This is a genomic window from Schaalia hyovaginalis (assembly GCF_014208035.1).
Lineage (GTDB): Bacteria > Actinomycetota > Actinomycetes > Actinomycetales > Actinomycetaceae > Pauljensenia > Pauljensenia hyovaginalis.
In genome coordinates this window covers 2233470-2290382 of record NZ_JACHMK010000001.1, presented here as the reverse complement: position 1 = coordinate 2290382, position 56913 = coordinate 2233470, and the positions used below count along the sequence as shown (strand labels likewise).

At 65.6% G+C, this 56913-nt stretch carries 52 protein-coding genes and 2 pseudogenes (1 of these 54 cut by a window edge); 25 read left to right on the top strand and 29 right to left on the bottom strand.

Annotation, left to right across the window (positions count from 1 at the left end; genetic code table 11):
* Positions 1–67: 67 nt before the first annotated feature.
* From HD592_RS10125 to HD592_RS10115, 3 genes are read left to right on the top strand one after another with little or no spacing between them, the layout of a single operon-like run.
* Positions 68–343 (top strand): hypothetical protein, encoded by a 276-nt coding sequence (locus HD592_RS10125; protein ID WP_184453829.1) that lies wholly within the window; start codon positions 68–70, stop codon positions 341–343.
* Complete coding sequence (locus tag HD592_RS10120) at positions 340–1533, top strand: helix-turn-helix domain-containing protein (protein WP_184453827.1); 1194 nt, start codon at positions 340–342, stop codon at positions 1531–1533. Before HD592_RS10125 ends, HD592_RS10120 begins: the two co-directional genes overlap by 4 nt.
* A complete protein-coding gene (locus HD592_RS10115) occupies positions 1530–2570 on the top strand; it encodes a MarR family transcriptional regulator (protein WP_184453825.1) in 1041 nt (346 codons plus the stop codon). The genes HD592_RS10120 and HD592_RS10115 overlap by 4 nt, the downstream gene beginning before the upstream one ends.
* Positions 2571–2790: 220 nt before the next feature.
* Here HD592_RS10115 and HD592_RS10110 read toward each other — a convergent pair whose 3' ends face one another.
* A complete protein-coding gene (locus HD592_RS10110; RefSeq protein ID WP_184453824.1) occupies positions 2791–3075 on the bottom strand; it encodes a hypothetical protein in 285 nt (94 codons plus the stop codon).
* Entirely contained in the window at positions 3075–3245 is a 171-nt protein-coding gene (locus tag HD592_RS11965; RefSeq protein ID WP_221437877.1) for a hypothetical protein, read from the bottom strand. Before HD592_RS11965 ends, HD592_RS10110 begins: the two co-directional genes overlap by 1 nt.
* 182 nt (positions 3246–3427) lie before the next feature.
* Here HD592_RS11965 and HD592_RS10100 point away from each other — a divergent pair, with 182 nt between their 5' ends.
* Genes HD592_RS10100 through HD592_RS10065 form a run of 8 tightly spaced genes read left to right on the top strand, consistent with a single transcriptional unit; the run spans position 3428 to position 11769 of the window.
* Positions 3428–4027 carry a DUF6668 family protein gene (locus HD592_RS10100; protein ID WP_343058822.1) on the top strand — a complete coding sequence of 200 codons (600 nt, stop codon included), beginning with the start codon at positions 3428–3430 and terminating at the stop codon, positions 4025–4027.
* Positions 4024–4305, top strand: coding sequence for a hypothetical protein (locus HD592_RS10095; RefSeq protein ID WP_184453818.1), 282 nt, complete (start codon positions 4024–4026; stop codon positions 4303–4305). Before HD592_RS10100 ends, HD592_RS10095 begins: the two co-directional genes overlap by 4 nt.
* A complete protein-coding gene (locus HD592_RS10090) occupies positions 4302–5081 on the top strand; it encodes a DUF8175 domain-containg protein (RefSeq protein ID WP_184453816.1) in 780 nt (259 codons plus the stop codon). The genes HD592_RS10095 and HD592_RS10090 overlap by 4 nt, the downstream gene beginning before the upstream one ends.
* Complete coding sequence (locus tag HD592_RS10085; protein WP_184453814.1) at positions 5081–6427, top strand: TrbL/VirB6 family protein; 1347 nt, start codon at positions 5081–5083, stop codon at positions 6425–6427. Before HD592_RS10090 ends, HD592_RS10085 begins: the two co-directional genes overlap by 1 nt.
* On the top strand, positions 6424–7911 hold the full coding sequence (locus HD592_RS10080; protein WP_184453812.1) for an SCO6880 family protein: 1488 nt from the start codon (positions 6424–6426) through the stop codon (positions 7909–7911). The genes HD592_RS10085 and HD592_RS10080 overlap by 4 nt, the downstream gene beginning before the upstream one ends.
* Positions 7908–9404: an ATP/GTP-binding protein gene (locus HD592_RS10075; protein WP_343058797.1), complete on the top strand. Its 1497-nt coding sequence runs from the start codon at positions 7908–7910 to the stop codon at positions 9402–9404. Before HD592_RS10080 ends, HD592_RS10075 begins: the two co-directional genes overlap by 4 nt.
* On the top strand, positions 9401–11062 hold the full coding sequence (locus HD592_RS10070) for a type IV secretory system conjugative DNA transfer family protein (RefSeq protein ID WP_184453810.1): 1662 nt from the start codon (positions 9401–9403) through the stop codon (positions 11060–11062). The genes HD592_RS10075 and HD592_RS10070 overlap by 4 nt, the downstream gene beginning before the upstream one ends.
* On the top strand, positions 11059–11769 hold the full coding sequence (locus HD592_RS10065) for a hypothetical protein (protein ID WP_184453808.1): 711 nt from the start codon (positions 11059–11061) through the stop codon (positions 11767–11769). Before HD592_RS10070 ends, HD592_RS10065 begins: the two co-directional genes overlap by 4 nt.
* A 56-nt stretch (positions 11770–11825) precedes the next feature.
* Here HD592_RS10065 and HD592_RS10060 read toward each other — a convergent pair whose 3' ends face one another.
* The 8 genes from HD592_RS10060 to HD592_RS10025 form a co-directional block, all read right to left on the bottom strand.
* The gene (locus tag HD592_RS10060) at positions 11826–12224 is read right to left on the bottom strand and encodes a DUF4913 domain-containing protein (RefSeq protein WP_184453806.1); all 399 of its coding nucleotides are present in this window, start codon (positions 12222–12224) and stop codon (positions 11826–11828) included.
* Between the two features lie 110 nt (positions 12225–12334).
* Positions 12335–12925 carry a recombinase family protein gene (locus HD592_RS10055; RefSeq protein ID WP_184453804.1) on the bottom strand — a complete coding sequence of 197 codons (591 nt, stop codon included), beginning with the start codon at positions 12923–12925 and terminating at the stop codon, positions 12335–12337.
* A complete protein-coding gene (locus tag HD592_RS10050; protein ID WP_184453802.1) occupies positions 12922–13977 on the bottom strand; it encodes a zeta toxin family protein in 1056 nt (351 codons plus the stop codon). Before HD592_RS10050 ends, HD592_RS10055 begins: the two co-directional genes overlap by 4 nt.
* Entirely contained in the window at positions 13974–14246 is a 273-nt protein-coding gene (locus HD592_RS10045) for a hypothetical protein (RefSeq protein ID WP_184453800.1), read from the bottom strand. Before HD592_RS10045 ends, HD592_RS10050 begins: the two co-directional genes overlap by 4 nt.
* Positions 14247–14447: 201 nt before the next feature.
* The gene (locus HD592_RS10040) at positions 14448–15875 is read right to left on the bottom strand and encodes a relaxase/mobilization nuclease domain-containing protein (protein ID WP_184453798.1); all 1428 of its coding nucleotides are present in this window, start codon (positions 15873–15875) and stop codon (positions 14448–14450) included.
* Positions 15876–16048: 173 nt separating this feature from the next.
* Complete coding sequence (locus tag HD592_RS10035; protein ID WP_184453796.1) at positions 16049–16666, bottom strand: relaxase/mobilization nuclease domain-containing protein; 618 nt, start codon at positions 16664–16666, stop codon at positions 16049–16051.
* Complete coding sequence (locus HD592_RS10030) at positions 16663–17061, bottom strand: MobC family plasmid mobilization relaxosome protein (RefSeq protein WP_184453794.1); 399 nt, start codon at positions 17059–17061, stop codon at positions 16663–16665. The genes HD592_RS10035 and HD592_RS10030 overlap by 4 nt, the downstream gene beginning before the upstream one ends.
* A 532-nt stretch (positions 17062–17593) precedes the next feature.
* A complete protein-coding gene (locus tag HD592_RS10025; protein WP_184453792.1) occupies positions 17594–17875 on the bottom strand; it encodes a hypothetical protein in 282 nt (93 codons plus the stop codon).
* 118 nt (positions 17876–17993) lie between these two features.
* On the opposite strand from HD592_RS10025, the gene HD592_RS10020 reads away from it, so the two are divergent.
* The 4 genes from HD592_RS10020 (at position 17994) to HD592_RS10005 (ending at position 21066) form a co-directional block, all read left to right on the top strand.
* Positions 17994–18884, top strand: coding sequence for a DNA-processing protein DprA (locus HD592_RS10020; RefSeq protein ID WP_184453790.1), 891 nt, complete (start codon positions 17994–17996; stop codon positions 18882–18884).
* A complete protein-coding gene (locus HD592_RS10015) occupies positions 18881–19672 on the top strand; it encodes a hypothetical protein (protein WP_184453788.1) in 792 nt (263 codons plus the stop codon). The genes HD592_RS10020 and HD592_RS10015 overlap by 4 nt, the downstream gene beginning before the upstream one ends.
* A gap of 147 nt (positions 19673–19819) precedes the next feature.
* Entirely contained in the window at positions 19820–20053 is a 234-nt protein-coding gene (locus HD592_RS10010) for a hypothetical protein (protein ID WP_184453786.1), read from the top strand.
* 221 nt (positions 20054–20274) lie between these two features.
* On the top strand, positions 20275–21066 hold the full coding sequence (locus HD592_RS10005; protein WP_184453784.1) for a DUF3800 domain-containing protein: 792 nt from the start codon (positions 20275–20277) through the stop codon (positions 21064–21066).
* Between the two features lie 272 nt (positions 21067–21338).
* Here HD592_RS10005 and HD592_RS12400 read toward each other — a convergent pair whose 3' ends face one another.
* From HD592_RS12400 to HD592_RS09945, 13 genes and pseudogenes are all read right to left on the bottom strand, one after another.
* Positions 21339–26300 carry an SNF2-related protein gene (locus tag HD592_RS12400; RefSeq protein WP_184453782.1) on the bottom strand — a complete coding sequence of 1654 codons (4962 nt, stop codon included), beginning with the start codon at positions 26298–26300 and terminating at the stop codon, positions 21339–21341.
* A gap of 173 nt (positions 26301–26473) precedes the next feature.
* Positions 26474–27187 carry a hypothetical protein gene (locus HD592_RS09995; protein WP_184453780.1) on the bottom strand — a complete coding sequence of 238 codons (714 nt, stop codon included), beginning with the start codon at positions 27185–27187 and terminating at the stop codon, positions 26474–26476.
* Positions 27188–27402: 215 nt separating this feature from the next.
* The gene (locus HD592_RS09990; protein ID WP_184453778.1) at positions 27403–27768 is read right to left on the bottom strand and encodes a single-stranded DNA-binding protein; all 366 of its coding nucleotides are present in this window, start codon (positions 27766–27768) and stop codon (positions 27403–27405) included.
* A gap of 20 nt (positions 27769–27788) precedes the next feature.
* A complete protein-coding gene (locus HD592_RS09985; protein ID WP_184453776.1) occupies positions 27789–27980 on the bottom strand; it encodes a hypothetical protein in 192 nt (63 codons plus the stop codon).
* 20 nt (positions 27981–28000) lie between these two features.
* Positions 28001–28954 (bottom strand): C40 family peptidase, encoded by a 954-nt coding sequence (locus tag HD592_RS09980; RefSeq protein ID WP_321082607.1) that lies wholly within the window; start codon positions 28952–28954, stop codon positions 28001–28003.
* On the bottom strand, positions 28951–29418 hold the full coding sequence (locus HD592_RS09975) for a glutaredoxin domain-containing protein (protein ID WP_184453774.1): 468 nt from the start codon (positions 29416–29418) through the stop codon (positions 28951–28953). Before HD592_RS09975 ends, HD592_RS09980 begins: the two co-directional genes overlap by 4 nt.
* Before the next feature lie 88 nt (positions 29419–29506).
* Positions 29507–30073, bottom strand: coding sequence for a DUF7168 domain-containing protein (locus HD592_RS09970; protein ID WP_246430018.1), 567 nt, complete (start codon positions 30071–30073; stop codon positions 29507–29509).
* Positions 30074–30160: 87 nt separating this feature from the next.
* Positions 30161–30277, bottom strand: a pseudogene (locus HD592_RS12715) (DUF2786 domain-containing protein); the annotation flags it as partial.
* 79 nt (positions 30278–30356) lie between these two features.
* Positions 30357–30677, bottom strand: coding sequence for a hypothetical protein (locus HD592_RS09965; protein WP_184453770.1), 321 nt, complete (start codon positions 30675–30677; stop codon positions 30357–30359).
* Positions 30674–31462, bottom strand: a complete 789-nt coding sequence (locus tag HD592_RS09960) for a ParA family protein (RefSeq protein WP_184453768.1) — start codon at positions 31460–31462, stop codon at positions 30674–30676. Before HD592_RS09960 ends, HD592_RS09965 begins: the two co-directional genes overlap by 4 nt.
* Positions 31463–31487: 25 nt before the next feature.
* Complete coding sequence (locus HD592_RS09955) at positions 31488–31688, bottom strand: hypothetical protein (protein ID WP_184453766.1); 201 nt, start codon at positions 31686–31688, stop codon at positions 31488–31490.
* A gap of 32 nt (positions 31689–31720) precedes the next feature.
* Positions 31721–31918, bottom strand: a complete 198-nt coding sequence (locus tag HD592_RS09950; RefSeq protein ID WP_184453764.1) for a hypothetical protein — start codon at positions 31916–31918, stop codon at positions 31721–31723.
* Between the two features lie 43 nt (positions 31919–31961).
* Entirely contained in the window at positions 31962–32564 is a 603-nt protein-coding gene (locus HD592_RS09945) for a tyrosine-type recombinase/integrase (RefSeq protein ID WP_407822436.1), read from the bottom strand.
* Positions 32565–33311: 747 nt separating this feature from the next.
* Here HD592_RS09945 and rpoB point away from each other — a divergent pair.
* Both rpoB and HD592_RS09935 read left to right on the top strand, forming a co-directional pair.
* Positions 33312–36788, top strand: coding sequence for a DNA-directed RNA polymerase subunit beta (gene rpoB / locus HD592_RS09940; protein ID WP_184453761.1), 3477 nt, complete (start codon positions 33312–33314; stop codon positions 36786–36788).
* 16 nt (positions 36789–36804) lie between these two features.
* Complete coding sequence (locus tag HD592_RS09935) at positions 36805–40704, top strand: DNA-directed RNA polymerase subunit beta' (protein ID WP_184454631.1); 3900 nt, start codon at positions 36805–36807, stop codon at positions 40702–40704.
* A gap of 152 nt (positions 40705–40856) precedes the next feature.
* On the opposite strand, the gene HD592_RS09930 is transcribed toward HD592_RS09935, so the two are convergent.
* The 5 genes from HD592_RS09930 to HD592_RS09910 are packed head-to-tail and all read right to left on the bottom strand — an operon-like array spanning position 40857 to position 47480.
* A complete protein-coding gene (locus HD592_RS09930; RefSeq protein ID WP_184453759.1) occupies positions 40857–42602 on the bottom strand; it encodes an ABC transporter ATP-binding protein in 1746 nt (581 codons plus the stop codon).
* On the bottom strand, positions 42599–44329 hold the full coding sequence (locus tag HD592_RS09925; RefSeq protein WP_184453757.1) for an ABC transporter ATP-binding protein: 1731 nt from the start codon (positions 44327–44329) through the stop codon (positions 42599–42601). Before HD592_RS09925 ends, HD592_RS09930 begins: the two co-directional genes overlap by 4 nt.
* Before the next feature lie 13 nt (positions 44330–44342).
* The gene (locus HD592_RS09920) at positions 44343–45167 is read right to left on the bottom strand and encodes an energy-coupling factor transporter transmembrane component T (protein ID WP_184453755.1); all 825 of its coding nucleotides are present in this window, start codon (positions 45165–45167) and stop codon (positions 44343–44345) included.
* A complete protein-coding gene (locus HD592_RS09915; protein ID WP_184453753.1) occupies positions 45164–46879 on the bottom strand; it encodes an ATP-binding cassette domain-containing protein in 1716 nt (571 codons plus the stop codon). Before HD592_RS09915 ends, HD592_RS09920 begins: the two co-directional genes overlap by 4 nt.
* A gap of 13 nt (positions 46880–46892) precedes the next feature.
* Complete coding sequence (locus HD592_RS09910) at positions 46893–47480, bottom strand: ECF transporter S component (RefSeq protein ID WP_184453751.1); 588 nt, start codon at positions 47478–47480, stop codon at positions 46893–46895.
* 423 nt (positions 47481–47903) lie between these two features.
* Between HD592_RS09910 and rpsL the strand changes: the two genes are divergently transcribed.
* The 5 genes from rpsL (at position 47904) to HD592_RS09885 (ending at position 54207) form a co-directional block, all read left to right on the top strand.
* Positions 47904–48278 (top strand): 30S ribosomal protein S12, encoded by a 375-nt coding sequence (rpsL, locus tag HD592_RS09905; protein WP_026460007.1) that lies wholly within the window; start codon positions 47904–47906, stop codon positions 48276–48278.
* Complete coding sequence (rpsG, locus tag HD592_RS09900; protein ID WP_154476196.1) at positions 48278–48748, top strand: 30S ribosomal protein S7; 471 nt, start codon at positions 48278–48280, stop codon at positions 48746–48748. Before rpsL ends, rpsG begins: the two co-directional genes overlap by 1 nt.
* A gap of 98 nt (positions 48749–48846) precedes the next feature.
* Positions 48847–50970 carry an elongation factor G gene (fusA, locus tag HD592_RS09895; RefSeq protein WP_184453749.1) on the top strand — a complete coding sequence of 708 codons (2124 nt, stop codon included), beginning with the start codon at positions 48847–48849 and terminating at the stop codon, positions 50968–50970.
* A 172-nt stretch (positions 50971–51142) separates the two neighbouring features.
* A complete protein-coding gene (gene tuf / locus HD592_RS09890; protein WP_184453748.1) occupies positions 51143–52330 on the top strand; it encodes an elongation factor Tu in 1188 nt (395 codons plus the stop codon).
* Positions 52331–52530: 200 nt separating this feature from the next.
* Positions 52531–54207 carry a hypothetical protein gene (locus HD592_RS09885; protein WP_184453746.1) on the top strand — a complete coding sequence of 559 codons (1677 nt, stop codon included), beginning with the start codon at positions 52531–52533 and terminating at the stop codon, positions 54205–54207.
* Positions 54208–55183: 976 nt separating this feature from the next.
* Here the strand turns inward: HD592_RS09885 and HD592_RS09880 are convergent.
* A complete protein-coding gene (locus tag HD592_RS09880) occupies positions 55184–55387 on the bottom strand; it encodes a hypothetical protein (RefSeq protein ID WP_184453744.1) in 204 nt (67 codons plus the stop codon).
* Positions 55388–55434: 47 nt separating this feature from the next.
* On the opposite strand from HD592_RS09880, the gene HD592_RS09875 reads away from it, so the two are divergent.
* From HD592_RS09875 to HD592_RS09870, 3 genes and pseudogenes are all read left to right on the top strand, one after another.
* Entirely contained in the window at positions 55435–56595 is a 1161-nt protein-coding gene (locus HD592_RS09875; RefSeq protein ID WP_184453742.1) for a prealbumin-like fold domain-containing protein, read from the top strand.
* Between the two features lie 17 nt (positions 56596–56612).
* Positions 56613–56807: pseudogene (locus tag HD592_RS12395) on the top strand (hypothetical protein); the annotation flags it as partial.
* Positions 56781–56913: the 5' portion of a SpaA isopeptide-forming pilin-related protein gene (locus tag HD592_RS09870; protein ID WP_343058821.1), read on the top strand. Its footprint extends 341 nt past the window's final position; 133 of the gene's 474 nt are visible here — the first part of the coding sequence; it begins with the start codon at positions 56781–56783; its stop codon lies beyond the right edge, outside the window. The pseudogene HD592_RS12395 and the gene HD592_RS09870, both read left to right, overlap by 27 nt.

Genomic DNA, 56913 nt, shown 5'->3' with positions numbered 1-56913 from the left:
ACGCGCCCGAGCATACCCCAGCACAGTCGCTGGCGGTAGTCCGGGCCCGGCGAACGGTAGGAACCCCATGACTTCCACACAGTGGCTTGCCGACGCGGCGTGGCTTGCGCCGTGTCGAACCCAAACAGACAAGCTCGTTCTTCTCGCCCTGGCGCATGATGCGGGCGCGCTCGCCCGAGTGCGCATTGACCCCAATGTCCTCGCGACGAAGACCTCCCTGCCGGTGAGCAAGGTCGAAGGCTCTCTCGCCTCCCTTCACCGCGCTGGCCTCATCGACGCGCGCCGCTGGGATGACTCGGGCTGTTGGTCGGCCCGCCTCGTGATCGGAGGTATGGTCCGATGAGCTTCAAGGCCGTGAATTGGGCGCTCCATGAGATCCGGGGTATCGGGTCAGCGAAGTGGGTTCTCGTTGCGCTGGCTGAGTACGCGGACGATGAGGATCGTGCCTGGCCGAAGCGGGAGACGCTCGCATCGGTTGTCGAGTGCTCGCGTTCGTCGGTGGCGCGCTACCTCAACCAGCTCGAGTCACTTGGATTGATCGAGCGGGAGGCTCGCTACTTCTACGACGAGAACGGGCGCGCACACCGCGGGTCGACCATGTATCACCTCATGGTTGGTACACGCCCTCAGTTGAACGAAAGCGCAGGTCAGCCTATGGGGCTCAAATTGAGCCCCATAGAAGGTAGCGAGGACCGACAGCCCGGAGAGCGGGAGTATCTGCGCAGGTCAACGAATGAGTCTCACCGTGAGCCCCATGGCTCTTATGGGGCTCAAAATCGGGGGGTAAAGGGCTCACAGGTGAGCCCCATAGATATAAAGAAAGAACCACCAATAGAACCACCAGACCTGACCTCGTGCGAGCAGGCGCGCGATGCGGGTCGCGGCGCTGGGGTCGGGTCGGGCTTCGATGGTGAGGCTGAGTTCGGGGAGGCCACGGCGGCGGTGTCGCCTGCCCTCCCGGAGGCGCCGTCGGCGGCGTGTCCGGCGGGTGACCCGCTCGAGTCTGGCGACTCATGGGCTGATCCGGTGCCAGGGGAGCCTCTCGATGCCCTGGAGGCTGACGTCAAGCGTGCTGGGGGCTCAAGCGAGGATGATGGGCTCCTCGTGGCGGCGTGTTTGCCGCCCGCGTTGCAGGCCTTGGATCGCCAGGGTGCTCGCCGCGTGGCCCAGATGCTGCGTGTGCGTCTCGATGCTGGCTGGGCTCCGGGCCAGATCCGCCAGCTCATGGACCAGCGCTTGCCTTTCCGGGTGCATCGCTTGGCCGCTTTGGTGGCGGCCCGCTTGGAGGCGAATGTGGATCCGCAGGCGGCGCCTGAGCGGCTGCGCGAGCAGGCTGAGCGCCGTGATCGCGAGCGGCTCGCGGCGTTGCGCGCCAGCCAGGATCGTCAGGTCGAGGCGCTGGTCGATGACGTGGTTGACGCCGAGTTCGACGCGCTGGTCGCGCAGGTGGCGGCCGAGATGCCCGACGCGAACTGGGCGACGTGGACGCGGATCGCGATGGATCGACGCGGCGAGGGCGGTGCGTCGGCGTGAAGATCATCTCCTGGCATGGCCAGCTGCGCGGACTGCACGGCGTCTCGCCCACGGCCCGTCTGGTCATGGGTGAGCTCGGGCGTTTGGCCGACTGTCGTGGAGCGGCGATCTGCTCGATCGACTGGCTTGTGGAGGCGACCGGCCGGAGCAGGGCGAGCGTGTTCCGTGCGTTGGCTCAGCTCGAGGAGCTGGGATTGGTGCGTCGATATGGTAGGCGCATGAATGATCGGCAAGCGGCGTCCGTGTTCGAGCTCCGCTTCGCGCCCGAGGAGGCGGCCTCGTCTGAGCCGATGGTCGAGGCGGTCCCGCTGAGCCTCGGTGATGCCCGGCCGATCGGCAAGAACGATAATGACGGCCTGCGTGAGGCGCTGCACGCAGCTCAAGCCAGCGGATGGACGGGGGAAGCGGCCCAGTGTCTTGGGGCGACACTGGTCGCTGAGGGGCCCCGGCAATTCTGGGCGCCGATCCGCCACGCGATGGCATCCGGGATGGGCTTTGATGAGGCGCTCACCGATACGATCGCGCTGGCCTGGCAGGCCCTGCGTGACAATGCTGATGAGCTCATTGCCTCGCGCAGGCCGTGGGGCTTGTGGACCACGATCGTGGTGCGTCGGGGTCTGACTCGTGATGTCGCATTCGCCTCTCGTCCGATCCCCGTCGAGACCCTGCCCGACGTGAGCGCCAACGATCCGGCGCCTGTCGAGAGGGACCGGTGGGTCGCCCTCGATGACGTCAGTGGACCGTTGCGTCGCATCGTGGACGGTCTGGTGTCGGCCGGCATGGACGAAACAATCGCTTGGGCCGGCACGCGCCGGATCGCAGAGATCGCTTGCGGTGACCCGGGCCGGCGCCACGCGATCGCCGGTGCGGATGTGCGGCTGGCGGACCTGGGGATCGATCCCACGGTCGCCCGGGCGTGGATGACACTCTTGGTTGGGTCACGCCGGGGCACCACGGCAGGCATTCTCGACCTGGATGACGCCGACATCGCCGGTCGGTGCGCGGCCCTGGTGCGCCAGTGGCGATCAGCAGCATAAACACCCCCGATTTATGAAATGCCTCACAAATTGAAATGTGTGAGGGCAGGGTCTCATTTTGAGACCCTGCCTTGTCGGGCGAGGTTGATGTCGTGGGTTGGCGTGCGGGTCTGTCGTGGCTGTGTTGGCTGGGCGCATGTTCGCCCCGAGAATGTGAAGTGCGTTACAAAATGGGAATTATGGGGGCAGGGTCTCATTTTGAGACCCTGCTCTGGGCTGGTCAGAGCTCGATGATCGGGTCGATGCGGGCGATGAGTGCGCGGTAGTCGGTCTGGTCGTCGACAGGCGCCCAGGGCGTGTAGCCGACGGCCTGGAGGCGGAAATAGATCCGAATTGTGGTGGCCGTCGGATCGAGGCCGATTGCTTCGCATTGGTCCAGTGCCTGCTCGTAGGCGAGGTCGTAGTCGGTGGCGAGCAAGGGATGGCGCCATTCGAGCTCGTCGAGGTTGACGTCTTCGTCGCCGAGGACGAAGGCGAACTGGGGGAGCAGATGCGGGGCTTTCATCAGGCCCCCTGTGCGGAGGTAGTCCCTGCGGAGTCGCTGCGGGGTGTGTAGGCGTTCTCGTCGATGTGCCCGTCGGGATGGACGGTCATGTGGAAAGTGCCGTGCTCGTCGGTGGCATCGACGTCGAGGGGGCGGGCGTAGCGTCGTGCGAGGTCGACGACTGCGTCCATTGCCTGCTGGCGTGCAGTCCGCGAGGGAATGACGTTCTGTCTATGTACTCCGGCGACGAAGAGATGAACTGATCCGAGGTCGTCAACGTCAATGCGGATCTTCGGCCACGTTGGCCGGGTGTGTTCTGTCACTACTGCCTCCTGTGTGTCCTCATCTGACGTATGTGCAGGAAGGGACGGTGATGGTTTGTATGCCTGAAAGCGAGAATCCGTGGATTGCTCGTCGCGACAACGTACAGCGTGTGCCCACCGAGCAGACGCTGCCTGCGCGTCAGGCGGTTGGGGTATGGAAGGCCGGCGCAGACGTTGCGGCGCCGTTTGCGTTGGAACGCTCGTATCCGTCCCTTGAATCGCGCCAGAGGTTCTGGCTGGTCGGCGCTCACGGCGGGGCGGGTACGTCCACCTGGGCGAGCTTGGTCGACGCGGGGGACGCCGGGTGTGCGTGGCCGAGCATCACCGGTGGTGAGGCTGACGTGCTCGTTGTGTGCCGGTCGAACATGGCAGGCCTGGAGGCGGCCCGCAAGGCGGGGATGCAGTGGGCGGCCGGAGCGGTCCCGGGCGTGAACCTTGTCGGTCTGCTCATCGTGCCCGACATTCCCGGACGCCTCCCGAAGGCTCTGCGGCTTGCAGCAGAGAAGACGGCGGGAGCGTTCCCGACCACGATCTATGCCCCTTGGGTGGGGGCGTGGCGATTGAGTGTGCGTGCCGAGGTGGGAACGCCATCTCGGGCGTTCGCGCGGGTCCTCGATGAGGTTCTCGCTTTACGGAAGGAAAACGCATGAAGATTCTCATGAGTGTGCTGGGCAGTGAGTTGGATCCGCACCCGACGCCGCCTCCGAACCTGGAAGGGCCTGTGAACACGCTGTTGTCGTGGTTCATGTGGGGTGGTCTTGTGGTCGCGATCGTCGGGTTCATCGTCGCGGGTTCGGCGTTGGCGATCGCGAATCATCGGGGGACCTCGTCTGAGCATGTGCATCAGATCGGGAAAGTCGCGGTGGGTGCGATGCTCATCGCGAGTGCGGCGGGTCTGGTCCGTGCGATTGTCGCGTTGTTCGGATGATGACGCGCGATGATCCTGTGATGCCTGAGCGGCATCCTTTCGCTCGCCCGGCCTTCCTCCTCTCGGCGATTGCTCTGGTCGCCCTGGTGGTGGGGGTCGTGTGGGTGGTGGTGGCGGGGCCTGGCCCGGCGGATACGGGGGCCAGCAACGCGGGCATGAGTGACAACGCCAGCAACGCCGACAACGCTGGCAATGCTGGTAATGCCAGTAATGCTGGCGCTTCGGGTGAGAGCGGGGGAGCGGGCGTGTGCGCGCCGACCGGCGGGCTCGACGATGGCCGGTTGACGGCCGCGCCCTTGGGGCGCGTGGAAACCATTGATACGGTCCCGACGTTTGTGTCGCCTGCGGGCCCGCGTGTGCGTGAGGGGGTGCCGGGCTGTTACGCCCCATCAGAAGAGGGGGCGGTTGTTGCTGCGGCGAATGCGTTGAACTGGATCGCGCGTGGGCCCAGTGTGGCTGAGGTGATTCGGACGCGTGCGGTGGATGACGCGAACGCGCGTGAGGCGTTGGCGTTGACTCCCGACTCGCAGGCGGGGACGGAACCGGAGGGGATCCGTGTGCACGGGTTCTGGTCGGAGCAGTGGAGCGAGGAGGTGGTCCTTGTGGTCCTCGTGGTGGATTCTGCGTCCTCGGCGGGTGCGTGGCTGACGTGGCCGATGAAGATGGAATACACGGACGGGGATTGGAAGTTCACGTGGCCCGAGGGGAACAACTGGGGAGCGTCACGCCTTGACTCTGCTGGCTTGCCTGCGGGCTTTATCGAGTGGAGCTGGTGATGATGGGACATGACCTTCTCGCAGCGGAAGATCTTCAACTGTGTGTCCCGTTCGATTTCGCGTGTGCGACGAATAATGCGGCCGCGATCATTGGGGGAGTGGGACGGGCCGCCTCGAACACGGTGCTGAAATCGTGGGCGGACGGCGTGTTCGAGACGCTCACGGACACTCTCGTGCGAATCGGAACATTTTGGGTGGAGGTTGACACCCCTGATTTGAGGGGTGGGTCTTCTGAGGCGGTGTTCGTCCAGTCGCACCTGTATGTGTTCGTGATCGCGGCGGTGATGGTGTCCGTGATCGCTGCGGGGATCCAGCTGGCGACAGGCCGGTCGGGCCGTCCGCTGCGCGATCTGATGTCGGCGGTGCTGACGTATATGACGGTCGCTGTCGCAGGGATCGGCATCGTGCATTATCTGATCCAGGCGGCTGACGCGTTTTCCCAGTGGATCTTGGATGAGGCAACGGGAGGGGATGGGACCCAGTTCGCGTTCTCCTTGTTTCAAGGGGGCCTGCTCGCTGGACAATACACAGGCACCCTCGGCCCGATCCTCATCATCATCTTGGGGCTGTTCGGCATCATCGCGAACGTTGTGCAGATCGGCATGATGATGCTCCGCTCGGCCTTCCTCGTCATTCTGGTCGGCATCTTGCCGATCAGTGCGGCATGCACGAACACGACCTGGGGACGCTCATGGTTCACCAAGAATGTCACGTGGCTGGTGGCGTTCGTCCTGTATAAGCCTGCCGCGTCCATCGTGTACGCGGTGGCAATCAAGCTCACGTCGCGTGCGGGGTTTGCGGATCAGTGGTCGAGTGATGACGTGACGACGTTCATCATGGGCATTCTCCTACTTGTCGCTGCGGTGTTGGTGTTGCCGGCGTTGATCGGGTTTGTGGTGCCCGCGTCGGCGGCGATGAGCCAGGGAGGCCCTGGCGTGGGGGATACGGCTGTGATGGGTGCGATGGCGACCGGGTCGATCATGTCGATGCATTCGTCCCATACGGCGTCGGTGCATTCAGGCGGGGCGGGAGCATCCTCGCCGTCACCCGCTGGGGGTGGTGGCGCGGCGGGATCATCATCGTCGACGCCGGCCCCCGCATCCTCGCCGGCACCGACCCACGGGGGTGGCGCCTCGGCGAGCAGCGGTGCCTCGGCCGGCGCACCTGCGAGCGCCGGCGGCGGCGCAGCAGGCGGTGCCGCCTCGGGTGGTGCGGCGGCTGCGGGAGCGACGGTGGCGACAGGTGGTGTGGCGGCGGCTGTGATCGCAGGGGCGCAGGTCGCCTCCGAGGTGACGAAGACAGCGAGTGATGCGGCGACGGGTGCTGCGGGGGTGGCGAAGGAATGAGTAGCGGTGAACATGAAGGCCCCAGGACGTATGGGAATTGGCGCAGGCCGTCGGCTGCGGGGTTTGGGCAACTCTCATTCGCTGCGTCGATGGGTGTGCTTGTCGCCATGATCCTCATGGTCCTCGTCTACGCGCTGGCGGGTCCCTTGTGGTCGACGCTCGTGGGCGCGGTGTCGGCGGGCGCGATCTGGGCCATTTCAGTCAAAGACAGGCACGGTATTTCTCTTGCAGACAGGATGGGGGAGACGATGAGGTTTTGGAGGGCATCGCGTAAGAAGGAGAACATCTATCGGTCGGGGCCGCTTGCTCCCGCCTCTGTCGCTTCTGGTCACTGCATGTTGCCGGGAGTCTTGTCGGCCTCGACCCTGTCGAGTCAGGTTGACTCGTATGATCGCCCTTTTGCGTTGATCCGTCACGCGGACGGCAGTCTCGCTGTCGTCCTCAAGGTTGCGCCTTCGGGGGCTGATCTGCTGGACACGGAGCATGTGGATCTTCAGGTCGCCTACTGGGGTCAGTGGCTGGCTGATCTGGGCGGAGAGCTGGGGATCGTGGGCGCATCGGTGTGCGTGGAGACGTCTCCGGATACAGGGTCGCGGCTTGACCGTGAAGTGACGCGTCGTATGAGCCCGGATGCGCCTGATTTGGCGCGTCAAATCATGCGTGAGGTGGTCGAGGAGTACAAGGCGGGGTCAGCGCAGGTGCGTACCTGGATCACTGTGGTGTTTGACCCGGCGCGGATGGGAGCTAAGCGTCGCCAGTTCGATCAGGCGGCACGCGACATTGGGACCCGGCTTCCGGGGCTCACACAAACGCTTGTGGCGGCGGGGGCTGGGGCTGTGCATCTGATGACGGTCGATGAGGTGGTGCGCCTGGTGCGCGTCGCTTACGACCCGGCGTGTGAAGAGTTGTTCGAGGACGCGGCGGCGGCCGGCGAGGAGGTGCATGTGTCGTGGGGGGACGCGGGCCCGGTGACGGCTCATGCTCAGTGGGATACCTACGTGCATGATTCGGGGCGCTCTCGCTCGTGGGTGGTGTCTGCACCCCCGAGGGGTGTGGTTCAGTCGTCGATCCTGCGCACGATCTTGTCAGCCAACGCGGATGTGGCGCGCAAGCGGGTGACGATCCTGTATCGGCCGATGGACGCGGGCAAAGCCCCAGGAGTCGTGGAGGCAGACCTCAACAAGGCGCGCGCTCGCGTGGAGACAATGGGCCGGCCCACCGCCCGCTCACTCAATGAGTTGCACGCGGCGCAACAGGTCGCGGCCGAAGAGGCGGCAGGCGCGGGATTGGTGGACTTCGGGATGGTGATTACGGCCACGACGATGAGTGAGGACATGGAGGACACGTCTTCTGCGGTCACGGCCTTGGCGGCCGCGTCGCGCCTCCAGGTCAGGCTTGCGTACGGCGCGCAAGATAGCGCCTTCGCGCTCGGCTTGCCTGTGGGCGTGCGCCCGACTGGTCAGCGGCTGGGAGGCGCATTGTGAGCATCTTCGGGTTTGTGGGTCAGTTGCTTGCAGAACTGACCGGGGCCGGTACGGGTGGGGCCATGAAGCGGGGCTGGAAGAGGCCGGGCGGAGGGTATGCCGCATCCATGCCGATCATCCGCCCCTACCGGGGGACGACCAGGCAGGTCTGCGGGCTGTTCCCGCTCGTTGTCGGGTCTGGCGCACCCCTGGTCGGCGTTCCCCTGGGGCGGGCGACAAATGGGACGGGCACAATCTGCGCAGACCCGATCAGCTGGTTCGAGAAGGGCCTGATCTCAGCGCCGTCGGCGATGGTGCTCGGCCTGAACGGCTTGGGCAAGTCTTCGCTCGTGCGCCGCATGATCGAAGGCCTAGAGGCGTTCGGGATGCACACGATGGTGCTGGGCGACATCAAGCCGGATTACGTGGATCTCATGGAAGCACTCGGCGCGCAGGTCATTGAGATCGGACACGGCAAGGGTGGGATCAATCCGTTGGACGCGGGAAACAGTGTCGAAGCGGCACACCTGCTGCGAGACGCGGGGGCCGCGGAAGAGGCCGACGCTTTGGAGGCCGAAGCGCACGAACGCAAGAAAACACTCGTCGCCTCCCTCGTGCACATCATCCGCCGGTCGGCTCCCACGGACAGGGAAGAGACGATCCTCGATGAGGCGATCCGGATCGTCGAAGAGCGCTATGAGCGCCCTAGGCTCGCTCACGTTCTTGACGTGGTGCGAGAAGGGCCAGCCGAGCTTCGCCGTGCGGCCTTGGACCGGGGCGATGACACGCACTACAGGGAGATCACTGAAGCGCTGGAAGCCTCCCTTATGGCTCTGCTGTCAGGCAGGTTTGGGGAACTGTTCGCGGTGGAGACGACGACGCCGATGATGATGGACCGCAGCGTCGTCTTCGATGTGCACTCACTCCTCCAGGCCGATGCTGACCTTCAGGCCGCTGTCCTGCTGGCGTGCTGGTCCTATGGGTTTGCCACCGTGGAGATCGCCCAAAGTCTCGCGGATGCGGGAGCGGCCCCCAGGCGCCGCTACATGATCGTCATGGATGAACTATGGCGGACCCTTCGCTCCTCGTCTGGCCTGGTCGACCGGGTCGACGCTCTGACCAGACTCAACCGGAGTGTGGGTGTGGGGCAGATGATGATTACCCACTCGATGAGTGACTTCGCTGCCTTGGACTCGGAAGCAGACCGTCTCAAAGCCCTCGGTTTCGTGGAGCGGTCGAAGATGCTGTTCCTCGGCGGCCTGCCCGCGCGCGAAATGGACTTGCTCTCTGGGGTTGTGGCGGTGAGCCAAGCAGAGCAGGACCTGCTTGCCTCGTGGAACGCGCCGGGCACCTATGACCCGGCGACCGGCAGGGAGTCTGCTCCTGTGGGGCGCGGCAAGTTCCTCCTGAAAACCTCTGGTGCTCCGGGGTTCGCTTTGCGTGTCGACTTCGTGCACTCTGAAGTGTCGCGCGGGTTGTCGAACACCAACCAGCGATGGGAGATGCACGCATGAGCCTGCGCGACGACATGCGCACGTGGGACGGCCAGACACTTCTGTTCGTCGGAGGGACCGTCGTTGCGTTTTGCGCTGCGGGGGTCGTGTGGGCGGGGGCTCGCTTGTGGAGCTGGCACTCGGGCCAGGCCGCCCCTGCCAAGCCGTTCGAGGTGCTCGCCGCTGTCGTGCGCGGAGATCTTCCTCGTGCCGTTCTCGTATGGTCGCTGGGTGTCGCACTCCTCGTGGGGTGTGTGTTCGTCGGTGCGGGTGCCGTGTCGGCGAGAATGACGGGGCGGCGCCGAGGGGACCGTGCGGCTCGCCTTGCGGGCTCAGGATCAGACATCCATGCGCTGACCCGCCAGGCCGCAGCGAAGAAAGCAGAACGCCTGCGCGTGGCGGGCCCCGTGGTGGGGCTTCCGATCGGCCGGTCGGTCGTAGGCGGCGTGGAGCTCGTGAGTTCATTTGAGGACGTTGGCATCAACATCTCGGGCCCCAGGACCGGTAAGACGACATGCTGGGTGGTTCCGCGTATTTTCGCGGCCCCCGGCGCCGTCGTCGCGACCTCGAACAAGCGCGACATCGTCGACTCGACACGGAAGAAGCGTGCCGACCGAGGCCGCGTGTGGGTGTTTGACCCCCAGGGCATTTGCGATGAGGAACGCTCCTGGTGGTGGAACCCGCTTCGGCAGGTGACGAATGCGGTCGAAGCCAAGGATCTGGCGCAAGTGTTCGTGGATTCGACGAGGGCCGCCAACGCTACGACCAACGCTTATTTTGACGGGGCGGCTCGCGATGTTGTCACGGCGCTCCTCTTGGCCGGCGGCCGCGGGGACAAGAGCCTGCGGGACGTGTACCGGTGGGTCACCGACCCGGATGATCGGGAGCCGCTGCGGATTCTAGAGCGCAGCGGCGAACAGATGGTCTACCAGTCCCTGGCGGCGAACATGAGCCTGGTGGCGGAAACCAGGTCGGGCGTCTACGGGTCGGCTGGACAGATCCTCTCCTTTCTCCTCAACGAGGAGGCGTTGGCATGGGTAGAACCCGGTGGAGTCGAGTTTTTGCCAGAGGAGTTCGTCGCCTCCACGGACACGCTCTACTGCCTGTCTCAAGAAGGCAAAGGGTCAGCGGCGCCGATCGTGACGGCGTTGACGGTGGCCGTCGTGCAGGCGGCCCTCCTTCACGCGAAAGGCCAACCTAACGGCAGGATGGCGACCCCGATGCTCATTGAGCTCGACGAGGCAGCGAATGTGTGTAGATGGCGTGATCTTCCCGACCTGTATAGCCATTTCGGGTCTCGTGGGATCTGCGTCGACACGATCCTTCAGTCGTGGAGCCAGGGCGCGCACGCCTGGGGGGATGCCGGCATCCGTAAACTCTGGAGCGCGTCCAATGTGAAAGTCTACGGGGGAGGCGTCTCTGAGCGCGACTTCCTGGCGCAGCTGTCAGATCTGATTGGCGTGCACTACGTCGACTCGAGATCGATGTCGACGTCCGCGCAAGGACGGTCGACGTCGACCTCGCGAGAGTCCCAGCAACGGCCGATCGCTACGGTCGCCGACTTGCAGGCTCTACCGGCGGGAAGGGCATGGGTGTTCGCCTCGGGCACGCCGGCCCTCCTCGCAGCATTGATTCCGTACTGGAAGACAGAAAAGAAAGAAAAGGGAGCGCACGCATGACAGATGAACGTATTGGCGACCTTCAGCACCAGGAGGTCGAAAAGATCGTCCGCGCTGCTTTGAGGGTGGGGGAATCCGTGGCGCAACGACGCGCCGCGACCCTGGCACGCGCGGCCCGGATCTCGCATGAGGGTGTGGAAAGCCTCCGGCGGACTCTTGACGTGGAGAGAGATGCGGCGCAGCGCCTGTACCGACGCGCCTTAGACCCAAGATTCTGGGACGACCCGTCGACTCGTGTAGACGATGTCCGCGAGGCCGTCCAGGCGGCGCGCGCGTTCGCCCCGTGGGATCCGGAAGCGGCGCTCGCTGCGCGTGAGTGCGACAAGCACGCAGGTCGTGCCGACGCTCAGAGCGAGGCCCAGCACCCCAAGACGGTCGACGCGCGCGAACGCGTCGACGAAGCCGAGGCGACGGCCCCGGCCGATAACGTGCAGGTGCCAAGGGCAGATACGGAGAGTGCTGAGGCGACCCGCAGTGTGGTCACCTGGGATTCGGCGCAAGCCAGGGCCGAATGGATCACCCAGAAAGCACACGCGTCGGCCGGTCAAGATGTTCACGCGCTTCACGGCGCCCTGCTTGCGGACACGTCACTGCACGCCCCAGCACGCAAGACTTTCGTGTCGCAGGCGAAGAAGGGGCGGAAAGGGAGCACAGTCTCGTCGTATCGGGCCAACAAAATGCGCCACAAACGCTCTCAGACCCTCTAACGCACGCCATGAGCGGGGCGCTCACACAAAAGAGCGCCCCGCTCGGGCGTGTGGGATTACTGCCTCGGGTCGAACAGGCCGGTGGGTGGGGGATCGCAGGGGAGCCGCCCATCAGAATGCGGGCGCTCGGACTCGTGGCCGCGATCCTCAGAGCAGCCGATGAACGGGCCCGAAGTTGGATTGAACAAGACCGCCATCATCGGATCGGCGATGTTCAGGATCCACGAGGCCATCGTGCCGGGCGACTCGTGCACGCGGGTCTCTTCCCATGACAACCACAGGGCGTGCAGGCGAATCACCGCACCTTCGTGCCGCCACCACTGTCGGCACCAGACCCGGTTTTGCGTCTTGGGTAGGTCGTACATCGGGGCGAGGTACTGCTCGACGAACGCGTCGATGTTCGGATAGTACAGGCTGTTTTCTGTCTCCTCTTCGCCACCCTTGGCGTCGGTCATGGGGCTTGCGGATTCTGCTGATTCAGCGTGAGTGTTCATGCTGATACGTCGAGCGTGCACACACAGCGCGTGACCGCAATGAGAGTGGGCAAGTATGGCCGACGCTTGAGCTATTGCTGCGCCGGTTCGGTGGTTTCGGGTCGGGAGAGTGCGCGTGCGACGGAGGATGCGCCGACACCGAGACTCTTGCCGATATGGGCGAAGCTGTAGCCGTTTTGGCGCATGAGGCGCGCGGCTTGGGTCTTCTCAGGTGTCATCACCGTCGGGCGACCTCCGCGCCGGCCTTGGGCGCGGGCGTGTTCGAGCCCTCGCCTTGTGTTTTCACGGATCGTGGCGACGCGCAGCTGGGCTAGGACCGCCATGATCCCGATGATCGCTTCTCCCATTGGCGTGGAGGTGTCCACGTCAAGGAAAGCCTCAGTGAGGCTTTTGAGGCGCACGCCTCGGTGAGCAAGGTCGCGGATGATCTCGATCGCCATGCGTTCTGTGCCCGCGATGCGATCCAGAGCAACGATCACCAAGGTGTCGCCCCTGCGCAGGTAGTCCAAGCACGCTTCCCACTGGGGGCGCGCCACCGTGCGGCTTGATTCTCCGTGGTCGGTGAAGATGCGCTCGCATCCGGCCTCCCGCAAAAGGGCTTCTTGGGCCTGCGGGTTCTGCTCGCGCGTAGAGACTCGCGCATACCCGACACGTGCGCTCACACCTGCCTCCCGTGAGTGCGTCCTTCCGTTGAACGAAGGGCCGGACTGTTTGTAGGGGACTGGAGCGAAGGAACATCCTTCGGTGCCTGCGTGTGGGGGAGAGTGAACATGCGAGCGGCGATGCGAAGGAAGTCCAGCTCGTCGCCTGCCCGGTTGGGATCATCGCGATACGCTCTTCCGGCGATAACAGGCGCATCAACAGTGAGACTGCGCGTGAGGGTGGCGATGAGGTCAGTGTCTGGGTGGTCGAGGTGGCGCACGAATTCGAGCTGGCGTCTGGCCTGCTGCATCCAAGCGAGCGCGCTCGGCGTGTCAAGGGTATCGACTGAGCGTTGCGAGGTGAATTCTTCGGCTGCGCTCCGCCCTGCTTCTGAAAGCTGGGCGTCGCGTAGACCAAAGTACGTGGAGTCGACAAGCACTCGGCCCGCGCGGTCTTCAAGGACGAACCGGTCAACGGCTCCCGAGGAAATGAGACATTCAACGGTGTGCGGGGCTGCCGCATAAGCCTCATCGTGCATATCTGAGGGCGTCCATCGTCCCACTCCCGTCGAGGTCACTTGCCCGGCATAGCGCTCAATGGTGGCAAGACGCGAGACTTCTTCAGGGACTGCGACCATGCGCATCTCGACAACGTAGCCCGCCTCACGAAACGAGGCGATAGTCGACGCCATCGCCTCAGGGGAACGCAGCGTCGTCTCGATGAGCACGTCAGCGCGGCGCTCACGCAAGTAGCGGGCGGACATTGCGATCCACTGTCCCGATGCATGGGCCGTGCGCTCTGGCATTGAGGCCGGGTCATCGCGCATGATCTGCGCGTAGGCGGGATGAAACTGACGCAAATCATCACCGATGATGGGAACGAGAGAAGGGCGCGCCTGTGCGGCGCGCTCGTTCGCCCTGCTCTTGCCTGCTCCCGGTTGGCCTCCTGTGTACACGAGGACCGGCGGCCATGAACTGTCATCGCGGGCCTGCTCGCGCAGGTCATCAAGGTAGGGAACGATCCTCGTCTCGAAACGCTCACGCAGAACGCGTGCGCTCAACTCGCTGGTCACGCGAGTACAGGCGCGTAGCGCGGCATTGCCCGCAGCTCGGCTTGGAGCTTGGCGGTGTGTTCTTCGATTTCTTGGAGGCTGTCGGGGTTGACGGCGCGGACTTCACGCATGACGCGGAACTGCTCGTGACGCCAGTGCTCTCTCGCATCCGGGTCTTCCGCTTCGTCCATCCACTCGATGTAGCGTCCGCCGAGCTGAGTCGCCAACTCGCGCATGATGTCGTAGATCATCGGACTGAAATCTTCATACGCCTCGTCGGTGTGCATCATGATCCTTCCGCTCTATGTTCACCATACCTCGTTACACCGAAAACGGTCGAGTAGTAATTGTGGGTTGTCTGTGTTTCGGTGCGCAGTTTCGGGGCGGGCATGTCCGGCGTGTCGCATCTGTTCTCCTCAGCCTTCACTTTCGCATCAGAAACGATCGTTTCCGGCACGCCACCACAGCACCGGGAGCCGCTGTCGTGTGACCTACAAGTGCGGCGTGTGTGTCGGTCGATCCACTGGCCGTGGCGCGTGCGGAGCGGGCGTGTACGGTGTTCTCGTTGGTGATGGTCGACCGATCTTGGAGGGCGAGCCAGAAGCAGCGGCGAGTTCTTTGATCCGGGCGAGCTGAGGATCGAGGGCGGGCGAGTTCGCGTGTGCGAAGAGCGTGGCAAGGTCGCGTTCGATCATCGCGGCAGTCTGCGCTTGCTGAGCCGCGCGGTGCAGGTTGGCGAGGGAGCGCGCGAAAGCGGTCATGTCGTCCAGGAGCGCCGCTGCTCGGGCCGCATCTGACTTTGGTTTGCTTGTGGTCAGGAAGAGGCGTGCCGCGTGCGTGAACGGTGTGCGGGTAGGGGAGAGTCTCGGCGGTCTCGACTTGAGTTGCGCGTGGCGTCCCAGGGCTCTAGCGGCGCGAGAGTATTCACGTGCCTGCGTGGCGTCGAGGTCAGGCTGCATGGCGGCGGCACTGAGAAGGCCCGCCAGGTCTTGCGTCGCGTCAGCGAGCGCAACGGGGTCGGTTGGGTCGATCCGGGAGAACGCATCGCGGTGCGCTCTAAGTGCCTGGGCGCTCGCCTGGAAGGCGCGCGCATCATACGGGCGCTCGCGCCTTCGAGCAGGCTCACCTCTCCACGCGGCACGCCACTCATCGACGGCGGCCTGTGCACCTTCGGGAGTGACCGCCCATCTACCTCTCAGACGCGCCAGAGTGAGGTCACGCGCAAGAGAAGTACCCGAATACCAGCGCGTCGCTTCAGCTGTGGCGGCATCAGTGTGGAGGGCGACGGAGTAGCCGAGGACAACATCGGTGCGGCCCTTGGCAAACCTCGGACGAATACGCACCCCCAGCTCGCGGACGCTCCGCACGAACTCTGCTTCGTTCGCTGCACCGGCTGCTGCCGCGCGCACGCGAGTCTCCAGCATCGCCCTCGTCGTTTCGGGCCTGCCCGCACGCTTGGCGGCATTGAGCTCGTGAGGAGTGTCAGCGCGCGCTCCGCGATTGTGCTCACGCGACTCGATGACTTCGAGCCCGTACTTGTGCTCGAGCGTATTGCATGCGCGGCCCGCGTTCTTCCAGTCCCACCATCTCGACCACTTTGTGCCGTCGGCGCGCACGATGTTCGCGGCGATATGAATGTGATCGCCACCGTTCTTGGAAGTGCCGTGTCGCACGGCGACCCACCGGCAGGGAGGTTTGCCGGACGCTTCCGTAAAGCCCATCTCGTCCATGAAGTCCTGCGCGATCTTCCGCCACGTCTCATCGTCGAGGAGTCCCGCCCTCGGTGGGAGGGAGAGTGAGCAATGCCAGACGTGGTTCGGCCCGCGATCCACGATTTCCGTTGTGCCCGTCTCGGGATTGAAATTGCGGATAGCGCCAGTGGGGTGCTCTGACAGAACATTCATGTAACGGTCGATCATTGACGCAATCTCACCTGCCTGTGCAGGACTCAGGTGCGCCCACCCCTCGAAGCGATCCATAATGATCGAATCCCCCGCAACCAGGTGCGGGTTCTCGTGTTCATTGGCGCGGCCCGGTCCTACGAGGTAGCGCATAAGGCCGGCAGTGTCGCCACCGTCAACAATGTGCGAGATCATCTTCGGCCTCGCACCGGAGCACCCTCGCGTGACTCCAAGACCTCGAGCCCGTACTTGTGCTCGAGGCTGTTGCACACGCGATGTGCGATCACTTGATCGCGCCACGGTGACCACTTCGTCCCGTCACCACGCACGATGTTCGCGGCGATATGAATGTGGTCCCCACCGTTCTTCGATGCGCCGTGTCGCACGGCAACCCACCGGCAGGGTGCTTTGCCAGACGCTTCGGTAAAGCCCATCTCGTCCATGAAGTCGGTGGCAATCAATTGCCATGTCTCGTCTTCAAGGAATGACTCAGTGGGGGACAGGCACAACGTGCAGTGCCAGACGTGGTTCCTGCCGCGACCGATGACTTCGGTCTTTCCGGTCTTGGCGCTGAAATTGCGTATCCGTCCGGTCGGATGGACGCGCATGACGTTCATGTAGCGGTCCAGCATTGACGCAATCTGTGTTGCGACATCAACGTTCAATTCAAAGCGATCAGGAAAGAAATCGAGAAGGACACCATCTCCCGCAACCAGGTGCGGATCTTCATGTTCACCCGCTCCGCCCGGTCCTACGAGGTAGCGCATAAGGCCGGCAGTGTCGCCACCGTCGACGATATTGGGAATCATCGGTGCACTCCCTCAAAGGTGTGCTCAATGTCAACGAGGATCCTGCGAACACGCTTCGCAAGATCAGCGGCCTCTTCGGGGAATGCATGGTGCGAGTTCGCCCAGTGGGCGAGCTGATTGAGGTTGCCCGACACTCCTCGCACTTGCGTCTGCAAGTCGGTGAGCACATGCATGAGTTCATCGAGACGCGCTCCGTCAATCTGATCGGATGTTCCACCAGTTGTCGCGGAACGAACCAGAATTCGCGACATCGACTCGCCCGTATTCTCTGCTCGCGCACGAAGAGCCGCGTACTCATCAGATGACAGGGTTACCTTCAGAGCGCGCCGCTTCACACCGGCAACACTTCGAGGCAAACGTCGACCCGAACGCGAAGCGTCCGAGTCGGCGTTCATGGCGGCTCCGTTCGTCATTAGCTCAGTGCAACGACCCCACAGGGGATCACACGTCCAGTGTGCCAGGGTGGCCGCACAGCGTCCAGCCCAAGTGCTCATAGTGTTCCCACTATGTATCAACTTGCTCCGCCTGCGCTTACGCGCGCCCCTGGTGGGGCGCGCTTGCGCGTAACGCCGCCTCGGGCGGTGTCTAAGTGGCGGAGCGAGCATGGAGGCCATGCCTGCATGCGAGGGCGAATGAGGCCCAGCCTGATGCGCCTCGATGCGTGGGAAAATGCGGGGCGTCCACGTTCGGCGTCCCAGGGGCGAGCGCGGTGGGCGCGAAGCCCCGGGCGCCGGAGGGTGGGCGCCCCGTCGAAGTGGCCTCGCCCGTCCCCACTGTGTGCAGGCGGAGCTCTCAAGGCTCTAGCGGCTGTGCATATTGGGGGCGGGCGAGGCGTGGTGGTGTGCCCACCATCGGGGGCACACCACCGGTCAGGTCAGGGGCGCACCCCGTGAAGGGGGTGCGCCTGCTGGTGGCGCCGTCGGCTGCTCACCGGCGGCGCGAGCGTCGCCACTTGCGGACTCCCGTCGCGACGCGTGAAAGGGCGTCCGCGAGAGCGGCCACGAGAAGATTCGCGATGAACGCGGCTACGCAGCCGAGGTGCGGTTCGAGAGCAGCTGCGAGGACCATGACGAGCTGGTCTCGAGCGATCTCGTGAAGCTCGGCGCAGGACGCGGGTGGTGCAGCCGTGTGAATCTGGCCGGTGATGAGGAATCGGAGCCGTCGCACCGATTGAAGGAGGACGGTCAGCAGGCCGGAGAGGCGTCTCATGCCTTCTCTTGAGCGGCAGCGATGCCCTTGAGTCGTCGGGAGGACGGAAGCGTCCCGTGTGAGGGCGCGCGAGGGCTCGGCGGGGCCAGCTGCCTGTGGGGGTGGGTAGAATTAGACCATGAGGGACATGGAGGAGGTCGCGCGGATTCTTGCGGTCATGCGCGCGAAGAACCGCGACTTCTCCCAGCCTGAGCGCGTCCAGCTCCTTCTGGAACGCGGGGTTGACGAGGCGCTAGACCGGGTGACCGGAAGTGCGCTCTTCGCTGATGAGTCTCAGCTGGACGAATGTCGTCTCGAGGTCGCCTCGTGGAGCCAGCGGGGTATTCAGGTCGTCACCCTGTTCGACGCCGGCTACCCGCAGCGTCTCCTCAGCGTCCGCGAGGCTCCCGCCCTGCTCTTCTACACCGGACGTCTTGCCGGGGATGATGAGGCCGTCGCGATCGTCGGGTCTCGGGATGCGGGTCCGCGCCAGTGCGAAGCGGCGCGGGCCATCGCGGAACGAGCCGGAATTGCGCATGGCTTATCCGTCGCCTCGGGCCTGGCCAAGGGGGTCGATGCCGCTGCTCACACGGGCGCGCTCGACGCTGGGGTGCGCACTGTCGCGATCATGGGGACGCCCATCGACGTCACATACCCGAAGGAGAATCAGCCGCTGCGCGATCGTATTGAAGCCGCCGACGGCCTCGTCCTCTCGCAGTTCACACCCGGCGCCGCCACCAGTCGACACACCTTCCCGATGCGCAATGTCACGATGTCCGGCTACAGTCTCGCCACGATCGTCGTCGCCGCAGGGGAGCACTCCGGGACCCGTCATCAGGCGCGGCGCGCTCTTGCCCACTCCCGCAATGTCATCCTCCTATCCGGCGTCGTCTACGCCACCGAATGGGCCAAGGAGATGGCGAGCAAGCCGGGAGTCTTCGTCGCCTCGAGCCTTGGCGAAATATCCGAGGCGATTGAGACCATCCAAGCGCACCGCCGTCTCCTGGCCGATTCAGTAGCTGCCCTATGACGGCTGATCGCCAGGCCGACTACCGGCGCGCATTGGAATCGACCTACGGGTCCGTCCTGACACGCGCGCTCCCAGGCCCGGTCCATGCGTGCGCGACCTGCCGAGGAGCCGCAGGCAACGACTACAAGTTCTGTCCTGCCTGCAATGGGCGTTACGGGCAGGGGAAGACCCCTCGCCTGGGCTTCTGCTTGTACGCGGTCAAGGGTGCACAGCTCTATCGGTCGCTCTTCGCCTACAAGGAGAGCGGTGAGGCGCGCTACGTCCAGGATGCGCGCCAGCTCATCCGTGGAGTCCTCTACTTCGCCTTCGCCGACCACTACCGCTGTCTGGAAGCGCAGGAAGGTTCCGTCGACGCGTGGTGCATCGTTCCCTCACTGCGTTCGACAGTCAACACGAAGTCCGTTGACCACGCGTTGTCGCGAATCGCGTCCAGCGTGATCGGCGACCGGCTTCCCGAGCTCAACCTGTGGACGACTCCAGGGGAAGGCAAGCGCGTCTACCAGCCAGAACGGCTCCACCTCGTCCATACGCCCGACGCCGATCGTGCGCGGCACGTGCTGCTCATCGAAGACACATGGGTCACGGGCAGCAACGCCCGCTCGGCGGCGGAAGCCCTCTTCAGGGAGGGAATCGAGAAGGTGTCGATCCTGACGATCGCCCGCCTCGTGGATAGTGGATACGCTCCCGCGCAGCCGCTCGTCGACCGCATTCGCGACCTCGCGAACACGCCGGACTCGATGTGGGCGTGCCCGTGGACCCGTTCCGGGAACTGCCCGACGATCCGGTAGACGAGTCGCCGCGAGCGATGTGCAGCCGCAGAGCGGTCAAGCATTGTCAGTAGCTCCGCGCGGGTCGCCCTACTCGAGCAGGCGCCGCTGGGTGTGTGTCCCCGTCCGACGTATCTACGAAGGACACGCCAACAGGAAGGACACACAATGACCGACCCCGTGGAAAAGCTCCTCGAACGCGACGAACACCGAGAGACGATGCTGCGCACTCTGGGAAGCAAGCTGACGACCATGTGGGAAGTCTCCGACGAGTACAAGGACGCATGGAGGGCCGCGACCGGTGTCGGCTGGGCACGAGCTGACCTCATCAAGGCCGGCTTCGTCGACCCATCGAAGCTGCCACGTAGAACCTCGACGCGGCGCAGGGTGAACGAAGACTGAGTGCGCGTGTGGGTGCCCGGCCCCAGCCGGGCACCCACACGATATAGCGCCGGCAGGTCGGGATCGTTCGATATGTCTCGAACGCCTGGGCCCCCGGTACGACCCTGATTAGGTTGCTTGGGAGCCTTACCAGAATCCGTTGGCAGGAGCGCTTGGTCGCACATGCAGCCCGTCTGCTCTAGCATCGTCACCGTACCGTGCCAATAATCCTGGAGCCGTGAATGAAGCCTCCGAAGCTCGTCCTTCCGACGAACGCTCAAGGCGTTGTCTACTTCATTGATGAAGCTGGTTCCAAAGGATCGCTCGGCAGCTACTTCGTCACAGCTGCCGTTCGGACCACGGACCCTGATCGTGTGTCGCGAACCGTCAAGGCCGTCAGAGACAGACACAAGTTCAACTCAGCAGACGAATTGAAGTTCTCCAACGTAACGAAGCGATCCGAACCAATCCTGAGCGACGTATTTCGCGAGATCGTCGACACGGGTTGCTGCACCTTCGGCGCCTTCGTCCTCGACAAACGACACTACGACCCTTGGAGCAGTCGGACTCAATGGCAAGGCCACCTCTTTGCGACGCGCCGACTCCTCAAGGGCCTCGTAACACGCCGAGAGATCGCCGTCGCTCTCCTCGACCATATCGATGTTCCAGAAGGCGTGTCATACGGAGACTGCCTGATGAACGAAGTTAACGAGCGGCTTGGCAACAAGCGCATTGCGGCAGCTATCAGCCTCGACTCGCGAACATGCTCCGGTCTCCAGATCGCAGACATGGTCGCGAGCGCAATCTTTCATGCCCGCAAGAAGATAGAGGACAAGGGCTTAGAAGCCTTCCTTGAAGATCAGACTCCGAAAGCTCGCCTATCGCGCGACATTGCAAGTGCGCTCGGATCCGGATATTTCAGGGACTGTGACACGGAACTTCTCGAGATTCAGACCAGTCACGAGAGGTCATTGCTGGAACTGCGGCAAGCAGGTAGGCTGAGCTCGAGCGCTGAAGCCCTAGCCTCAGGTTAGAAGCTAGCGCCCGCTGGGCCGGGTCACAGATCCACTACCCAGCATAGGAGCGGTGACCTCCCGCGAACAGTTCCATACTTTTAGCGCCGCCCTGAGCCTTGGCTCAGGGCGGTTGCCTGCTCGAGGCTGTCCTCGTTCGTGGCGCTGTTTGGATTTCTTCGCCATCTCGGAATCGGACAGTTCGTTGCCGAGGGGAGACGCTTGATACTGGAGGCCGTCGTGTCAGGTTCGCTGTTTCAGACCTGCAAACCCGACACGGAAGGCGTGGCACTTCAACGTAGAGTGGCGCTCGCCCGTCCGGCGGAGTGCTGATTCCCGGTGAAGGGCGCGGATGGACTGCTCGGGGAGGCGGCGCGGCATCGTAGTGTGTCCCCGAGGGGGAGGGCGCGTACTCGCGCCACGTCGGCGTCGATGCCTCTGGGCGTGGGGTCGAGCTCGGGGATGAGTTGTTGCCCGTGGGCGGCTTGGCTCATCTGGCGGCGAATCGCGTCGAGCTCGGCCTGGGCGGCTGCAAGCCGGTCGGTGTAGGGGTTGGGGCGGGCGAGCTCGGCGGTTGCCCGGTCGCGTTCGGCCTGGGCGTCGTCGGCGTGCTGGCGGTATCGCTTGGCAGTGGTGGCCAGGTTGGTCGCGTGGTTCTCGAGCTTGCGGATGACGCCGAGGGCTTGGGAGGGGTCGCGAAGGTCGGTGACGGCGAAGCGGACGGCCTCGTTGGTGAGGTACTCGTCGTCCATGTGGAGGTCTTTGAGGGCTGCGACGAGGACGGTGGGTTTGCTCATGTCGGGGTAGTCGTAGGCGTCCCGTGGAGCGGGTGCGACGCCGAAGACGAATTGGTGTCCGGCGACGGTGACCTCGACGTTGGGGAGGCCTTGCCGGTGGAAGTTGATGTATGCCATCCGGTTGGAGCTCAGGTTGCAGGCGGTGAGCGTGCGGGTGAGCGTGGCGGCGGCGTCGGCGCGGGTGTCGGCGAGAATGTCGGCGATGCGGGCGGTGAAGTCGTCGCCCTTGGTGGATGTGGTGCGGGCGGCGAGGTCTTCTCGGATCTGGGCCTTGCGAGTGAGGGCTGTGATCTGCCGGTCGAAGGAGGGGAGCATCGTGCGTAGGTGGGAGTGCTGGAGCTCGTGGTTCTTGGAGCGGGCCTGGTAGGTGGTGACCTGGTTCTTCAGGCGGGCTTCTTCGAGGAGGAGGGGGTTGCCAGATGCAATCGCCTTGACTTGGGCGTAGGAGGCTTCCTCGGTGCCTGCGGAGATGTCTTCGGCGGTGCGAGCGTCGACCGTATGGGTCATGATCTGGTTGATGAAGCGAGCTTTGCGTTCGAGGGTCTGCCAGGAGTATTCGTCGAAGGAGTGCTCGGTGACGTAGCGGAAGATCTGAACCTCGTCGTTCTGGTTGCCTTGGCGCAGGATGCGGCCCTCCCGCTGGGCGATGTCGGCTGGCCTCCAAGGGGCGGTGACGTGGTGAAGGGCTATTGCGCGTGCCTGGATGTTCGCGCCGGTGCCCATCTTCTCGGTTGACCCGATGAGGACGTTAATGGCTCCGTTTCGCGCCTGCATGAAGAGGCGGTCCTTCTCGTCGGTGCTGGTGGCGTCGTGGGTGAAGGCGATCTTGTCTGCGGGCACGCCCGCGTTGACGAGGAGGGTCTTGAGTTCGTCGTAGAGGTTCCAGTCCTTCTTCGGGGTGCCTTGGTCGCAGAAGACGAGCTGGAGTGCTCCGGGGATGGGGGAGAGTTCCCCTGTCACATCCTGGTAGGTCCGGTTCTTGGTTTCGTGGTAGATGCGGGCGACGTTCGCTGCTACGGCGTCGATCTTCTGGCTGCTGATGGGGCTCGTGACGCCTGTGAGGGCTCGGGTGGCGGACTGGTCGGAGAGAAGCCGGTAGTCGGTGGCCATCGCTCGCCCGTCGGTGGTGATGGCGAGGAAGTTGTCTTCGTATGCGGGCACAGCACCGTTGTGGATCCGGTCGGCGCGCGTGGAGATCGCCTCGGTGAACTCGTTCATCGCGGCCCCGATGTTGACGGCGACGACTTCAGGCTCGCGTGCACCGTTGGTGCGTGCGGCGAGTTCGGGGATCTTCAGGTCGAGCTGGCTGCGGGTCTTCACGTCGGCGAAGACCCCCCACATTGTGAGCAGTTCAGGCATGTTCTGGAAGCGGGCGACCCGCTGCTTGGCGGCGAGGGCGCCGGAGACGGTCGACTCGATCCTTTGCTCCGTGGCGGTGAACGTCCGAGCCCATTCGTTGAAGGTCGTGAGCCCAGCGTCGGTGAGCAGGTCGGGGCGCAGGTAGTGGGTCATGACCCACATTTCGCCCATCGTGTTCGCAATCGGGGTGGCGGTCGCGAACGTCGCAACGCGTTCACCGTGTGTTGCTCGCAGCCAGTCCAGTTTCATATCCAGGTCAGTGCACTTGGCTGCCGACGTACTGGCGATCACGCCGTCGATCTCCGTGTTCGCCGCGAGGTTCTTGTAGTAGTGGGCCTCGTCAACGACGAGGTAGTCGACGCCGAGTTCCTCGAAGACGAGGCCAGCGTCGGAGGCTGCCTCGGCTGCTGCCTGTGCTTCGTCGAGTCTCGTTTGGAGTTTCTTCCGTTTCGATTCCGCCTTGCGGATGGACATGGAGTCGGTGGCCTGTGCGAGCCAGGCGTCGAGGTCGGCGAGCTCCTTGTTCTCGTATGCGGCTCTGGTCTGCTTCGAGACGCGGATTCTCTTGAACGCGGCTTGTGTGCAGATCACGGCGTCCCACTCGCTGGTGGTGGCCCGAGCGAAGAAGTCTTGGCGGCCTTCGGGCTTGGAGAAGCGCTGGGAGTCGGCGGTGAGGATACGAGCGTGGGGATATGCCTGGAGCCATTCGCGTTCGAACTGGCCGAGCATGTGGTTGGGGACGATGATCATCGGCTTGGAGACGAGGCCGAGGCGCTTCTGCTCCATGACGCCGCACACCATTTCCAGTGTCTTCCCGGCGCCGACCTCGTGGAACAGGCCGCAGGTAGGTTCGGCGATCATTCGGGCGATCGCGGCTCGCTGGTGGGTGCGGAGCGTGAATGTGGAGGCGAGGCCGGGTAGCTGGAGGTGGCGGCCGGCGTCCTCGTAGCTGCGGGGTACGAGCGAGTTGAAGCGTTCGTTGTAGGTGGCGACGAGGCGTCGTGCCCGGTGGGGGTCGCGCCAGATCCACTGCTGGAACGCCTCGCGAATCTCGTCTGCCTTGCCCTGGGCGGCTTCAGTCGCGGCCCGGTTGACAACGGTGCGGGTGGTCGGTGATCCGTCGTCGCGCGTCACGGGAACCGTGTCGGTGACCTTGATTTCCTTGGAGTTCAGCAGGTCCTTGAAGATGTCGGTTCCGGTCTTGCGGTCGGTTCCCCATCGGGAGGTCTGGTTGATGCCGTGCGTGGGGGCGCCGGTCAGGCCCCACCCGTCTGACGGGTTGTACGTGAGCCGTCCGGGAAGGTTGAGCTCGCGAGACAGGAACGCCTGGTGGTCCTTCACGGGGATCCAGGGGGCGCCGAGGGTGACGCAGATGTCGGCGATTCCGAGGTCGTCGGGCATGACGGACTGGAGGGCGTCGACGTTGGCCTGGAACGCCGGGTCGGTGAGGGCCAGCTCCTTGGCGGCCGCGAGCTTGGCGCGCACGTTGCCCGACAGGTACTCCTCGCGGCGCACGATGTGGCCTTCGGGGGTGTCGAACACGAGCTCGCCGAGCGTGGCGCGAGCTTCTCTGGTGTCTGTGGCTGCGAGTAGGTACTGGCAGTAGTCGAGGTCGATGCTGCCCTTCTGGTCGAGGCAGATCGCGAGTGCGTCTTCAGGGGTCGAAGCGCCCTTGGGGACATATGAGGCGAACACTTGGCGTCGCTCCAGCAGCGGAGCGGGCCGGCCAGTCTCGGCCTCGTCGTCGTAGACCTCGATGGCGCGGGTGAGTGCGGCGTAGGGGTCCTTCGCGAAGATCCGGAAGACCGGCGGGCGCGTGGTGATGATGTCCTCTTCCTGTTCACCGGTCTTCTTGTCGATCGTGATGTGCGTGCGGTGCTTGGCGCGGTTGAGGGGACCGAAGTCCACGGTGTAGGCCATGTAGGCGTCCCGCAGGCCCTGGCGGCACGCCGTCATCTCAGGCGTGTCCGTGCGGCTGCGGGTCTCCAGGGTGAGGAGGGTCCGGGTGCGGTCGCGAAGATCGAGCAGGCGCGCGAGCTCGGCCTGCTGAGTCTTGGGGACCTTGATCGCTTCCCAGCCGTCGGCGCCGAGGCGTTCGAAGGCGCCCTTGTTGGATCGCAGGGAGCCGAGCTCGCGCGCGTCGACGGTGATGCCTGCGGTCGCGTCGATGGTGGGAGCTGGGGTGGAGTCGTAGGCTAGGCCCTCAATGGTCGCCTGGGTGAGGTCCTGGTCGAGGCGGCTCGTGATCTGGGCTGCGATGGTGGAGGCGTCCGTCGTGGAAGCGACGTGAAGGCCGACTGCGCCGTAGAGGCCCCGCGTGGCGGACATGGTGCCGATCACCCGGTCCGGTCGGCTCATGATCGCATCGTTGATCGCGACCGGGGTCGCCTCGGGGGCGAGAACGTGAGAGTGAGCGTGCTCCCAGGTGAACGCACGAGGCTCTTCACCGTCCTTGCGGACGCGGAAGACGAGGAGGTCGGTGACGACCTGCGTGTCGGCGGTCTGCTCGTGCGCGCCCGACGGGAGACGGATCGCGGAGATGAGGTCGGCGCGCTCGTACATGTCACGGCGGGCGGACGGGTTCTTCGCGTCGAGCGTGTGGTGGCTGGTCAGGACTGCGACGTAGCCGCCGGGCTTGGTCTGGGCGAGAGCTTTGATGATGAAGTGGTTGTGGATGGAGTGCTCGCCGGGGTTGTTCGCCGGATCGTAGAGGGCGTAGTCCCCGAAGGGGACGTTCCCTACCGCAGCGTCGAAAAGCCGAGTTGTCGGTGTCTTTTCGTAACCCTCGTTGCGGATTTCCGCGTTCGGGTACAAGGCGTGGGCGATTCGGCTGGTCGTCGGGTCGAGTTCGACGCCCGTCATGGCCACGCCGTCGGGGGCGAGCCCTATGAAGGTGCCCGCCCCGCATCCGGGCTCGAGGACGTGCCCGGAGGTGAGGCCGTGGGCGGCGAGGGAGTGCCAGATCGCTTCGACGTATTGGGCGTGGGTGTAGTGGGCGTTGAGGACGCTGGCGCGCGCCTGGGCGTAGTCCTCATCGTTGAGGAGGCCCTGGAGGTGCTCGCGCCGTGAGGCCCATTCGGGCTTGGACTCATCGAACATCCCCGACAGGCCGCCCCATCCGCTCCACTGGGCGAGCTGAGCCTGCTCGGCGGGGGTGGCGGGGCGGCCTTCGGATTCGAGGACGTGAAGGAGGCTGATCGCGTGGAGGTTCGCGTCGGCTCTCCGCGTGGGGGTGGAGGGCGTCGCGTGTGATGACGGGGTGAAGGAGGGGCCTACTGCTCGTCCTCTGCCGTCAGCTCCATGAGGTCCTCCCAGTCCAGGCCCTTGCGCTGCGCGAGCTGCAAGATCAGATCGTTCACCCACTGGGAGAAGGGGCGCGTCTCGCCAACCCAGAACGGAATCGGAGTGGGATACCGATGCGTCGAGCTGATCGTGTCCCACTGGGCCGGCGGAGTCTCCACCAGACCCTCCGGCAGGGGCCGGTCGAGCCACCACATCATGAACCAGACGAGGATCGTCTCGGTATCCACGGGGCCGTGGTTGAGCATCCACTGTGCTGCCCGGTCTCTGTCGTCGCCCTGGACCAGCATCGTCAACCGATTCAAGTCGAGCTTCGGATCGAAGTCGGATTCCGTCCAGGGAGCTCCGTTCCAGTCCGATCCCATCCCGGTCAGGATGCACAGTCGCGCCATCGCCAGCTCGTAGAAGCGCGTGAGGATCTCCTTCTCGAGCTGATTCTGGAGCAGCCGGATTTCCTGCGGGTCCGTCGTGTCCTCGACCGTGTACTCCCCAGCCCAGTCGATCGGACTCCAGGCCGGATCCGTCGGGTTGAAGAGCTGGGCGTGCTCCTCGATGGTCTCCTCGAGGAAGATCTGCTCCCAATGGGTCATCGTGTCGATGAGGAACACGCTCGCTTGCCTGTCGCTGAGAATCCGGTCCTTCCACCACTGGTACCAGTAGGTTCTGCCGCTCGTGTCGTAGCGCATCGTGTTCCTCCTTGTAAACGTCCTGCTCTTCGAAGATGGAGAACAGGTCGAGCTGGTTCTCGTCGGTGGTGGTGTGCCGGGCCATCGGTGGTCCCTTCCCGTGGTGATCGCGTCTGTGATCACGTCGGGTGTGCACACACACCTGGGTGCCCGCGGTGCTGGCGTTGCGGGTTGTGCTGGTAATGGTGTCAGTGCCCGCTGGCGTTTGCGTCCGCCTACTCGTCGTCGGTGAGGGCGAGGGCGAGGTCGTTGGTGGCGAGGTCGGCGCCGATGTGGTCGACCCACACCTGGTGGGAGAGGCGCGTCTCGCCGTCGCGTCCCGTCCACTCGCGCACGCTGTAGGTTCCGGCGAAGACGATGCGTCGGTTGCCTGCACGTTCCTGGAAGCCGACGAGCCTTTCGCCGGGGGTGCCGGGGATGGTGAGGTCGTAGAAGACGGTGGCGCCTTCGGCCCATTCACCGTCCTCGCTTCGCACACGGTCGGTGACGGCGACCCTGGCGTGCGTGAGCGTGCGCCCCCGGTCGGTGGTGGTCGTGGCGGGTGCGCCGGTGAGGTTTCCGCTGCGGATGATGTAGCTCATGATGGTGTCCTTTCAGGGGGTCAGTTGAGGAGTGCGTGGGCTGCCATGAGGTAGGCGGCGGCGCTGAGGATGCCGACGCCGCTGATCGTCAGGAAGCTTGCCTTCTGATACTCGGGCTCAGCGTTGGACGCGATGGCGGCTCCGACGACGAGTGAGGAGACGGTTGACAGGCTCATGACGGTGCCTGCGACGGCGGCGAATACGGGGGACATGTTCGGGGGCCTTTCGGGGTCTAGCGGGTGTAGCGGACGGGGAACCAGAGCTGGCTGCGCCAGTAGCCGGTGGAAATGGGGACCTCGTGGACGACGGCGCCGAAGTCGGGGGCGTGGATCATGCGTCCGTCGCCGACATAGATCCCGATGTGGTCGACGTGGGGTGTGCCGGACTGGGAGAAGCCGATGAAGTCTCCGGGCTGGAGGTCGGCTTCGCTGATCGGGGCGACGGCGCTGGAGTGGACGATCTGGTCGGCACTGGGCCGACCTTCGGGGAAGGAGTAGCCGAGTTCTTGCATGGTCAGGACGATGAGGCCGGAGCAATCGACTCCGGAAGGGGTTGTTCCGCCCCACACGTAGGGAGCTCCCGTGTGGGTGCGCGCTTGGTCGACGATCTGATTCCCGCTCGCTGACGAGGCGCCCGCGAAGGTGGTGGCGTCGGCGATGATCCTGGCGGCGTAGTTGATGGTCTCCGGGAAGGGAGGCATCCCGTGATTGTCGTGGACGGCGCCGGGGCCGGCGTTGTAGGCGGCGAGTACCAGGGATGTGAAGTCGCCCGAGACCGTGCCCTGGTCAAGCCAAGCGCGCACAGACGAGGCAAGTTCGCACATGTAGCGGCCCTGGCTGGCGATCGCGTCGAGGGGGTTGAACGGGTCGGCCTTGCCGTCTCCGTCGCCGTCGACGCCGTGGGCGGCCCAGGTCGTGGGCATGAACTGGGTGAGGCCCTGTGCTCCGACGGGGCTCACGGCCTGCGGGTTCCACCCGGACTCCTGCTTGATCTGGGCGGCGAGGATTGCCGGGGTGACGCCCTCGCACTGCGAGCCGGCCGCGATGATCGCGTCGCGGTACTCGGCGGGCACCCCTGCCAAGCCTGAGCCCAGCGGTCTCGCGCCCGTCGCCTGGGACGAGGCGACGATCATGAGGGGAAGGATCGCGAGCGGGGCGAGAGCGACGGCGGCGAATCCGAGCTTCACGGGCGCGGACCTCCCGCTTCGAACGTGGACCGCCCGCGAGGCCGCGACGGGGCGGAACCCGTTGTGCTGGCTGCGCCAGCGGTGCTGGCGTTGCGGGCTGTGCTGGCGTGGGTGGTCTTGCCGGTGTTCGCGGCGATGAGAGCCCGGATCCTGTCGGGGCGGAATCCGCTCGTTCGCTCCCCCGCCTCGTCTTCAAGGATCGGCGCCGACATGAGCCCCTCGCGTTTGAACTGTTCGATGAGGTCGGGTCGGGTCGATAGGTCGATCGTGATGAACTCGAGTCCAGCCTTCTCGAAAGCCCGGTGCGTCATCTGGCAGCCGGGGCATCCCGGTGTCGTGTAGAGGGTGACAGCGGGTAGGGTGTCTGCCCGATCGTCCTGACGCTCGTGGATCGTGCCTTCCCAGTCGTCCCGATTCGGATCGATACTTCCGGGGGCGTGCACGCGGGTCTGTGATGTGAGCATCGGTTCAGTCCTTTCACGATCGTGGAGTGGCGTGCCGACCTGGCAGGGAGGGGCGCGTCATGTCTTTACGTCGGGTGTGCACACACGCCTAGCCGCGCCTGTTGGCGGCGATCTGGCGATGCTCTGAGTTGTTGAGGTTGGGGGTGTCGGTGCCGAGGTGGGAGTTCCAGCCCGCGTCGCGCCCGTCCTTGAGCGCACGCTCATGGGTGTTGACTCCGCTGCCCTCGTGGAGATCGAGGGTGGTGATGTAGTCCGCGAGCCTGCGGGAGCGATCCCGGACAGCAAGTGCGGTGGAGGAGTCTCCGGCGGCCTCCTGCTCGGTGATGGTGGCGCTGCGGGTGGTGCGGATCCGTTGGGCGACTCCTTGGGCGTATCCGAGGATGAAGCCTGCTCGTGCGCGCCGCTGGTTGGCGGGCTTCATCCGCTTGTAGCCGGGGCTGGCTTTGCGCCATTGGGTCCAGGCTGAAGCCGTGTGAGCCGTCAGAGCAGTGATGAGAGGAGCGAGCCAGTCAAGGTCGGAGACGAAGCCGACCACGTGCACGAAGACGCCGGGGCTCCCTGGGCGTCTTCTCTCGTCGGTGTAGTAGGTGGTCGCTCCGCAGGCTTGGGCGACCTGGTGGACGGCGTGCGCCTGCGCTAGTGAGGGAGTCGTCATGCCTCCGGGAATCCTTATCTCCCGAGTCTTGATCTCGTCGCGTCGGACGGCGGGCGACGACTCGTCGGTTAGGCGTGTGATGGAGTGACGAGCCATGAGGATGCTCGCCCGCTCGAGAGCGACCTCACGCTCATTGGTGCTCGCGCCGGAATCTCGCGCAATGGCAAGGAATCGTCGGATCTGGTCTTCGATAGTGCTGGTCATCAGAGGGTCCTTCTCAGCGTTGCTAGGCGTGCCGGTGTTGATGGCAGTGCCGGGCGTGCTGTCGAATGCGCACGCGCGGCTAGCGGCGTCCGGTGGGGAGTCGGCCGGTGGGAACGGGGGTGAAGGGCTGACCGTCGTTGTAGGTGGCGATGTCGTCGGCGAGCTTGGCTTCGATGGCTTCTTGGATCCACTCGGCGAGGGAGGAGACGCCCGTTCGGGGGCCGCAGGTCCAGAACGCTGCTCGGGCTTGGTCCATGAGGTCGGCGTCGACGCGGAAGGTGACCTTGATCTTCATGGTTGGGGCGGGCTGCTCGGGCTGGCGTGGGGTCTGGCTCGGCGGAGTTGTGACGTGGGTGTAGCCGGTGAGCTTGGAGGTACGGGGTTGGGGTCGCGTGCTCATCGGAGGGCCTCCTTGAGGATCGTGCGGTACAGGTCGGAGAACGCGCGGGCCTGGCGTCGGTTGGTGGGCCATTCGTCGAGGGCGGTCGAGGCTTCCACGGCGTCGGAGATGAGGACCGCGCGCGGGATCGGAGTGGAGATGAGGGGCAGGTGCTCCGTTTCGGTGAATGAGTGGAGGTCGGCGAGCCATCCGCTGCCGGAAATCGTCTGTTTCTCGTGCATGTTGACGACGATCCCGGCGACGTGGAGACGGTGGTTGACTTCCTGGACGGCGCTCACCGTGCTCAACAGGTTGGCGAGCCCGGTGGCGCTCCACTGCTTGGACTGGGTGACGATGAGGACTCCATCGGCGGCGACGAGCGCGTTGATGGTGAGCTTGTCGAGCGAGGGCGGGCAGTCGATGAGGACGAGATCGTGGGAGGCTCCCGCGCCGGTGAGCGTGTGGGCCAGGCGGGACTCTCCTCCGATCGGGAGACTGACCAGGCGATCGCGGACCCCTGCGAGGTTGTCGCCGTTGGGCGTGGGAACGAGGTCCACTCCGCCCCACACCGTGGAGACGGTGACATCGTGGAGTGCGAGCGCACCGTGCGGGGTAAGGGCGTCGGCGACGCCGACGCTGGTCTCCGGCAGAGGATCGCAGGAGAGGTTGGCTGTGATGTTTCCCTGCGGGTCGAGGTCAACGACGAGGACCCGCAGTCCCTCGAGCGCGGCCGCACGGGCGAAATGGAAGGTGGTCGTCGACTTGCCGACGCCGCCCTTCTGGTTGCAGATGGCGAGAGTCTTCATGAGGTTCTCCTGGGATTGTTTCGGGTTAGTCGAAGGGCTGAATGATGACGCTTCTCGCATTGGCGATCAGCCGGTAGAGGTCGTTCGTCGTGGCGAGCTGTGCCGTGAAGGCGGTGGTTGGTTCGCCTGCCTGGTCGGCTGCGGCCCGCTCGACGACGAGACGGTCAGTCCACTCGTCGAGGGCGGCCATGAGCGTGACCTGCTCATTCGTGGACAAGACCTGCATGGCTGGCGATGCTGTCGGGGCTGGCATTGCTGTCACTTCTGGTCGAACAGGCACACGGAGCCAGCCGAGAAGACGAGCTCATAGAGGTTGTTTGTGGCGGTGAGTTCCTCCTGCCACTTGGCGTCGGCGCTCGTCTGCTGGTCGCGGAAGATGAGGTCTTCGAGGTGTTCGCGGTGGCTGGTGATGGCTTCGATGAGGATGTTCTGCTCGGTTTCGGTGAGGAGTCGCATGGGGCTTCCTTTGCGGGTTGTGCCAGGTGTGCTGGCGTTGCTGTCAGTTGCGGTGGATGTCGGCTGCTCGCACGGCCCGTCGGAGGGCGTTGTGGGGCGGTTCGGCGTATCGCTGCGTTGTCTGAACAGATGCGTGTCCCAGGAGTCGTTGGACGGTGAGGAGGTCGCGGTCTGCTCGGTAGGCGAGGGTCGCGAAGCGGTGCCTGAGGGTGTGGAGCGTCCATCTGCCCGGCAAGGCTTGGGAGCCGAGTTCGCTGACTCGTGCGCCGGAGATGTGGCCCCCGTACTTGGAGGGGAAGGCCCATCCTTTGCCCTGGTCGCAGGCGGACTCGACGCGGAAGGCGAGCCATGTGGGGAGCGGAACCTGGCGGATGCGCCCTCCTTTGCCGTGCACGACGAGGGAGAATCCTTCGAGATCGTCGACGAGGTCGTTTGCGTGGACCTGTGAGATCTCGGTGGCGCGTAGTCCAGCGCATGCGGCGAGGCTGAGGATGAGTTCGACTCGTTCGCTCGCAGCCTGAAGCCCGTCGTCGAGGACTTCGCGGGGCGTTGGGCGTGGAATGCCGGGAGGGCAGGTGACGCGGGGGAGAGCGAGTGCGGGGCTCTTCCTGAGGGCGTCTGGACCGTAGTACCAGCGGAAAAACACTCGAAGACTGGTGTAGTAGCTGTGCCGTGTGGCGGCTGCCCAGTCTTGATGTCCGGCCCACTCAAGAAGGTCTTGCGGTTGGACTTGATCGGGTGTGCTTCGTCCGAGTTCTCGAGCGATACGCCGGAGCTGGACGCTGCGTGTCTTGACAGTTCGCTCACTGAAACCAGCCGCCCTCAAGTTCGTAGCCCAGTCCGTCAGGGGACCGGTCCAGCCTTCGGGGATCGGTAGTGAGAGGGGATGAGTTGGTCGCATGGGTCCAACTGTCTCCCGTTTCTTTGCAGGCCAGAAAGGATTTTGCGGCTGGCAAAGGCGGCAACGCGGGCACTAATGGCAAGGCAAGCGTTGCTGGGGGAGTGGGGATCGTGCGCTGGAGCAGAAAGCTGACCACGGCGACGATCGCAATGGCGAGCAATCCGTCGGTCGTCGGTTCAAGCCCGACTTGGGGCACCAAGAACGGCAAGGGCGCCGGGAACACCGAGGACGCCAACCGCGGAGGTCGCCAAAAGCGCCGAGGACGGGATTTTCGCAGGGAAGGCGAAGGATAGCCCCGCCCTCGTGAATCGCAACACAAATGCCTCAGCGTGTTGAGTCGGCGGGCCCGCAAGCCTAGCATGACTAGTTGCGCCTTATTGTGCCCGAGGTGACCCGTACCCACCCGCTAACCAGGCGCCGAGCGGGAGTGGACGGTGTCAGATAATGGGCGAAGGCGTGCGCGCGCACAGGAACTGCAGGGAAGGATCCCCTTTGGCTGCCAGCAGCACTGCCAACCAGCCCAGGAACCGCATCTCGTTCGCGAAGCTCCGCGAACCGCTCCAGGCCCCGAACCTCCTCGGCCTCCAGGTCGAGAGCTTCGACTGGCTCCTGGGAAACGACGCGTGGAAGGCGCGCGTCGAAGCCGCGAAGGCCCAGGGGCGCACCGACGTCCCCGACGTCTCCGGTCTTGAAGAGATCTTCGAAGAGTTCTCCCCGATCACGGACATTAACGAGAAGATGGCCCTGTCCTTCAGGGACCACCGGCTCGAGCGTCCCAAGTACTCGATCGAAGAGGCCAAGACCAAGGACTACACCTACTCGGCACCGATGTACATCACCGCCGAGTTCATGAACTACGAGACCGGCGAGATCAAGAGCCAGACCGTTTTCATGGGCGACTTCCCGCTCATGACCCCGCGCGGCACCTTCATCATCAACGGCACCGAGCGCGTCGTGGTCTCCCAGCTCGTCCGCTCCCCGGGCGTGTACTTCGAGCGCCTCACCGACCGCTCCTCCGACCGCGAGACCTTCGGCGCGAAGATCATCCCCAGCCGCGGCGCATGGCTCGAGTTCGAGATCGACAAGCGCGACGCAGTCGGCGTGCGCATCGACCGCAAGCGCAAGCAGCCCGTCACCCACTTCCTCAAGGCGATCGGCCTGACCGAGTCCGAGATCCGCGACGAGTTCTCCGACTACCCGGTCCTCCTCGAAACCCTCGAGAAGGACGCGGTGAAGACCACGGAAGAAGCGCTCATCGACATCTTCCGCAAGCTCCGTCCGGGCGAGCCCGCGACCGTCGAGTCCGCGGAGAAGCTCCTGTCGAACCTCTACTTCGACGACAAGCGCTACGACCTGGCGAAGGTCGGCCGCTACAAGATCAACAAGAAGCTCGGCCTCGACGCCGACCCGACGATGTCGATCCTGGATCCGTCCGACATCGTCGCGACCGTGAAGTACCTCCTCGCGCTCCACCAGGGCGAGAAGACCTTCGCTGGCGTGCGCGCCGGTCAGCCCGTCGAGGTCCGCGTCGAGTCCGACGACATCGACCACTTCGGCAACCGCCGCATCCGCGCCGTCGGCGAGCTCATCCAGGCGCAGGTCCGCAACGGCCTCGCCCGCATGGAGCGCACCGTGCGCGAGCGCATGACGACCCAGGAGGCGGATTCGATCACGCCCCAGTCGCTCATCAACATCCGTCCGGTCGTCGCCGCGATCAAGGAGTTCTTCGGAACCTCCCAGCTGTCGCAGTTCATGGACCAGAACAACCCGCTCGCGGGCCTGACCCACAAGCGCCGCCTCTCGGCCCTCGGCCCCGGCGGCCTCTCGCGCGACCGCGCGGGCATGGAGGTCCGCGACGTCCACCCCTCGCACTACGGCCGCATGTGCCCGATCGAGTCCCCTGAAGGCCCGAACATCGGCCTCATCGGCTCCCTCGCGACCTTCGCGCGCATCAACCCCTTCGGCTTCATCGAGACTCCGTACCGCGTCGTGCGCGACGGCAAGGTGACCGACGAGGTCGAGTACCTCACCGCGGACGACGAGTTCGGGCACTACATCGCCCAGGCCTCCTCGCCCCTCGAAGAAGACGGGACCTTCAGCGAGGATCACGTGCTCTGCCGCGTCGCAGGCGAGGACCCGACCCTCATCGCGCGCGACCGCGTCGACTACATGGACGTCTCCGCGCGCCAGATGGTCTCCGTCGCCGCCGCCTTCATCCCCTTCCTCGAGCACGACGACGCGAACCGGGCCCTCATGGGCGCGAACATGCAGCGCCAGGCCGTGCCGCTCCTCACCACCGAGGCGCCGCTCGTCGGCACCGGCATGGAGCGCCGCGCGGCCTCCGACTCCGGCGAGATGATCGTCTCCGACGTGTCCGGCGTCGTCGCCGAGGTCTCCGCCGACCTCATCGTCGTCTCCACGGACGAGGGCGACCGCCGTTCGTACCGCCTCGAGAAGTTCGAGCGCTCGAACCCGGGCAACTGCACGAACCAGCGCGTCATCGTCGACGAGGGCGACCGCGTCGAGGTCGGCACCGTCCTCGCCGACGGCCCCGCCACCGACAACGGTGAAGTCGCCCTCGGCAAGAACCTCCTGGTCGCCTACATGTCGTGGGAGGGCCTCAACTACGAGGACGCGATCATCCTGTCGCGCCGCGTCGTCGAAGAGGACGTCCTCACCTCGATCCACATCGAGGAGTACGAGGTCGACGCCCGCGAGACGAAGCTCGGCGACGAGGAGATCACCCGCGACATCCCCAACGTCTCCGAGGAGTCCCTCGCCGATCTCGACGAGCGCGGCATCATCCGCATCGGCGCCGAGGTCGTGGCCGGCGACGTCCTCGTCGGCAAGGTCACGCCCAAGGGCGAAACCGAGCTCACCTCGGAAGAGCGCCTCCTGCGCGCGATCTTCGGCGAGAAGGCCCGCGAGGTCCGCGACACGTCCCTGCGCGTGCCCCACGGCCAGGAGGGCATCGTCATCGGCGTCCGCGAGTTCAACAACGACGAGGACGACCTCAACCCCGGCGTCCGCCAGACCGTCCGCGTCTACGTCGCCCAGCGGCGCAAGATCACGATCGGCGACAAGATGGCCGGCCGCCACGGCAACAAGGGCGTCGTCTCCAAGATCCTGCCCGTCGAGGACATGCCTTTCCTCGAGGACGGAACCCCGGTCGACATCATCCTCAACCCGCTCGGCGTCCCCGGTCGTATGAACGTCGGACAGGTCCTCGAGTACCACCTCGGCTGGCTCGCCCACCAGGGCTGGGACGCCTCCAAGGCCGTCGAGGCCGGCGAGTCCTGGACCCGCCACCTGCCCGCCGACGGCATCACCACCGCGCCGAAGACGCTCGTCGCGACCCCGGTGTTCGACGGCCTCGAAGCCGAAGAACTGGCGGGCCTGCTGCGCAACGTCAACCCGAACCGCGACGGCGACCGCCTCACGAACGAGGAAGGCAAGGCCAGGCTCTTCGACGGGCGCTCCGGCGAGCCCTTCCCGTACCCGATCGCGGTCGGCTACACCTACATGCTCAAGCTCCACCACCTCGTCGACGACAAGATCCACGCGCGTTCGACGGGTCCGTACTCGATGATCACTCAGCAGCCGCTGGGCGGTAAGGCCCAGTTCGGCGGCCAGCGATTCGGCGAGATGGAGGTGTGGGCGCTCGAGGCCTACGGCGCCGCCTACGCCCTCCAGGAGCTCCTCACCATCAAGTCGGACGACACGACCGGCCGCGTGAAGGTGTACGAAGCGATCGTCAAGGGCGAGGACATCCCCGAGCCCGGCATCCCCGAGTCCTTCCGAGTGCTCATCCAGGAGATGCGCTCGCTGTGCCTCAACGTCGAAGCCCTCGACGCGGCCGGCAACGCCATCGACCTGCGTGACCAGGACGAAGACTTCAACGCGCGCGAAGACCTCGGCATCACCCTCGATGCCCGTCCGAACGCCGCGGCGACCATCGACGCGATCTGATTAGGGAGATATGACTTTGCTGGACGCCAAGACGTTCGACAGCCTGAAGATCACCCTGGCCACCTCCGAGGACATCGGCTCGTGGTCATACGGTGAGGTGAAGAAGCCGGAGACCATCAACTACCGCACGCTCAAGCCCGAGCGTGACGGCCTGTTCGGTGAGCAGATCTTCGGCCCCACGCGCGACTGGGAGTGCGCGTGCGGCAAGTACAAGCGAGTCCGCTACAAGGGCATCGTCTGCGAGAAGTGCGGTGTCGAGGTCACCCGCTCCAAGGTGCGCCGTGAGCGCATGGGGCACATCGACCTCGCCGCCCCCGTGACGCACATCTGGTACTTCAAGGGCGTGCCCTCGCGCCTCGGCTACGTGCTCGACCTCGCGCCGAAGGACCTCGAGAAGGTCATCTACTTCGCCGCGTACATGATCACCGAGGTCAACGAGGTCGGCCGCGACGAGGACCTCAAGGAGCTCCGCGACGAGCTCGAGCTCCAGAAGCGCCAGATGGAGAATCAGCGCGATTCCGCCATCAACGACTTCGCCGAGCGCCTCGAATCCGAGATCGCCGCCCTCGAGAACGAGGGCGCGTCGAACGCGGAGATCGAGAAGGCTCGCAAGTCCTCCGAGAAGGAGATGGCGAAGATCCGCAAGCGCTTCGACGGCGACATCGAAGGCCTCGAAACCGTGTGGGAGACCTTCAAGAACCTCAAGGTCGGAGAGCTCATCGGCGACGAGCGCCTCTACCGCGCGATGACGGCCCGCTACGGCACCTACTTCAAGGGCGACATGGGCGCGGCCGCGATCCAGAAGCGCCTCGAGACCTTCGACCTCAAGTCCGAGGTCGAGGTGCTGCGCCAGACGATCGCCTCCGACTCGGGCCCCCGCAAGGCCCGCGCGATCAAGCGCCTCAAGGTCATCAACGCCTTCGTGCAGACCGGGACCTCCCCGGCCTCGATGGTGCTCAACAAGATCCCGGTGATCCCGCCGGATCTGCGCCCGATGGTCCAGCTCGACGGCGGCCGCTTCGCGACCTCCGACCTCAATGACCTCTACCGTCGCGTCATCAACCGCAACACGCGACTCAAGAGGCTCCTCGAGCTCGGCGCCCCCGAGATCATCGTGAACAACGAGAAGCGCATGCTTCAGGAGTCCGTGGACGCCCTCTTCGACAACGGTCGTCGCGGGCGCCCGGTCGCCGGCCCCGGCAACCGTCCTCTCAAGTCGATCTCCGACATGCTCAAGGGCAAGCAGGGCCGCTTCCGCCAGAACCTCCTCGGCAAGCGCGTCGACTACTCGGGCCGTTCGGTCATCGTCGTCGGCCCGCAGCTCAAGCTCCACCAGTGCGGTCTGCCCAAGCAGATGGCGCTCGAGCTGTTCAAGCCCTTCGTCATGAAGCGCCTCGTCGAGAAGAACTACGCGCAGAACGTCAAGGCCGCCAAGCGCAAGGTCGAGCGCCAGCGCCCCGAGGTGTGGGACGTCCTCGACGACGTCATCCGCGAGCACCCGGTGCTGCTCAACCGCGCGCCCACGCTCCACCGCCTCGGCATTCAGGCCTTCGAACCGCAGCTCATCGAGGGTAAGGCGATCCAGCTGCACCCGCTGGCCTGCGGCGCCTTCAACGCCGACTTCGACGGCGACCAGATGGCGGTGCACCTGCCGCTGGGCGCTGAGGCGCAGGCCGAGGCCCGCATCCTCATGCTGTCGACGAACAACATCCTCAAGCCCTCCGACGGCCGCCCCGTGGCGATGCCCTCGCAGGACATGATCATCGGCCTGTTCCACCTCACCTCCGAGCCCGACCCGGCGCTCGAGGTCGCGGTCGATGCCGAGGGCGCGCCCGTCGTCCCGTCCTACTCCTCCGTCGCCGAGGCGATCATGTCCTTCGACAAGGGCGATCTCGACCTCAACGCGAAGGCGCTGATCCGCTTCGCCGGAATCGTGCCCCCCGTCGACTGGGAGGCCCCCGAGGGCTGGGAACCCGGAGACGACGTGGTCCTCGAGACCTCGCTCGGCCGGGCGATCTTCAACGAGCAGCTCCCCGTCGACTACCCCTTCGTCAACGAGGTCGTCGGCAAGAAGCAGCTCGGACGCATCGTCAACACGCTCACCCAGCGCTACCCGAACGTCCTCGTCGCCGAGTGCCTCGACGCCCTCAAGTCGGCCGGCTTCCACTGGTCGACATGGTCGGGGATCACGATCGCCTTCTCCGACATCCAGGCCTCCCCGCGCAAGGAGGAGATCCTCGCGAGCTACGAGCAGCGCGCCGCGGAGATCCAGGATCAGTTCGACATGGGCTTCATCGAGGAGGAGTCCCGTTACGAGGAGCTCGTCAAGCTGTGGCTCGAGTGCACTGAGAAGGTCGCCGAGGACATGCGCGCGAACTTCGACGAGCGCAACACCGTGTACCGCATGGTGAACTCCGGTGCCCGCGGCAACTGGTCGCAGGTCCAGCAGCTCGCCGGCATGCGCGGCCTCGTGTCCGACCCGAAGCAGAAGCTCATCGAGCGTCCGATCAAGGCGAACTACCGCGAGGGCCTCACCGTTCTCGAGTACTTCATCGCGACCCACGGCGCCCGTAAGGGCCTGGCCGACACGGCGCTGCGCACCGCGGAGTCCGGCTACCTCACCCGTCGTCTCGTCGACGTCTCGCAGGACGTCATCGTCCGCGAGGCCGACTGCGGCACCCGTCTCGGCGTCCGCATCAAGATCGCCGAGAAGACCGAGGCGGGCCAGTGGGTGGCCGTCGACACCGTCGAAACCACCGCCTACGCCCGTAACCTCGCGCAGGATGCGGTCAACGAGGCCAGCGAGGTCGTCCTCCCCGCAGGTTCCGACCTCGGTGATGAGGAGCTCGCGCAGCTCGCCGCCGCAGGCGTCGAGTCGGTCGTCTGCCGCTCGGTTCTCACCTGCGAGTCGCAGGTCGGCACCTGCGCCGCCTGCTACGGCCGCTCGCTGGCGACCGGCAAGCAGGTCGACATCGGCGAGGCCGTCGGCATCATCGCCGCCCAGTCGATCGGCGAGCCCGGCACGCAGCTCACGATGCGCACCTTCCACACCGGTGGCGCCGCCTCCGCGGCCGACATCACGCAGGGCCTTCCCCGCGTGCAGGAGCTCTTCGAGGCCCGCACGCCCAAGGCCGAGGCGAAGATGGCAGAGGCCGCCGGCCGCGTCCACATCGACGACGACAACGCCTCCGCCCGTCGCATCATCATCACCCGTGATGACGCGATGGAGGACGACGTCATCGAGGTGTCGCGCCGTCAGAAGCTGCTCGTCGAAGAGGGCCAGCACGTCGAGGCCGGTCAGCCCCTCACCGAGGGTCAGCTCGACCCGAAGGAGGTCGTGCGCATCATGGGTCGCAACGTCGCGCAGAAGCAGCTCGTCGACGAGGTCCAGAAGGTCTACCGCGACCAGGGCGTCGGCATCCACTCCAAGCACATCGAGGTCGTCGTCCGGCAGATGCTCCGCCGCGTGACCGTCCTCGAGTCCGGGGACACCGACTTCCTCCCGGGCGAGCGCGTCGACCGCATGGCCTACCTCGCGCAGAACCGCAAGGTCGCAGCCGAGGGCGGTCAGCCCGCATCGGCCCGTCAGGAGCTCATGGGCATCACGAAGGCGTCGCTCGCGACCGATTCGTGGCTGTCCGCGGCCTCCTTCCAGGAGACGACGAAGGTTCTCACCGAGGCCGCGATGAACGGCAAGTCCGATTCGCTCGTCGGCCTCAAGGAGAACGTCATCCTCGGCAAGCTCATCCCGGCCGGCACGGGTCTGGCGCGTTACAACCGCGTCACGGTCGAGCCCACCGCGGATGCGCTCGCCAACTCCAACTACTCGGAGATGGACTTCACGACGGGCGGCGTGTCCGAGGACTTCCTCGATGCGCTCGGCTCGATCGATTTCGGGATGACCTTCCACGAGTGAGCCCCGGGGGCTCGGCGGTCCGTGATCGGCCGTCGGGCCCTGGGGATACGGGAGGCCCGGCGGTTCGTGTGAACCGTCGGGCCTCCCGCCGTCTCGTCCCGTCTCATCGAGGGCGCTTCGAGGGCGCGCTCATCGCCCCCTCGTGTTTCACCTCATCGCGCCCCCTCGTGCCGTGAGATCCTCCAGCGCTCGACCTCGGCCTGGTCGTCCCAGAACTCCCGGTAGGTGCCGTCCGTCCCGTAGAGCTCCTCGTGCCCGCCGATCGCCTCGATCCTGCCGTCGCGCAGGACGACGATGCGGTCCGCCCGGCGGATGGTCGAGAGGCGGTGGGCGATGACGAGGACCGTGCGCCCCTTCGAGAGCTCGGAGAGGGCCCTCGTCACCGAGGCCTCGTTGACGCCGTCGAGGGCGCTCGTCACCTCATCGAGGAGGAGGATCGGCGCGTCCTTGAGGAAGGCCCTCGCGATCGCGACCCTCTGCCTCTCGCCGCCGGAGAGGGCCGATCCGCCCTCGCCGACGAGGGTCTTCCAGCCCTCGGGGAGCCTGTCGACGACCTCCGTGAGGCCCGCCCTCGCCGCCGCTGCGGCCACCTCCTCGTCGCTCGCACCGCTCCTGCCGATGCGGACGTTCTCCTCGATGCTCGTGTCGAAGAGGTAGACGTCCTGGAAGACCATCGAGACCATGTTCATGAGATCGGGGGTGCGCACGGCGCGCACGTCCGCGTCTCCGATGCGGATCGATCCGGAGTCGGCGTCCCAGAAGCGGGCGATGAGGCGCAGCACGGTGGACTTCCCAGAGCCCGAAGGCCCGACGAGGGCGGTGACCGACTCGGCGGGGAGGGTGATGTCGAGGTGCTCGAGGACGGGCCGATCCGGGTTGTAGGAGAAGGAGACGTCGTCGAGGACGACGTCGAGGGGCTTCGAGGGGACCCGCGCCTCGTCGTCGGCGGGCTCGGGAAGACCGGGCGCGTCGATGATGGAGGAGATGCCGTCGAGGGCGACTCGCGACTGGTGAAGGGGGTCGACGTAGAAGGCGAGCATGCCCGTCGGTTCGGCGAAGCGCACGGCCATCAGGGCGAGGGCGATGAAGGCCGTTTCGTCGAGCTCGCCCCCGAGCATCCTGAATGCGCCGATTCCCAGGGCGAGGACGAGGGGGATCTGGATTCCCGCGTGGAAGAGGGCGCCCGCGGGCCCCTTCGCCAGGCCCGCCCTCCTCGTCGTCTCGTGCTCTCGGCGGAGCGCGCCCTCCAAGGGGCCCCATCCGTCCTCGAGGGCGCTCGTGGCGCGCAGGACGGGTTGGAGGCGCGCGAACTCGAGGATCCGTGAGCTGAGGTCGGTCATCGCCTCCTCCTCGGCGCGGTGTTCGCGCACGACCGCCTTTCGCAGCAGTCGCAGGGCCCACAGGGCGATGGGGATCGAGACGGCGATCGCGAGTCCCATCCGCCAGTCGTAGTACAGGGTCGCGAGGAGGAGGACGAGGGCGCTGCCGGCGGTCGAGACGAGTTTCGGGATGACGATTGAGGGCAGGTGCGACAGGAGCGAGATGCTCGTGGAGGTCGCCGTCGTGACGCGCCCCGTCGAGCCTGCGTCGAACCAGCCGAGGGGGAGCTCCTGGACGCGCGCGCCGACCTTGCGGATCAGGGTGCCGCACATGTCGATGGAGGCGACTCTGAAGGCGATGACGGATCCGGCGATCGAGGCCGCCATGGCGAGGAGGACTGCGATGAGGAGCGGGGCGAGCCACAGGGGATCGGGTGCGCCGCTGCTGAGGAAGGAGGAGAGGAAGGGGACGAGGAGGGCCAGGGCGATCCCCTGGAGCACTCCGGAGAGCGCGTGGGCGAAGATGCTCGCCTTCAACGCCGAGCGGGAGTCGAGGAGAGACAGGAGCGTCGTGATCATTGCTGGGCCTTCCACATGTCCGCGTAGACGCCCTTGCGGGCGAGGAGTTCGGTGTGCGTTCCGCTGTCGACGAGCCGCCCCTGATCGAGGACGAGGATCTGGTCGGCGTCGACGACGGTGGCGAGGCGGTGTGCGATGACGATGGTCGTGCGGTTCCGGGCGAGGGCGCCGAGCGCCTCCTGGATGCGGCGCTCGGAATGGGGGTCCGCCTGGGCGGTCGCCTCGTCGAGGAGGAGGATCCTCGAATCGGAGAGGAATGCGCGGGCGAGGGCGAGCCTCTGCGCCTCGCCGCCCGAGAAGTGGGCTCCCTCGGTGCCGATGACGGAGTCGTAGCCCCGGGGCAGCTCGAGTATCCGCTCGTGGATGAGGGCGGACTTGGCGGCCTCGACGATCTCCTCCTCGGTGGCGTCGGGGCAGCCGAGCCGGATGTTCTCGGTGACGCTGTCGCTGAGCAGCCCCCCGTCCTGGAGGACGATCGCGAGTTGCGAGAGGAGCGCGGGGGTGGCGAGTTCCTTGATGGGCGCCCCCGACACGAGGATGCGTCCTTCGCTCGTGTCCCAGAATCGGGCGATGAGCTTGACGAGGGTGGATTTGCCCGAGCCGGAGGGGCCGACGACGGCCGTGACCGAGCCCGCGGGGAAGCGGGCCGATACGTTCCGGAGGGCGTAGGGCGCGTCCTCCCGGTAGCGGAAGGAGACGTCCTCGAGGACGACTTCCGCCGGCGCTGCGGGATCGATCGCGAGGGGGTGCTCGGCTTCGGGAAGGGGCTCTTCCGCGAGGAGGGCGCCGATGCGCTCGGCGGCGTCCTTCCCCTGAGTGAGGAGGTGGGCGAGCGGGATGACGCCGTCGAGTCCCGAGGGCAGTGCGACGCCGACGAGGAGGAAGGGGACGATGAGGATCGCTTCGATGAGGCCCGCCGAGGCGAGCGCCCAGCCGCCGAGCAGGACGGGGACGAGCATCCCGGCGGGGGAGATGAGGACCATGAGGACCGCCATCGGCCGTCCGGGCCCCTTCATCCATTCGTAGGAGGCGGTCGTGTACCGGTCGAGGGCCGCGGAGAACCTCCGGAAGAGGCTGTCGGACATGCCGAAGGCCTTGACCGTGGCGATCCCGTCGACCATTTCCACGGTCGAGGAGCTGAGGTCCTTCTCGGCCTCGGTGAACTCCTCGATGCCGGAGGCGGGGTTGAGCATCATCGCGACCGTGAAGAGCGCGAGGGAGACGAGGAGCCAGACGAGGAGAATGAGGGCGTAGGGCCACGACAGGGCGATGAGGTAGGCGGAGCCCAGGAGGAGGGTTCCGATTCCCGCTCCGAGATCGACTCCGAAGTGGGCGATGATCGTGTGGATCTTCGTCACGTCCTCGGCGATGATCGTGCGGATCCGTCCGGAGGATTCGGAGACGAACCACCCCAGGGGGAGTCGCGAGACGTGGCGGGCGATGCGTTCGCGCAGCTCCCGGCGGAATCGGAATTCGACCATGTGGGCGTACGAGGTCGCCCCGCCGGCCAGGAGATGGGCGAGGGAGAAGCCGATGAGGATCATCGCGAGCCAGAAGAGGGCGGTGCGGGAATCGAGGTTTCCCCTGAGGGCGCCGAGGGCGAGGCGCGTGACGGCGATCGGGGAGAGGAGGGTGAAGCCCGCTGAGGCGAATCCGCAGAGGAAGACCCCGATGATGGAGGGGAGGACGGGCTTGAGCAGCGAGGAGAGGGTGAGTCGGGTGTTCATGGCCTTCAATGCGTCAGAGGCGGTTGGGGGTCAGGGCGAATCCGGTGTCCCAGGACTGGTGGAGCAGGACGGCCGCCAGGAGGAGGGCGAGCAGGATGAGAGCCGTATCGCGCGGGCGCCAGGAGAGGGCGCTGCGCTCGGTGCGCGTCGGGAACGCGCCGAAGGCTCTGGCGTCCATCGACATCGCGGTGCGTTCGGCGCGGCGGACGGCGGCCGCGATCAGGGCGGGCGCGGATCGCGCCCAGCGGACGGGGGTTTCGAGGAGGGGGAGGTCGAGGCGGGACCCCCTGAGGAGGTGGGCTTCGAGGATCGACCGGTGTTCGCGGCGCAGTGCGGGCAGGAAGCCGAGGGCGGTGATTCCGGCTTGGCCGATGCGATTGGGCATCTTGAGGTGGATGACGAAGGCCCGCACGGTGTCCTCGGGGGCGGACAGGAGTCCGGCGGAGAGGAGGAGGGCGATGATCGCCCCGATGCGCGCCGAGGTGTTGAAGGCGATGTTCCACTGCTCCGCCGTAAACCAGGGGAGGGGCGGCAGGGCCGAGGGGTCGTCCGTGAGGGGGATCGTCGGGGCGGATGAAGCGGCGGCGATCCCCACGGTGAGCAGGAGGACGAAGACGGCGAGGCCGAGGAGCGACGCGGAACCCCGGCGCGCTTGGGCGAGGGGCAGCATGGGCGCGACGAGGAGGAGGACGAGGGCGCCGGGATGCCAGGAGAGCGAGGTCCCGACGATCGCGATGAAGGGGATGATCGCGAGGAGGGGGGAGAGGGGGTCGAAACCCAGGAGGGAGTGCAGTCCGAGGGGCGCGGGCGGTTGCGGAGGGGCAAGGACGGGGGTCAACGGGGGGCTTCTTCCAGGACGGGGACCTCGGACCAGGAGGACCAGCGGGGAACGGGGGCGCCTGCGAGGCGCGCTTGCGCCGCGATGCGGGTCAGGGGCGCGGCGAGGAGCCCGAGGGATTCGAGGAGTCCGTCGTCGGACAGGATCCGATGGGCGGGGCCCTGGGCGCCGATCGAGCCGTCTGCGAGGACGATGACGCGATCGGCGTAGGTCGAGGCGATTTCGAGGTCGTGAGTGGTGAAGAGGACCGCTCCTCGGCGCGAGGTGAATTCGCGTGCGCGTTCCATGAGGGCTCGGATTGATCGTCCGTCCTGCCCGAAGGTCGGCTCATCGAGGAGCAGGAGCTCGCGGGGCGAGCTCAGGGCGGCTGCGACGCTCAGGCGCCTCTTCTGCCCTCCGGAGAGGGTGAAGGGGTTGCGGTCGGCGACGTCGGCGAGGCCGTAGTCGCTGAGCATCCTTTCGACCGCGCGATCGATCTCGGCTCGTGGCGTCTTCGCGAGTCGCATCCCGTGGGCGAGTTCGTCGCGGACGTTCGAGGTGACGAATTGGTGTTCGGGGTTCTGGGTGACCAGGGTGCAATTCGAGTGCGAGCGGCGGCGTCGTGCGAGGCCTTCGCGCCCCGGCCGCAGGATCGTGCCCGAGCTCGGCGCTTCGAGTCCGGCGAGGAGGCGCAGGAGGGTGGTCTTGCCCGCTCCGTTCGCCCCGATGAGGGCGACTGTTTCGCCCTTGGCGATCCGCAGATCGATGTCCTTCAGGATCGGGGTTCTCGAGCGGGAGAATCCGAGTCCGCGGGCCTCCAGGAGGGGGTCGTCCTCGCGGGGTCCGGCGTCCGGGGAGGGGGTTTCGGGGGAGTCGGTGGGCGCGGGGGGAAGGGAGGGGGAGAGACGGGCGAGCATCTCCTCGGCCTGATCGGGGCCGAGCGGCGGGTGCGCCTCGCCGAGGAGGAGCCCCAGGCGAGTCGCTGCGGGCAGGCGGATCCCCGCGGCTTGCAGCGCCCGTGCTTCGAGGGAGAAGACCTCGCGGGGAGTCCCCTGGGCGATGACCGCCCCTTCGTGATCGAGGGCGACGACCCGGTGGACCCGGTGGGCGAGCTCGTCGAGGTTGTGCTCGACGATGAGGAGCGTCGTCCCGGCGTCGACGATGTCGGCGAGGGCGCTGTGGAGGTCCCGGGTCGCCTTCGGGTCGAGGTTCGCGCTCGGTTCGTCGAGGACGAGGAGGCGGGGCCGTTGCGCGAGGGCGCCGGCGAGGACGACTCTTTGGCGCTGCCCGCCCGACAGGCTCCAGGGGTCGCGCGCGGCGAGGTCCTCGATGCCGAGGAAGCGGAGGGCGGAGGAGACTCTTTCGTCGATCTCCTCCCTCGCCATGCACAGGTTCTCGAGGGCGTAGGCGACTTCGTCCCAGACGCGGCGGGTGACGATCTGGGAGTCGGGATCCTGCATGACGAGGGCGACGCTCCGGGCGAGTGCGGCGATGTCGGCGTCCGCGACCTCGGCGCCGTCGACGAGGACCGATCCGCTGTAGCCGGAGGGGACCGAGTGGGGGACGAGGCCGTCGAGGGTGAGGGATATGCTCGACTTCCCGCAGCCGGAGGGGCCGATGAGGAGGGTCGAGGAGCCCTCTTCGAGTTCGAGGGTGAGGGGGGTGCGGGGCGTGGGGGCGGTGGAGGCGCGGTAGTGGATCCTCAGGCCTTCGAGGCGCGCTGCCGTCGTCACCTGAGCGGCCCTTTCACTTGAGCACTCCGATCCCGGCGCGTTCGAGCGAGCGGCGCAGGAGCATCGCGCAGGCGAGGGTGAGGTAGCAGGATCCGAGCGAGAGGGCGATGCCGAGGGCGTATTCGGCGGGGGTCTGGACGATCTGGTACGAGGCGCCGTACACGGCGGCGTTGAATGCGCCGAAGACCGTGGCGCCGAGGGCGTAGGCCCACCAGGTCCACTTCCTGTAGAGGAGCAGGAGCATCGGGAGTTCGAGGAAGGCGGCGCCCATGGCGTTCCCGATGATGGCGCTCGGGCCGAGGGGGGTCGTGAAGGTGGAGATGACCCCCATGAGGAGGCCGGCGATGAGGAATGCGCCGGGCTTGCGGACGAGGAGTCCGGGCAGGAGGTAGGCGAGGTACCAGACGCCCATGATGGCGCACAGCCCGAGGATCGCCTTGGGGGTGGTGGCGAGGACCGGGGTCGCGATCGAGAGGGGGACGACGAGGAGCGAGCCCACGATGGCGAGTGCTGCGATGGTCATGAGGTTGCGGGTGCCGAGCGCGGAGTCCCGCAGCCCGCTCCTGTTGGACGTGCGGATCTCGGTGGATGGGGGTGTCATTGGGCTGACCTCGGGTCGTCGGGGCGGGGGAGTCCTGGGAGGACGTTCAGAATTAAGGTGAACCTTAGATCAATTAGGAGGTCGTAAGGAAGTGTGAAGGGGCTTCGTGCGCCGCAGCTCACTTCCCGGGCCTTTGACCGCGCGAGTGCGCCCCCCGTAGACTTGAGGACGGTTCCCGCGCATTCGCGGGTCCCTTTTCGTCGGAACGCCCGCTCGTCGGCGCGTCCCGGCAGCGGGCTCCCTCCGTCGGAGCTCCGGGCGTCATTCTCTGGCCGGCCCCGATCGGGGCGGCGGCTATCATGGCGCGCCGGCCCCTGGCGGATGACTGTGCGCCCGCGGGGGATCAGTGAAGTCGCGGAAGACTGACGCAAGGGCCCAAAGCCGCAAGCCGAGGGCCGCAGACGGAAAGAAACTGGAGAACCAGTGCCTACCATTCAGCAGCTCGTCCGCAAGGGACGCAGCTCCAAGCGCTCGAAGGTGAAGACCCCGGCGCTCAAGGGCTCGCCCCAGCGCCGCGGAGTGTGCACGCGCGTGTACACCACGACCCCGAAGAAGCCGAACTCCGCCCTCCGCAAGGTCGCGCGTGTTCGCCTCTCCTCCGGCATTGAGGTCACCGCGTACATCCCCGGTGAGGGCCACAACCTTCAGGAGCACTCGATCGTCCTCGTCCGCGGCGGTCGTGTGAAGGACCTCCCCGGTGTCCGCTACCGCATCGTCCGCGGTTCGCTCGACACGCAGGGCGTCCGCAACCGCAAGCAGGCCCGTTCCCGCTACGGCGCGAAGAAGGAGAAGAAGTAATGCCTCGTAAGGGCCCGGCTCCCAAGCGCCCCCTCGTCGACGATCCGGTCTACGGCTCGAAGGTCGTCACCCAGCTCGTCAACCGCGTCCTCCTGGACGGCAAGAAGACCGTCGCCGAGCGCATCGTCTACGGCGCGCTCGAGACGGTTCGCGAGCGCACCGAGCAGGAACCGGTCACGGTTCTCAAGCGCGCTCTCGACAACATCCGTCCCGCCCTCGAGGTGCGCTCCCGCCGCGTCGGCGGCGCGACCTACCAGGTCCCGGTCGAGGTCCGCCCCGCGCGCGCCACGACGCTCGCCCTGCGCTGGCTCGTCGACTTCTCACGCCAGCGTCGCGAGAAGACGATGACCGAGCGTCTCGCCAACGAGATCCTGGATGCTTCGAATGGTCTCGGCGCCGCTGTCAAGCGTCGCGAGGACATGCACAAGATGGCCGAGTCGAACCGCGCGTTCGCTCACTACCGCTGGTGATTCCCTTCCGATCGGCGAGGGCGGGGCGACCCGCTTTCGCCGATCGGGGCGAATAGACCGCGAACACCTCATACAACTCGAGCGAAGGAATCGCACTCGTGGCACTAGATGTGCTTACGGACCTCAACAAGGTTCGCAACATCGGCATCATGGCTCACATTGATGCCGGCAAGACGACCGTGACGGAACGCATCCTGTTCTACACGGGCATCAACTACAAGATCGGCGAGACCCACGACGGCGCCTCGACGACCGACTGGATGGAGCAGGAGAAGGAGCGCGGCATCACGATCACGTCCGCCGCGGTCACCTCCTTCTGGAACGGCAACCAGATCAACATCATCGACACCCCCGGCCACGTGGACTTTACGGTCGAGGTCGAGCGCTCCTTGCGCGTGCTCGACGGCGCCGTCGCGGTCTTCGACGGCAAGGAGGGCGTCGAGCCCCAGTCCGAGACCGTGTGGCGCCAGGCCGACAAGTACGAGGTCCCCCGCATCTGCTTCATCAACAAGATGGACAAGATGGGCGCGGACTTCTACTTCTCGGTCGGCACGATCCGCGATCGCCTCCACGCGACCCCGATCGTCATGCAGCTCCCGATCGGCGCGGAGAACGACTTCGAGGGTCAGGTCGACCTGCTCACCATGGAGTCGATCCACTACCCGGCCAAGGATGAGAAGGGTGAGCCGACCCTCGGTTCGCTCGTCGTCCGCGGTCCGATCCCCGAGGACCTTCAGGAGAAGGCCGAGGAGTATCGCGAGATGCTCGTCGAGGCCGCTGCCGAGGGCTCGGATGAGCTGACCGAGGCCTACCTCGAGAACGGCGAGCTGACCATCGAGCAGATCAAGGAAGGCATCCGCCTCCTCACGATCTCCGGTCGCGCCTTCCCGGTGTACTGCGGCACCGCGCTGCGCAACATGGGCGTCCAGCCCGTGCTCGACGCGGTCGTCGACTTCCTCCCGACTCCGCTCGACATCGGCGATGTCAAGGGCTTCAAGCCGGGCTCGGAGACCGAGGAGCAGACCGAGTCCCGCAAGCCCTCCGAGGCGGAGCCCTTCTCGGCGCTCGCCTTCAAGATCGCCGCGCACCCCTTCTACGGCAAGCTCACCTTCGTCCGCGTGTACTCCGGCAAGGTCGAGTCCGGCGCCCAGGTCCTCAACTCGACCAAGGGCAAGAAGGAGCGCATCGGCAAGATCTTCCAGATGCACTCCAACAAGGAGAATCCGGTCGAAGAGGCGCACGCCGGCCACATCTACGCGGTCATCGGCCTCAAGGACACGACCACCGGCGATACGCTCTGCGCGATCGACAAGCCGATCGTCCTCGAGTCCATGACCTTCCCGAAGCCCGTTATCCAGGTCGCCGTCGAGCCGAAGTCGAAGGCCGACCAGGAGAAGATGGGCGTCGCGATCCAGAAGCTCGCCGAAGAGGACCCGACCTTCACGGTCGAGCTCGATCCGGAGACGGGCCAGACGATCATCGGCGGCATGGGCGAGCTCCACCTCGACATCATCGTCGACCGTATGCGTCGCGAGTTCAAGGTCGAGGCGAACGTCGGCGCGCCGATGGTCGCCTACCGCGAGACCATCCGCAAGAAGGTCGAGAAGTACGAGTACACGCACAAGAAGCAGACCGGCGGTTCCGGTCAGTTCGCGCGCGTCATCATCGCTCTCGAGCCCCTCGAAGCGGATGCCGAGGAGGAGTACGCATTCGAGGACAAGGTCACCGGTGGCCGCGTCCCGCGCGAGTACATCCCCTCGGTCAACGCGGGTATCCAGGACGCCATGCAGTCCGGTGTTCTCGCCGGTTACCCGATGGTCGGCATCAAGGCGACGCTGCTCGACGGCGCGTACCACGAAGTCGACTCCTCGGAAATGGCGTTCAAGGTCGCGGGCTCCATGGCCCTCAAGGAAGCCGCGAAGAAGGCGTCCCCGGTCCTCCTCGAGCCGATCATGGCCGTCGAGGTCCGTACTCCCGAGGAGTACATGGGCGACGTCATCGGCGACCTCAACTCCCGTCGCGGTCAGATCTCCTCGATGGACGAGCAGCACGGCGTTCGCGTCGTGAAGGCTCAGGTCCCGCTCTCGGAGATGTTCGGCTACGTCGGCGACCTGCGGTCGAAGACCCAGGGCCGCGCGGTCTACTCGATGGAGTTCGACTCCTACGCCGAGGTTCCGCGCAACGTCGCCGACGAGATCGTCGGCAAGGCCAAGGGCAACTGAGGCTCTTCGGTTCCATTTCACGGGCGGTCGCTGCGCCCTCGTCCCTCAATCGTCGAGGGCGCAGCGATGCGGCTCACACCCCAAAGAATCCCTGTAGGTTTCAAGCGGGCTGGGTGTTAGAGTGACACCTAGCCATAGGCTAGAAAAACTACCCGAGTCCAGGAGGACACCAGTGGCGAAGGCCAAGTTCGAGCGCAGCAAGCCGCACGTCAACATCGGCACGATCGGTCACGTTGACCACGGCAAGACCACGCTCACCGCAGCGATCACCAAGGTCCTGCACGACAAGTACCCGGAGCTGAACGAGTTCACCCCGTTCGACCAGGTTGACAACGCTCCTGAGGAGCGCGAGCGCGGCATCACGATCAACGTCGCACACGTCGAGTACCAGACCGAGGCCCGTCACTACGCCCACGTCGACGCCCCCGGCCACGCCGACTACGTGAAGAACATGATCACCGGTGCGGCCCAGATGGACGGCGCGATCCTCGTCGTCGCCGCCACCGACGGCCCGATGGCCCAGACCCGCGAGCACGTGCTGCTCGCCCGTCAGGTCGGCGTTCCGACGATCCTCGTCGCCCTCAACAAGTCCGACGCCGTTGACGACGAAGAGATGCTCGAGCTCGTCGAGGAAGAGTGCCGCGACCTCCTCGAGTCGCAGGGCTTCGACCGCGACGCCCCGATCATCCAGGTCTCGGCCCTCAAGGCCCTCGAGGGCGACGCCCAGTGGGTCGCCAAGGTCGAGGAGCTCATGGAGGCCGTCGACTCCTACGTGCCGACCCCCGAGCGCGACATGGACAAGCCCTTCCTCATGCCGATCGAGGACGTCTTCACGATCACCGGTCGTGGCACCGTCGTCACCGGTCGTGTTGAGCGCGGCAAGCTCCCGATCAACACCGAGATCGAGATCCTCGGCATCCGTGATCCCCAGAAGACCACGGTCACGGGCATCGAGATGTTCCACAAGTCGATGGATGAGGCCTGGGCCGGCGAGAACTGCGGTCTCCTCCTGCGCGGCACCAAGCGTGACGAGGTCGAGCGCGGCCAGGTCGTCGCCATCCCCGGCTCGATCACCCCGCACACGAACTTCAAGGGCCAGGTCTACATCCTCAAGAAGGAAGAGGGCGGCCGTCACAACCCGTTCTTCTCGAACTACCGCCCGCAGTTCTACTTCCGCACCACGGACGTGACCGGCGTCATCACCCTCCCCGAGGGCACCGACATGGTCATGCCGGGCGACACCACCGAGATCACCGTCGAGCTCATCCAGCCGATCGCCATGGAGCCGGGCCTCGGCTTCGCGATCCGCGAGGGTGGCCGCACGGTCGGTTCCGGCCGCGTCACCGAGATCATCAAGTGATCCTCGCGGCTCAGGCCGCATAGCGTTCGCTTGAGCGTCGCCCCCACCCGGGTCACCGGGTGGGGGCGACGCGCTTTCCCGCTATGAGTTCCCTTCGGCACGATGTATTCATAGGGTTTTCTTGTATCCCCTCATGTGCTTAGGTAAGGGTAACGCGACGGCACCGGAGGGGCGCCGTGCAGGAGAGGAGATGCATTCGCGTGTTCATGAAGAGAGTCGGGGCGGCCGTGGGTGCGGCCGTTCTCGGGTTCGGATCGCTCACCCTCGCGTCGGCGGCGGCCTATGGCGCGGCACCGATGCCGGCGGCGCAGTTCGCCGCTACGACCGGCACTGCTTCCTGCTCTGCGGGTGATGCCCTCCCCGCGAGCTACGTCGGCGAGTTCGCCGCGAAGCTGCAGATGACGGAGCTGCTCAAACCCTTCGAGTCCGAGGTCAAGTCTGAAGCGAACGCCGGACACTTCCCCTGGGACAAGGAGACGGTGAGTACGAGCGCCTCCTTTACCTACACCGTGACCTTCCCCCAGGGAGCGCAGGTCGGGGCGGCCGCCGTGGCGGAGTCCTCGTCCATGATCGCTTCGGTGAAGGAGAGCGCGGTCAGCCCGGACGGACTCACGCATACCTTCAAGATCAAGCTCAACGATGTGAACTGGGCTCAGATCTACCAGGGTTATCAGGCCGATCTCGCCGATCCGGCCGCGCACACGGTGGACATCACGATCCCCTACACGGCCGTGGTCAACACGAAGGATGAGGCGGCGCCCCTCGAAGGCGCTGCGGTTACTGCGACGGGCAGCTTCAGCTTCTATCCCTCCAGGACCTGGGGCCGTTTGGGAATCGGCCTCCAGACCTTCGCGATGGATACGGCCAGCTCACCCCTGGCGGCGGGCATCTCGGCCCTGCCGTGCATCGCCGCCGAGCCGACGCCGCCTGGTCCGATCGATCCTCCTTCCCCGAGCGAACCGACCCTTTTCGAACAGGAAGGGGTCCTGCCTGGGGATCTTCTGGGTGCTGTGGATTCTGGTGCTGCGGATACTGAGCATGATGCCGTGGCGGTGGCTGAGGGGCGGTCTTCGGTTCTGGCTTTGACCGGTGCTTTGTACGTTGATGACATTCGCCAGCAGATGGTCGCGATCGAGAAGCAGTATTCGCAGACCGCTCCTGATTTCGCCGATATCGCGATCTCCGAGGCCGACTTCTCCTTCACGGCCGCTCTCACGTTGCCGGTGGGGATGGCTTTCACGGATGCGTCGAAGTCCGCGGTGTTTTCCGGGTCTGCGGATTTCGAGGTGTCGAGTGTCGAGGTGGCTGGTCAGGTCGTCACGGTGAAGTTCGCGCTGACTGATGCCGCGAAGGAGAAGGTGAAGACCTATGGGGATCTCAAGGCGGTCGTTGATGCTGCGCAGTCGCCCTTGCAGGTGACTGTCAGTGGTGTGACCTTCACTGCGGATTCAACCCCGGATACGGAGTACACGGTCACGGGTGAGGTGTCGGGTCGTTTCTCGGCTTTGGCGTCGAAGTCGGCCGCGACCGGTGGTCGTGACATTCGTTTCGCTTTCACCTGGAATGGTGAGCAGAAGGCGGGTCTTGAGGATGCGAAGGCGCAGGATGGCATCACCTACACGGTGAAGTACAAGGCGGAAGCTCCGATTGACCCGACTCCCGATGAGCCGGAACCGAGCAAACCGGAGCCGAACGAGCCGGAACCGAGCAAACCGGAACCGACCAAGCCGGAGCCGAGCAAGCCGCAGTCCGCGCAGCCCGTGACCCCGAAGAAGGGCGGCCTCGCCGCGACGGGCACCGAAGGGGGAGTCCTCGCCCTCGGCGCGACGCTCTTCACCCTGGCCGGCGTTGCGGCGCTGAGGCGCCGTGAACGCTGAAGAGTGATCTCCTGAAACTCCGGGGCGGGCAGCGAAAGCTGCCCGCCCCTTGTCATGTCGAAGGGGGATCGCGGATCGCTGGCGCTGCGCGCTTGGCGGGCCCGGAGCGCCCTGGACGCCACGAGCCGTTCGAGCGCGGCCTATGCGCTGAGGCGGAAAAGCTAGGGGAGAACACCTGATTTATTGAAAACTATCCGGTGGTGTTGAGGGCTCGATATGGCGCGCTCGTGACAGCCCTTCTTTGTGAAGCGTCGCGCGGTATGGCGACTGTCCGCCATTTCAAAACCTGATGAGTCTGGAAGCCTTCACTCGCTTGCCGGGGCTTTGAGGGCTTCGCTCCGGCTTCGCGCGACCCTTCGGTGCTGCACGCATTCGAGGGATGCTGGAAGCGCTCGTTTTTGTTGATATTTGAGCTTTTTCCTCGGGGTGGGGTGGATGTTTTGCGTCAAGGCGCGTGGGCCTGAGCGGCTGGGGTTGAGCGGTGCGGGACCATGCGTCGCCCCCTGAGCGTTGTCGCCGCGATGCTTCGGCAAGGGGTGTGCGGGAGGCGGAGTTTTTCAGTTAATGATTGCCGGGGCACTGTTGATTCAGGGTGTTGTCGCCCCTAAACGCCTTCGTTACAGTGAGTCTTCCAAATTTTGAAATAGGAGGATTCCGTGACCCCGCCGGTCGGGGCGCGCATATCGCACCCGCTGTTTCATCATCCGCCTGGCCTCGTCGGGCGCTCCTCTCCCTTACGGCGTTTTCGCTCCTCGCCTCGGCATTCGGCGGCTCCGCGTACGCCGCAACGGGTGCGGAGCTCCGGGCAGATGCCGGATCCGCCGCTTCGCGAAGCGCCATGCTCACCGCAGTCTCGGATTCTCAGGGAGACGAGGGCGCGTCCCCGAACGATGTGAACGACCCCTCCTCAACCCCCGAGCGCCCTGCTGATTCGCAGCCCCTTGCGCTTCGTGCAGGCGAGGGCGAGGGGGAGTCCTCATCGCAGAGCAGCGGAGAAGAAGCTCCCCGTGAATCCCAGGGCGCCGAGGCCGATGGCCCCGAAGGCCCCGCAGCGGAGCAGCCCCTTTCCGAACCCGAAGCCGCGCCGCTCCTTGCTCCGCCTGCAGATGCGGCGGGAATCAAACTGGAGGTCCAGGCCCAGGGGCACAAGGGCGTGAATGAGCAGATCACGCAAGAGCATTTCGTCAAGGGTGATGCATCCGCTACGGCTCGACCACTGCGGGAAATGTGGGCCAAAAGGATGATTTCCTCATCTCGAATGACGGTGGGACAGGGGGAGCAACCGCCTTCGTCGGAGCCGGATCGATGGTCTACTCCGCGCACAACGCCCAGTCCAGCTGCAAGAACCAGTTCTGGCCCTTTGGGTGCTTGGGAAGGTGGAACCTTGATCTCGGAACCGAGGAGGGGAAGCTCAACCTCCAGGCAAAGAGCGCCGTCGGCTTCGCGGCGCGCGACCCGGGGTCCGTGCCCGTCGGGGAGAAGTTCAACCTCGGCTATTTCGTGCACGTGAATAACTCCGTCAGGGCGCTTCACGGCCGCTTCCAGGCCAATCTCAACATCCGCCTGAAGCTGGCGGGAGTCCAGAAGGATCTCAGCTTCCCCTGGCAGCTCCACGAGACGGCGAACGACCCCTCGGGCTACCAGTGGAATGGCAGCTCGGACGATATTCTCGAGTTCACTTCGACGATCGCTCCGACCACTTTCGAGTCGAATGGGCACCACTACACCTCGAAGATCGAGGGATTCACCCCCACCGCTTCTGGGCAGTGCCCCGCTCGGCCGAATGATCAGTCGCAGGTCGAGAACAAGTTCATCACCAAGGAGAACGCGCTCACCTACGGCTGCCTCTGGGCCTCGCTCGTGCAGGTCCGCCCCGTCATGATCGTCAAGCAGGTGGAATTCGCCCCCGGCATCGCCGACTCGGGCGAGCACTCCTTCAGCTACACCGTCTCCGGACCTCTCGCAGAGCTGTGGAACACGACATTCACCCTTCAGGCGAGTGTGCAGAAGCGGGCCGAGAAGAAGGTCGAGGCCGGTCATAACACCGGTGCCGAACTCACGATCACGGAGAACGACCTGCCCGCAGGCTGGTCTGTGAAGAGCCTCCAATGCCTCGACGGCAAGAATCAGGCCATCAAGGGCGCCACCATCAATGGTCCGGCCCTCACAATCCCCGCCGGCCTGCAGGAAACGGATCCGCAGAGCATCCCGATCACCTGCACCTACACCAACCTCTACGCCCCCACAGCCACACTCACCCTCAAGAAGGCCCTCGAAGAGGGAAGCGACAAGGAATGGGCGAAAAAGGCTGAAGCCACCGACTGGCTCCTCAGCGCTACCCGCGTTGACGGCCCTCTCAGTGCCGAGGCGATCGGCGCGGGCGCTTAAAGCCGCAGCCCGCGACCAGCCTGGAAGGAGTCACCGGCTCTGAAAAGGTGACCAGAATCGAAGTCCTCGCCGGCGCCTACTCCCTTGCCGAAAAGCCCAAGACCATCACCGGCGGACTGTCCGAAACGGCCCACAAGGCCAAAGGCTGGACCTGCGAGGGCGGCGACGTGAATGAGAAGGGCGAGGTGCGCCTCGAAGCGGGCAAGACCTACACCTGCACGGTCACGAACGCCTTGCGCACATCCGCCCTCGAATGGACCAAGACGGACGAAGCCGGGCAGGCCCTGAACGGTTCCACCTGGAAGCTCTCCCGCACGA

Coding starts and splice junctions, on each gene's coding strand:
- HD592_RS10010 (WP_184453786.1), top strand. CDS start 19,820: ATGACCGACCCCGTGGAAAAGCTCCTCGAACGCGACGAACACCGAGAG.
- HD592_RS10095 (WP_184453818.1), top strand. CDS start 4,024: ATGAAGATTCTCATGAGTGTGCTGGGCAGTGAGTTGGATCCGCACCCG.
- HD592_RS11965 (WP_221437877.1), bottom strand. CDS start 3,245: ATGGACGCAGTCGTCGACCTCGCACGACGCTACGCCCGCCCCCTCGAC.
- HD592_RS10040 (WP_184453798.1), bottom strand. CDS start 15,875: ATGATCGACCGTTACATGAATGTTCTGTCAGAGCACCCCACTGGCGCT.
- HD592_RS09995 (WP_184453780.1), bottom strand. CDS start 27,187: ATGCGCTACGACACGAGCGGCAGAACCTACTGGTACCAGTGGTGGAAG.
- HD592_RS12400 (WP_184453782.1), bottom strand. CDS start 26,300: ATGTTCGATGAGTCCAAGCCCGAATGGGCCTCACGGCGCGAGCACCTC.
- HD592_RS10125 (WP_184453829.1), top strand. CDS start 68: ATGACTTCCACACAGTGGCTTGCCGACGCGGCGTGGCTTGCGCCGTGT.
- HD592_RS10065 (WP_184453808.1), top strand. CDS start 11,059: ATGACAGATGAACGTATTGGCGACCTTCAGCACCAGGAGGTCGAAAAG.
- HD592_RS09880 (WP_184453744.1), bottom strand. CDS start 55,387: ATGCTCTTGCGTGATCTGCTCATTCACGCCCTTGTGCCCCTGGGCCTG.
- HD592_RS10085 (WP_184453814.1), top strand. CDS start 5,081: ATGATGGGACATGACCTTCTCGCAGCGGAAGATCTTCAACTGTGTGTC.
- HD592_RS10120 (WP_184453827.1), top strand. CDS start 340: ATGAGCTTCAAGGCCGTGAATTGGGCGCTCCATGAGATCCGGGGTATC.
- HD592_RS09930 (WP_184453759.1), bottom strand. CDS start 42,602: ATGATCACGACGCTCCTGTCTCTCCTCGACTCCCGCTCGGCGTTGAAG.
- HD592_RS10005 (WP_184453784.1), top strand. CDS start 20,275: ATGAAGCCTCCGAAGCTCGTCCTTCCGACGAACGCTCAAGGCGTTGTC.
- HD592_RS09955 (WP_184453766.1), bottom strand. CDS start 31,688: ATGCAGGTCTTGTCCACGAATGAGCAGGTCACGCTCATGGCCGCCCTC.
- HD592_RS09925 (WP_184453757.1), bottom strand. CDS start 44,329: ATGAACACCCGACTCACCCTCTCCTCGCTGCTCAAGCCCGTCCTCCCC.
- HD592_RS09910 (WP_184453751.1), bottom strand. CDS start 47,480: ATGACACCCCCATCCACCGAGATCCGCACGTCCAACAGGAGCGGGCTG.
- HD592_RS09975 (WP_184453774.1), bottom strand. CDS start 29,418: ATGCTCACATCACAGACCCGCGTGCACGCCCCCGGAAGTATCGATCCG.
- HD592_RS10110 (WP_184453824.1), bottom strand. CDS start 3,075: ATGAAAGCCCCGCATCTGCTCCCCCAGTTCGCCTTCGTCCTCGGCGAC.
- HD592_RS10015 (WP_184453788.1), top strand. CDS start 18,881: ATGACGGCTGATCGCCAGGCCGACTACCGGCGCGCATTGGAATCGACC.
- HD592_RS10030 (WP_184453794.1), bottom strand. CDS start 17,061: ATGAACGCCGACTCGGACGCTTCGCGTTCGGGTCGACGTTTGCCTCGA.
- HD592_RS09985 (WP_184453776.1), bottom strand. CDS start 27,980: ATGTCCCCCGTATTCGCCGCCGTCGCAGGCACCGTCATGAGCCTGTCA.
- HD592_RS10060 (WP_184453806.1), bottom strand. CDS start 12,224: ATGACCGACGCCAAGGGTGGCGAAGAGGAGACAGAAAACAGCCTGTAC.
- HD592_RS10070 (WP_184453810.1), top strand. CDS start 9,401: ATGAGCCTGCGCGACGACATGCGCACGTGGGACGGCCAGACACTTCTG.
- HD592_RS09970 (WP_246430018.1), bottom strand. CDS start 30,073: ATGACGACTCCCTCACTAGCGCAGGCGCACGCCGTCCACCAGGTCGCC.
- HD592_RS09990 (WP_184453778.1), bottom strand. CDS start 27,768: ATGAGCTACATCATCCGCAGCGGAAACCTCACCGGCGCACCCGCCACG.
- HD592_RS10035 (WP_184453796.1), bottom strand. CDS start 16,666: ATGATTCCCAATATCGTCGACGGTGGCGACACTGCCGGCCTTATGCGC.
- HD592_RS10090 (WP_184453816.1), top strand. CDS start 4,302: ATGATGACGCGCGATGATCCTGTGATGCCTGAGCGGCATCCTTTCGCT.
- rpsG (WP_154476196.1), top strand. CDS start 48,278: ATGCCTCGTAAGGGCCCGGCTCCCAAGCGCCCCCTCGTCGACGATCCG.
- HD592_RS09965 (WP_184453770.1), bottom strand. CDS start 30,677: ATGAGCACGCGACCCCAACCCCGTACCTCCAAGCTCACCGGCTACACC.
- HD592_RS10080 (WP_184453812.1), top strand. CDS start 6,424: ATGAGTAGCGGTGAACATGAAGGCCCCAGGACGTATGGGAATTGGCGC.
- HD592_RS10020 (WP_184453790.1), top strand. CDS start 17,994: ATGAGGGACATGGAGGAGGTCGCGCGGATTCTTGCGGTCATGCGCGCG.
- HD592_RS10100 (WP_343058822.1), top strand. CDS start 3,428: ATGGTTTGTATGCCTGAAAGCGAGAATCCGTGGATTGCTCGTCGCGAC.
- HD592_RS09960 (WP_184453768.1), bottom strand. CDS start 31,462: ATGAAGACTCTCGCCATCTGCAACCAGAAGGGCGGCGTCGGCAAGTCG.
- HD592_RS09950 (WP_184453764.1), bottom strand. CDS start 31,918: ATGCGACTCCTCACCGAAACCGAGCAGAACATCCTCATCGAAGCCATC.
- HD592_RS10045 (WP_184453800.1), bottom strand. CDS start 14,246: ATGATGCACACCGACGAGGCGTATGAAGATTTCAGTCCGATGATCTAC.
- HD592_RS10025 (WP_184453792.1), bottom strand. CDS start 17,875: ATGAGACGCCTCTCCGGCCTGCTGACCGTCCTCCTTCAATCGGTGCGA.